At 63.7% G+C, this 55,014-nt stretch carries 54 protein-coding genes and 5 tRNA genes (1 of these 59 only partly in view); 29 read left to right on the forward strand and 30 right to left on the reverse strand.

The window, feature by feature from the left end; genetic code table 11:
• Position 1: 1 nt before the first annotated feature.
• From ACTJKQ_RS11725 to folC, 8 genes are all read right to left on the reverse strand, one after another.
• Positions 2-78, reverse strand: a tRNA-Asp gene (locus tag ACTJKQ_RS11725).
• 53 nt (positions 79-131) lie between these two features.
• A tRNA-Glu gene (locus ACTJKQ_RS11730) sits at positions 132-207 on the reverse strand.
• Between the two features lie 32 nt (positions 208-239).
• A tRNA-Ala gene (locus ACTJKQ_RS11735) sits at positions 240-315 on the reverse strand.
• 65 nt (positions 316-380) lie between these two features.
• Entirely contained in the window at positions 381-1,802 is a 1,422-nt protein-coding gene (gene gltX, locus ACTJKQ_RS11740) for a glutamate--tRNA ligase (RefSeq protein ID WP_146871927.1), read from the reverse strand.
• 144 nt (positions 1,803-1,946) lie between these two features.
• Positions 1,947-3,452, reverse strand: coding sequence for an amidophosphoribosyltransferase (purF, locus tag ACTJKQ_RS11745; RefSeq protein ID WP_056746391.1), 1,506 nt, complete (start codon positions 3,450-3,452; stop codon positions 1,947-1,949).
• Between the two features lie 78 nt (positions 3,453-3,530).
• Positions 3,531-4,019: a CvpA family protein gene (locus tag ACTJKQ_RS11750; protein WP_121942709.1), complete on the reverse strand. Its 489-nt coding sequence runs from the start codon at positions 4,017-4,019 to the stop codon at positions 3,531-3,533.
• 25 nt (positions 4,020-4,044) lie between these two features.
• The gene (locus tag ACTJKQ_RS11755) at positions 4,045-4,887 is read right to left on the reverse strand and encodes an SPOR domain-containing protein (protein WP_440596919.1); all 843 of its coding nucleotides are present in this window, start codon (positions 4,885-4,887) and stop codon (positions 4,045-4,047) included.
• A 22-nt stretch (positions 4,888-4,909) separates the two neighbouring features.
• Positions 4,910-6,235, reverse strand: coding sequence for a bifunctional tetrahydrofolate synthase/dihydrofolate synthase (gene folC / locus ACTJKQ_RS11760; RefSeq protein ID WP_260667387.1), 1,326 nt, complete (start codon positions 6,233-6,235; stop codon positions 4,910-4,912).
• 61 nt (positions 6,236-6,296) lie between these two features.
• Between folC and ACTJKQ_RS11765 the strand changes: the two genes are divergently transcribed.
• The 4 genes from ACTJKQ_RS11765 to argG all read left to right on the forward strand — a co-directional run bounded on the left by ACTJKQ_RS11765 (position 6,297) and on the right by argG (position 9,382).
• A complete protein-coding gene (locus tag ACTJKQ_RS11765) occupies positions 6,297-6,680 on the forward strand; it encodes an arsenate reductase (RefSeq protein WP_440596920.1) in 384 nt (127 codons plus the stop codon).
• 135 nt (positions 6,681-6,815) lie between these two features.
• Positions 6,816-7,478 carry a glycine zipper 2TM domain-containing protein gene (locus ACTJKQ_RS11770; protein ID WP_056063736.1) on the forward strand — a complete coding sequence of 221 codons (663 nt, stop codon included), beginning with the start codon at positions 6,816-6,818 and terminating at the stop codon, positions 7,476-7,478.
• Between the two features lie 163 nt (positions 7,479-7,641).
• Entirely contained in the window at positions 7,642-7,959 is a 318-nt protein-coding gene (locus ACTJKQ_RS11775) for a pyrimidine/purine nucleoside phosphorylase (protein WP_015014470.1), read from the forward strand.
• Positions 7,960-8,044: 85 nt separating this feature from the next.
• A complete protein-coding gene (argG, locus tag ACTJKQ_RS11780) occupies positions 8,045-9,382 on the forward strand; it encodes an argininosuccinate synthase (protein ID WP_056063739.1) in 1,338 nt (445 codons plus the stop codon).
• Between the two features lie 220 nt (positions 9,383-9,602).
• Here the strand turns inward: argG and murB are convergent, their stop codons facing one another.
• On the reverse strand, positions 9,603-10,676 hold the full coding sequence (gene murB, locus ACTJKQ_RS11785) for a UDP-N-acetylmuramate dehydrogenase (RefSeq protein WP_440596921.1): 1,074 nt from the start codon (positions 10,674-10,676) through the stop codon (positions 9,603-9,605).
• Between the two features lie 85 nt (positions 10,677-10,761).
• On the opposite strand from murB, the gene ACTJKQ_RS11790 reads away from it, so the two are divergent.
• From ACTJKQ_RS11790 to ACTJKQ_RS11800, 3 genes are read left to right on the forward strand one after another with little or no spacing between them, the layout of a single operon-like run.
• Positions 10,762-11,247, forward strand: a complete 486-nt coding sequence (locus tag ACTJKQ_RS11790; RefSeq protein WP_056063745.1) for a YajQ family cyclic di-GMP-binding protein — start codon at positions 10,762-10,764, stop codon at positions 11,245-11,247.
• 1 nt (position 11,248) lies between these two features.
• Complete coding sequence (locus ACTJKQ_RS11795; RefSeq protein ID WP_235509381.1) at positions 11,249-12,019, forward strand: retropepsin-like aspartic protease family protein; 771 nt, start codon at positions 11,249-11,251, stop codon at positions 12,017-12,019.
• A 16-nt stretch (positions 12,020-12,035) separates the two neighbouring features.
• On the forward strand, positions 12,036-13,055 hold the full coding sequence (locus ACTJKQ_RS11800) for an HD-GYP domain-containing protein (RefSeq protein WP_056063748.1): 1,020 nt from the start codon (positions 12,036-12,038) through the stop codon (positions 13,053-13,055).
• A gap of 35 nt (positions 13,056-13,090) precedes the next feature.
• On the opposite strand, the gene plsY is transcribed toward ACTJKQ_RS11800, so the two are convergent.
• The 3 genes from plsY to ACTJKQ_RS11815 form a co-directional block, all read right to left on the reverse strand.
• Positions 13,091-13,783, reverse strand: coding sequence for a glycerol-3-phosphate 1-O-acyltransferase PlsY (plsY, locus tag ACTJKQ_RS11805; protein ID WP_056746399.1), 693 nt, complete (start codon positions 13,781-13,783; stop codon positions 13,091-13,093).
• Positions 13,784-13,840: 57 nt separating this feature from the next.
• A complete protein-coding gene (locus ACTJKQ_RS11810) occupies positions 13,841-14,332 on the reverse strand; it encodes an aminoacyl-tRNA deacylase (protein ID WP_056063754.1) in 492 nt (163 codons plus the stop codon).
• A 71-nt stretch (positions 14,333-14,403) separates the two neighbouring features.
• Positions 14,404-15,363 carry a LysR family transcriptional regulator gene (locus ACTJKQ_RS11815; RefSeq protein WP_440596922.1) on the reverse strand — a complete coding sequence of 320 codons (960 nt, stop codon included), beginning with the start codon at positions 15,361-15,363 and terminating at the stop codon, positions 14,404-14,406.
• 177 nt (positions 15,364-15,540) lie between these two features.
• On the opposite strand from ACTJKQ_RS11815, the gene ACTJKQ_RS11820 reads away from it, so the two are divergent.
• Complete coding sequence (locus tag ACTJKQ_RS11820) at positions 15,541-16,539, forward strand: Bug family tripartite tricarboxylate transporter substrate binding protein (RefSeq protein ID WP_440596923.1); 999 nt, start codon at positions 15,541-15,543, stop codon at positions 16,537-16,539.
• A 25-nt stretch (positions 16,540-16,564) separates the two neighbouring features.
• Positions 16,565-17,989 carry a M20 family metallopeptidase gene (locus ACTJKQ_RS11825; RefSeq protein WP_440596924.1) on the forward strand — a complete coding sequence of 475 codons (1,425 nt, stop codon included), beginning with the start codon at positions 16,565-16,567 and terminating at the stop codon, positions 17,987-17,989.
• Positions 17,990-18,082: 93 nt separating this feature from the next.
• Here the strand turns inward: ACTJKQ_RS11825 and ACTJKQ_RS11830 are convergent, their stop codons facing one another.
• Positions 18,083-19,144 carry an aldo/keto reductase gene (locus ACTJKQ_RS11830; protein WP_056063766.1) on the reverse strand — a complete coding sequence of 354 codons (1,062 nt, stop codon included), beginning with the start codon at positions 19,142-19,144 and terminating at the stop codon, positions 18,083-18,085.
• Between the two features lie 157 nt (positions 19,145-19,301).
• Between ACTJKQ_RS11830 and ACTJKQ_RS11835 the strand changes: the two genes are divergently transcribed.
• The 7 genes from ACTJKQ_RS11835 (at position 19,302) to ACTJKQ_RS11865 (ending at position 26,623) form a co-directional block, all read left to right on the forward strand.
• Positions 19,302-20,210, forward strand: a complete 909-nt coding sequence (locus ACTJKQ_RS11835) for an alpha/beta fold hydrolase (protein WP_440596925.1) — start codon at positions 19,302-19,304, stop codon at positions 20,208-20,210.
• A 201-nt stretch (positions 20,211-20,411) separates the two neighbouring features.
• Positions 20,412-21,516, forward strand: a protein-coding gene (gene prfB / locus ACTJKQ_RS11840; RefSeq protein WP_099730502.1) for a peptide chain release factor 2 whose coding sequence is annotated in 2 segments (ribosomal slippage) — positions 20,412-20,492 and positions 20,494-21,516 — 1,104 coding nt in all. Because the reading frame shifts where the segments join, the coding sequence is not laid out codon by codon here.
• A 9-nt stretch (positions 21,517-21,525) separates the two neighbouring features.
• Positions 21,526-22,200 (forward strand): HAD family hydrolase, encoded by a 675-nt coding sequence (locus ACTJKQ_RS11845; protein WP_440597024.1) that lies wholly within the window; start codon positions 21,526-21,528, stop codon positions 22,198-22,200.
• The gene (pepN, locus tag ACTJKQ_RS11850) at positions 22,184-24,940 is read left to right on the forward strand and encodes an aminopeptidase N (protein ID WP_440596926.1); all 2,757 of its coding nucleotides are present in this window, start codon (positions 22,184-22,186) and stop codon (positions 24,938-24,940) included. Before ACTJKQ_RS11845 ends, pepN begins: the two co-directional genes overlap by 17 nt.
• 23 nt (positions 24,941-24,963) lie before the next feature.
• Positions 24,964-25,971: a class 1 fructose-bisphosphatase gene (locus ACTJKQ_RS11855; RefSeq protein WP_436075023.1), complete on the forward strand. Its 1,008-nt coding sequence runs from the start codon at positions 24,964-24,966 to the stop codon at positions 25,969-25,971.
• Between the two features lie 11 nt (positions 25,972-25,982).
• Positions 25,983-26,058 (forward strand) — tRNA-Thr (locus ACTJKQ_RS11860).
• A 382-nt stretch (positions 26,059-26,440) separates the two neighbouring features.
• Positions 26,441-26,623: a hypothetical protein gene (locus ACTJKQ_RS11865; protein ID WP_056063784.1), complete on the forward strand. Its 183-nt coding sequence runs from the start codon at positions 26,441-26,443 to the stop codon at positions 26,621-26,623.
• Between the two features lie 81 nt (positions 26,624-26,704).
• On the opposite strand, the gene ACTJKQ_RS11870 is transcribed toward ACTJKQ_RS11865, so the two are convergent.
• The 12 genes from ACTJKQ_RS11870 to ACTJKQ_RS11925 all read right to left on the reverse strand — a co-directional run bounded on the left by ACTJKQ_RS11870 (position 26,705) and on the right by ACTJKQ_RS11925 (position 37,622).
• Positions 26,705-27,016: a single-stranded DNA-binding protein gene (locus ACTJKQ_RS11870; protein ID WP_056065085.1), complete on the reverse strand. Its 312-nt coding sequence runs from the start codon at positions 27,014-27,016 to the stop codon at positions 26,705-26,707.
• 236 nt (positions 27,017-27,252) lie between these two features.
• Positions 27,253-27,329 (reverse strand) — tRNA-Pro (locus tag ACTJKQ_RS11875).
• 30 nt (positions 27,330-27,359) lie between these two features.
• A complete protein-coding gene (locus ACTJKQ_RS11880) occupies positions 27,360-27,794 on the reverse strand; it encodes a MerR family transcriptional regulator (protein WP_099730505.1) in 435 nt (144 codons plus the stop codon).
• Positions 27,795-27,891: 97 nt separating this feature from the next.
• Positions 27,892-28,218 (reverse strand): integration host factor subunit alpha, encoded by a 327-nt coding sequence (locus ACTJKQ_RS11885; protein WP_056063789.1) that lies wholly within the window; start codon positions 28,216-28,218, stop codon positions 27,892-27,894.
• A gap of 25 nt (positions 28,219-28,243) precedes the next feature.
• Positions 28,244-30,691: a phenylalanine--tRNA ligase subunit beta gene (pheT, locus tag ACTJKQ_RS11890; protein ID WP_440596927.1), complete on the reverse strand. Its 2,448-nt coding sequence runs from the start codon at positions 30,689-30,691 to the stop codon at positions 28,244-28,246.
• Positions 30,692-30,763: 72 nt separating this feature from the next.
• Positions 30,764-31,816: a phenylalanine--tRNA ligase subunit alpha gene (pheS, locus tag ACTJKQ_RS11895; RefSeq protein ID WP_056063795.1), complete on the reverse strand. Its 1,053-nt coding sequence runs from the start codon at positions 31,814-31,816 to the stop codon at positions 30,764-30,766.
• A gap of 101 nt (positions 31,817-31,917) precedes the next feature.
• Positions 31,918-32,277, reverse strand: a complete 360-nt coding sequence (rplT, locus tag ACTJKQ_RS11900; protein WP_005795139.1) for a 50S ribosomal protein L20 — start codon at positions 32,275-32,277, stop codon at positions 31,918-31,920.
• A 26-nt stretch (positions 32,278-32,303) separates the two neighbouring features.
• Positions 32,304-32,507 (reverse strand): 50S ribosomal protein L35, encoded by a 204-nt coding sequence (gene rpmI / locus ACTJKQ_RS11905; RefSeq protein ID WP_008904041.1) that lies wholly within the window; start codon positions 32,505-32,507, stop codon positions 32,304-32,306.
• 183 nt (positions 32,508-32,690) lie between these two features.
• On the reverse strand, positions 32,691-33,299 hold the full coding sequence (infC, locus tag ACTJKQ_RS11910; RefSeq protein WP_440597025.1) for a translation initiation factor IF-3: 609 nt from the start codon (positions 33,297-33,299) through the stop codon (positions 32,691-32,693).
• A gap of 80 nt (positions 33,300-33,379) precedes the next feature.
• Positions 33,380-35,299 carry a threonine--tRNA ligase gene (gene thrS, locus ACTJKQ_RS11915; RefSeq protein WP_395454163.1) on the reverse strand — a complete coding sequence of 640 codons (1,920 nt, stop codon included), beginning with the start codon at positions 35,297-35,299 and terminating at the stop codon, positions 33,380-33,382.
• A gap of 316 nt (positions 35,300-35,615) precedes the next feature.
• A complete protein-coding gene (gene aceA / locus ACTJKQ_RS11920) occupies positions 35,616-36,947 on the reverse strand; it encodes an isocitrate lyase (RefSeq protein WP_055402695.1) in 1,332 nt (443 codons plus the stop codon).
• Positions 36,948-37,199: 252 nt separating this feature from the next.
• Positions 37,200-37,622 carry a gamma-glutamylcyclotransferase family protein gene (locus ACTJKQ_RS11925; RefSeq protein WP_436075019.1) on the reverse strand — a complete coding sequence of 141 codons (423 nt, stop codon included), beginning with the start codon at positions 37,620-37,622 and terminating at the stop codon, positions 37,200-37,202.
• A gap of 39 nt (positions 37,623-37,661) precedes the next feature.
• On the opposite strand from ACTJKQ_RS11925, the gene ACTJKQ_RS11930 reads away from it, so the two are divergent.
• Positions 37,662-38,627: a DMT family transporter gene (locus ACTJKQ_RS11930; RefSeq protein ID WP_440596928.1), complete on the forward strand. Its 966-nt coding sequence runs from the start codon at positions 37,662-37,664 to the stop codon at positions 38,625-38,627.
• 76 nt (positions 38,628-38,703) lie between these two features.
• Here the strand turns inward: ACTJKQ_RS11930 and rraA are convergent, their stop codons facing one another.
• The gene (gene rraA / locus ACTJKQ_RS11935) at positions 38,704-39,225 is read right to left on the reverse strand and encodes a ribonuclease E activity regulator RraA (protein WP_056063808.1); all 522 of its coding nucleotides are present in this window, start codon (positions 39,223-39,225) and stop codon (positions 38,704-38,706) included.
• Positions 39,226-39,660: 435 nt separating this feature from the next.
• On the opposite strand from rraA, the gene ACTJKQ_RS11940 reads away from it, so the two are divergent.
• The 9 genes from ACTJKQ_RS11940 to hemP all read left to right on the forward strand — a co-directional run bounded on the left by ACTJKQ_RS11940 (position 39,661) and on the right by hemP (position 47,371).
• A complete protein-coding gene (locus ACTJKQ_RS11940; RefSeq protein ID WP_015014555.1) occupies positions 39,661-39,981 on the forward strand; it encodes an SWIB/MDM2 domain-containing protein in 321 nt (106 codons plus the stop codon).
• Between the two features lie 270 nt (positions 39,982-40,251).
• Complete coding sequence (locus tag ACTJKQ_RS11945; protein WP_056063815.1) at positions 40,252-42,474, forward strand: TonB-dependent receptor; 2,223 nt, start codon at positions 40,252-40,254, stop codon at positions 42,472-42,474.
• A 66-nt stretch (positions 42,475-42,540) separates the two neighbouring features.
• Positions 42,541-43,233 carry a Fe2+-dependent dioxygenase gene (locus tag ACTJKQ_RS11950; RefSeq protein WP_440596929.1) on the forward strand — a complete coding sequence of 231 codons (693 nt, stop codon included), beginning with the start codon at positions 42,541-42,543 and terminating at the stop codon, positions 43,231-43,233.
• 115 nt (positions 43,234-43,348) lie between these two features.
• The gene (locus ACTJKQ_RS11955) at positions 43,349-44,491 is read left to right on the forward strand and encodes an alpha-hydroxy acid oxidase (RefSeq protein WP_440596930.1); all 1,143 of its coding nucleotides are present in this window, start codon (positions 43,349-43,351) and stop codon (positions 44,489-44,491) included.
• Between the two features lie 136 nt (positions 44,492-44,627).
• On the forward strand, positions 44,628-44,900 hold the full coding sequence (locus ACTJKQ_RS11960) for a (2Fe-2S)-binding protein (RefSeq protein WP_440596931.1): 273 nt from the start codon (positions 44,628-44,630) through the stop codon (positions 44,898-44,900).
• Between the two features lie 103 nt (positions 44,901-45,003).
• The gene (locus ACTJKQ_RS11965) at positions 45,004-45,693 is read left to right on the forward strand and encodes an energy transducer TonB (RefSeq protein ID WP_146871895.1); all 690 of its coding nucleotides are present in this window, start codon (positions 45,004-45,006) and stop codon (positions 45,691-45,693) included.
• Positions 45,694-45,718: 25 nt separating this feature from the next.
• Positions 45,719-46,435 (forward strand): MotA/TolQ/ExbB proton channel family protein, encoded by a 717-nt coding sequence (locus ACTJKQ_RS11970; RefSeq protein WP_056063831.1) that lies wholly within the window; start codon positions 45,719-45,721, stop codon positions 46,433-46,435.
• 3 nt (positions 46,436-46,438) lie between these two features.
• Positions 46,439-46,852, forward strand: a complete 414-nt coding sequence (locus tag ACTJKQ_RS11975) for an ExbD/TolR family protein (RefSeq protein WP_015014562.1) — start codon at positions 46,439-46,441, stop codon at positions 46,850-46,852.
• Positions 46,853-47,146: 294 nt separating this feature from the next.
• On the forward strand, positions 47,147-47,371 hold the full coding sequence (hemP, locus tag ACTJKQ_RS11980; protein WP_056065088.1) for a hemin uptake protein HemP: 225 nt from the start codon (positions 47,147-47,149) through the stop codon (positions 47,369-47,371).
• A gap of 251 nt (positions 47,372-47,622) precedes the next feature.
• Here the strand turns inward: hemP and ACTJKQ_RS11985 are convergent, their stop codons facing one another.
• Positions 47,623-48,030: a GlcG/HbpS family heme-binding protein gene (locus ACTJKQ_RS11985; RefSeq protein WP_015014564.1), complete on the reverse strand. Its 408-nt coding sequence runs from the start codon at positions 48,028-48,030 to the stop codon at positions 47,623-47,625.
• A 222-nt stretch (positions 48,031-48,252) separates the two neighbouring features.
• On the opposite strand from ACTJKQ_RS11985, the gene ACTJKQ_RS11990 reads away from it, so the two are divergent.
• The gene (locus ACTJKQ_RS11990) at positions 48,253-48,948 is read left to right on the forward strand and encodes a Bax inhibitor-1/YccA family protein (protein WP_015014565.1); all 696 of its coding nucleotides are present in this window, start codon (positions 48,253-48,255) and stop codon (positions 48,946-48,948) included.
• Positions 48,949-49,061: 113 nt separating this feature from the next.
• Complete coding sequence (locus ACTJKQ_RS11995; protein ID WP_056063836.1) at positions 49,062-49,436, forward strand: hypothetical protein; 375 nt, start codon at positions 49,062-49,064, stop codon at positions 49,434-49,436.
• Between the two features lie 78 nt (positions 49,437-49,514).
• Here ACTJKQ_RS11995 and rlmD read toward each other — a convergent pair whose 3' ends face one another.
• The 3 genes from rlmD to ACTJKQ_RS12010 form a co-directional block, all read right to left on the reverse strand.
• Positions 49,515-50,978 carry a 23S rRNA (uracil(1939)-C(5))-methyltransferase RlmD gene (gene rlmD, locus ACTJKQ_RS12000; protein ID WP_440596932.1) on the reverse strand — a complete coding sequence of 488 codons (1,464 nt, stop codon included), beginning with the start codon at positions 50,976-50,978 and terminating at the stop codon, positions 49,515-49,517.
• A 57-nt stretch (positions 50,979-51,035) separates the two neighbouring features.
• Positions 51,036-51,332 (reverse strand): hypothetical protein, encoded by a 297-nt coding sequence (locus ACTJKQ_RS12005; RefSeq protein ID WP_440596933.1) that lies wholly within the window; start codon positions 51,330-51,332, stop codon positions 51,036-51,038.
• 92 nt (positions 51,333-51,424) lie between these two features.
• Positions 51,425-51,898: an Lrp/AsnC ligand binding domain-containing protein gene (locus ACTJKQ_RS12010; protein WP_060985213.1), complete on the reverse strand. Its 474-nt coding sequence runs from the start codon at positions 51,896-51,898 to the stop codon at positions 51,425-51,427.
• Positions 51,899-52,037: 139 nt separating this feature from the next.
• Here ACTJKQ_RS12010 and putA point away from each other — a divergent pair, with 139 nt between their 5' ends.
• A protein-coding gene (gene putA / locus ACTJKQ_RS12015) for a trifunctional transcriptional regulator/proline dehydrogenase/L-glutamate gamma-semialdehyde dehydrogenase (protein WP_440596934.1) crosses the window boundary here: on the forward strand, positions 52,038-55,014 show its 5' portion. The gene runs 770 nt beyond the window's last position; 2,977 of the gene's 3,747 nt are visible here — the first part of the coding sequence; it begins with the start codon at positions 52,038-52,040; its stop codon lies beyond the right edge, outside the window.

The following is a 55,014-nucleotide window of genomic DNA, read 5'->3' on the forward strand; positions in this document are numbered from 1 at the left end:
CTGGCGGAGTGGACGGGACTCGAACCCGCGACCCCCGGCGTGACAGGCCGGTATTCTAACCAACTGAACTACCACTCCTGGCAGGCAGCTTTTCGCTTGTATTTATCAACACAAGCCAAGTGCTACAAACTTGGCGACCCTACGGGGATTCGAACCCCGGTACTCACCGTGAAAGGGTGATGTCCTAGGCCTCTAGACGATAGGGTCAAAACCTTGGAACTAACCATTATCAAGCGACGTGGTGGAGGTAAACGGGATCGAACCGATGACCTCTTGCATGCCATGCAAGCGCTCTCCCAGCTGAGCTATACCCCCACTGAATGACTTCAAACACTTTGTATTTGTTGTCATCACCTGAGCCTTGAATTATAGACAGATTTTTAGCGGTTTCGCAAACGCGCTATAACTTTTTCACGTCCGACCAGTTCCAGCACAGCATCGACCGATGGCGTGTGGGCGGTTCCGACCGTCAGAACACGCGCAGGCATCGCCAGCTGGGGCATCTTCAGACCCTGAGCCGTCAGCACCTGCTTGAACGCAGCACTGATGGACGCCTTGTCCCACTCGCAGGCGGACAGTGCATCAGCCAGTGCGTCCAGAGCGGGAGCAATGGCGTCGGTGACATGCTGAGCGCGCTCTGCATCCTCCGGAGTCACGTCGCCATAGAACACCTGCGCCCAGTTGGCAAGCACGACGGTGGTGTCGCACCGGTCTTTGAACAGCGCACAGATCCGGGGCAGACGCCCGTCGGCCAGCGCCTCAGCCGAAACACCACGCGCCTGCAATTGCGGAGCAACCAGCGCGGCCAAAGCGTCGTCAGCCATGGCTTTCAGGTGCTGAGCATTCACCCAGCGCAGCTTGGCTTCATCGAACTGCGCCGCGCTGCGGCCCAGATGGTCGAGGTTGAACCACTGCAGAAACTGCTCGCGACTGAAGATCTCATCGTCGCCGTGACTCCAGCCCAGACGCGCCAGATAGTTCACCATGGCATCGGGCAGATAACCTTCATCGCGGTATTGCGTCACGGGCTTGGCGCCGTTGCGCTTGCTCATCTTCTCGCCCTGCTCGTTGAGCACAGTGGGCAAGTGGGCATACACCGGGGGTTCCTTGCCCAGGGCGCGGAAGATGTTGATCTGGCGCGGCGTGTTGTTCACATGGTCATCGCCTCGGATCACGTGCGTGATCGCCATGTCGATATCGTCGACCACCACGCAGAAGTTGTAGGTGGGCGTGCCATCGGGCCGTGCGATGACTAGGTCATCCAGCTCATCATTGCTGATCTCAATGCGGCCCTTGACCTTGTCGTCCCAGGCCACAACGCCGCCCTGTGGGTTCTTGAAGCGCAGCACCGGCTGCACGCCCTCAGGAATGGCTGGCAAGGTCTTGCCAGCTTCAGGACGCCATGTGCCGTCGTAGCGAGGCTTCTCCTTGGCAGCCATCTGCCGCTCGCGCAGGGCATCCAGCTCAGCCACGCTCATGTAGCAGGGATACACGTGACCGGCGGCCTGCAACTCTGCAAGGACCGCCTTGTAACGATCCATGCGCTGCATCTGATAGAACGGGCCTTCGTCGTGGTTCAGACCCAACCAGGCCATGCCCTCGATGATGACGTCCACCGCCGCCTGGCTGGAGCGCTCCAGGTCGGTGTCTTCGATGCGCAAAATGAAATCCCCCCCCGTGGCACGGGCAAACGCCCAGGGATACAGCGCCGAGCGGATATTGCCCAGGTGGATGAAGCCGGTGGGAGACGGTGCAAAACGGGTGCGTATGCGGCCCGTGCTGGTGGCAGTGGTTTCAGTCATAACAATCAATGCTGGCCCTCCATGGGGCCAGTTCAAACTAGGATCAATCCGTCGGGCGCAGCCCGACCCGGCTAGAGCATCACGCGCACAACCGGGGGCACAGCATCGCGTGCGATGGTCTGCGGTGGCTGCGCAAGCCCTTGGCTATGCTTCCTGCGCATTGGGTAAAGCAAGGCGCGAGGTATCTTCCTCGCCTTCTTCCGCACCCACGCGCCCCTCATTCAGGCTGGCAATCCCTTCCGCAGTGATGTCACCCGTCACGTACACACCGTCAAAGCACGAGGCATCGAAGCCGACGATGGCACTGTTGAGCGCACCCACAGCCCTCTTCATGCCATCTACATCCTGATAGATGAGAGCGTCGCAGCCGATGGCCTGGCGAATCTCTTCGACCGTGCGGCCATGGGCCACCAGTTCGCTGCTGGTGGGCATGTCTATGCCATACACGTTGGGGTAGCGCACGGGCGGCGCCGCGCTGGCGAGGTACACCTTGCGGGCACCCGCGTCACGCGCCATCTGCACGATCTCGCGGCTGGTCGTGCCACGCACGATGGAGTCGTCCACCAGCAACACATTGCGGCCTTTGAATTCGCTGCCAATCACATTGAGCTTCTGGCGCACCGACTTCTTGCGCACGCCCTGCCCCGGCATGATGAAGGTACGACCCACGTAACGGTTCTTGACGAAGCCTTCGCGGTACGGAACGCCGAGCAGATGCGCCAGTTGCGTGGCGCTGGGGCGGCTGGACTCAGGGATGGGGATGATCACATCGATCTCATTGGGCGGCACCGTGGACACCACACGCTTGGCCAAGGCTTCACCCAGGTTCAGACGGGCCTGGTAGACCGAGATGCCGTCAAGCACCGAATCGGGCCGCGCAAGGTACACAAACTCGAAGATGCAAGGGTTGAGCTGCGGGTTCTCTGCGCACTGGCTGGCGTGAACCTGTCCGTCCAGCGTGATGAAAATCGCTTCGCCCGGATTGATGTTGCGCTCGAACACATGGGACGTACCCTCCAGCGCCACCGATTCACTGCCCACCATCACGGTGCCGTCCTGGCTGCGGCCCATGGCCAACGGGCGGATGCCGTGCGGGTCGCGGAAGGCCAGCAGACCGTGGCCTGCGATCAGCGCGATCACAGCATAGGAACCCTTGATGCGCTTGTGCACCGCACGCACGGCAGTGAAAACGTCCTCGGGCTGCAGAGGCACGCCCCGCGTGGCGCGTTCGAGTTCGTGCGCAAACACGTTCAGAAGGACTTCCGAATCACTTTCCGTGTTGGTGTGGCGGTGGTCCGTCTGGAACAGCTCGGTGCGCAGTTCGCGGGCGTTCGTCAGATTACCGTTGTGCACCAGCACGATGCCGAACGGGGCATTGACGTAAAACGGTTGCGCCTCTTCTTCGCTGTAGGCGTTGCCGGCGGTGGGGTAACGCACCTGGCCCAGCCCAACATTGCCCGGCAGAGCGCGCATGTTGCGCGTGCGAAAAACGTCGCGCACCATGCCCTTGGCCTTGTGCATGAAGAATTTGCGGCCCTGCTGGGTCACGATGCCAGCAGCATCCTGGCCGCGATGCTGCAAAAGCAACAAAGCGTCATAGATCAGCTGATTGACGGGCGCAGGACTGACGACGCCGACGATTCCACACATAGTTGTATTCCATCCGTTTGCGGGAACAGCCCCGCGGTCATCCAACGGCAGCAGCTTCTGGCCGCTGCCGCTTCGATCTCACGAAGGCAGATGCCTTCCAAATTCGTCCGGTAGCGCCGGTTTCAACCCCTTGAGCACTTCGGCCAAGACCGGCGCGCCCCGCGACTCCTGCCACCACTGTGCCTCATGCACGGGGGTGATGCCAGCCACCACGGCCACAGCAAGCAACAAAACGAGGCCGCGCAACACACCAAAGACGGCGCCGAGGGTGCGGTCCGCCGGGCGCAGCCCTACAGCTTCCACCAGCTTCTTGGCCAGCCATGCCAGAAAACCACAGGCAAAAACCGAAGCCACAAACACCACGACAAAACCGGCTGCATACCGCAGCGACTCGCCCGACCCACCCATGGGCAACAAGGCCGCTGCATCGGCCGCAAACCATTGCGCCACAAAAAAAGACGCCACCCAGCCCAGTACCGACAGCACTTCAAACACCAGTCCGCGCCACGCACCTATCAGCATGGAGGCCAGCAACACGGCCACAAACACCCAATCCAACGCAGCCATGGACAAGCGGCAGCCTGATCAATGTTTACAGAGTGAGCACCGACGCCGACAGGTCCAGCGACTTGATGCGCGCTGCCGCCTTGTCTGCCTCTGCCCGGTTGGTGAACGGGCCCACACGCACCCGGGTGCGCTTTCCGTCCTTGGTGTCCACCACCTGCGTATAGGTCTTGAGACCCGCCCGTTCCACCTTCGTGCGTGCTTCCCGGGCCTTTTCGGCATCAGCAAAGGCCCCCACCTGCACGATGAAGCGCGCCTCCTCGGCACTGGCGGCGGCTGGCGCCTCGGTGCTGCGACCTTCCAACAGGGCGCGGGCACGTGCCGAATCGTCAGCACGTGCAGGCTTGGGTTCGGGGACGGGAGAAGGTGAGGGAGCAGCGGGCGGCTTGGCCTCGTGTTTCACCTCGGGCTTTGGGGGCGCAACCGCTGGGGCTGGCGCAGGTTTGGTCGCTGCTGTACGAGCGCTAGGCACCAGTTCTTCACCATCCGCCAAGCCATTGGCTGCGGCAGTGCGCGAAGGCGCAGGCCGCTGCGCAGCAGCCGTGGGGGCTGGCTCTGGGGTGGAGGGCGCAGCAGGCTTGGCGGCGGTAGTTTCGGCCACTGGCGCAGGCACCACCAGGGGAGCCACCTTGTTGCGGTCTGGTATCTCGATGGGAATGTCCACAGGGATAGGCCGTGGCTGGGTATCAAACAGCAACGGAAACCCGATGACCCCCACCAGTACCAGCACTGCGGCGCCAATCAAACGGTGCCGGGCGCGGCGGCGCATCACTTCGATGCTCTCAGCCTGTGGTGTGCGCGGGCGCTTGGACGGCTTTTCGGCCTGTTGCTGCTCACCCTGACCGGGCCACCGGAACTTGAAAAATGCCATGGACTAAGGACTCGTGAGGCGCTCAGGCGCCCATATGTTTGGCGTGCAAGCGGGGTGTTCCATTGATCAACACCCCACCCACCGTGTAGAACGAGCCAAAGACCACGATTCTATCAGCGGGGTCTGCGGCGGCCACCGCCGCCTGCAAGGCCTGCAGTGGGTCGGCATGCAAGCTGGATGCAACGTCCCGGCGACCGCCCGCCACCATATGCACGGCATTCCACTTCTGCTGCAACACGGCGGCCGACTCAGCGCGCGGAGTGGGCAGATCGGTGAAATACCAACGGTCCACCAGAGGCCCGACCTTGGCCAGCATGGGCGCCAGGTCCTTGTCCGCCATGGCGCCAAACACCGCGTGGGTGACGGGGAAGAACCCCATCGCATCCAGGTTGGCCGTGAGCGCTGCCACGGAGTGCGGGTTGTGCGCCACATCCAGCACCAGGGTCGGTTGCCCCGGCACAATCTGAAAACGTCCCGGCAACTCCACCATGGCCATGCCGTTGCGCACAGCCTGGGCGGTCACCGGCAGCCGATCACGCAATGCCTCAAAAGCGGCGAGCACGCCCGAGGCGTTCACCAGCTGGTTGGCCCCCCGCAACGATGGGTAGGCCAGCCCGGCATAGCGCCGCCCCCGGCCAGCCCAGCTCCACTGCTGCTTGTCGCCCGAGAAATTGAAATCGCGCCCGAAACTCCACAAATCGGCGCCGATCTCCCGCGCGTGATCCACCACGCTCTGCGGCGCCATGGGATCGCTCACGATGGCTGGGCGCCCCGTGCGCATGATGCCCGCCTTTTCGCGGCCAATGCTCTCGCGGTCCGGGCCCAGAAATTCTGTGTGGTCGATATCGATGCTGGTGATGATGGCGCAGTCGGTGTCGATCGCGTTCGTGGCATCCAGGCGCCCTCCGAGGCCGACTTCGAGAATTGCCACGTCCAGCAACGCATGGCTCATCAAGCGCAGGATGGCCAGGGTGGTGAACTCAAAGTACGTGAGAGACACCTCGTTTCCGTTCTGAGTTCTAGCGCTCTCCACCGCCTCGAAATGGGGTACCAGGTCCGCCGCCGACACGATTTCGCCATGCACACGGCAGCGCTCCTCAAAGTGCACCAAATGCGGTGAGGTGTACACGCCGGTGCGATAACCCGCCTGCAGCGCCACCGCTTCGAGCATGGCGCAGGTCGATCCTTTTCCGTTGGTGCCCGCCACCGTGATCACCGGGCACTCGAACCGCAGCGCCATGCGGCGGGCGACTTCGGCGACCCGATCCAGGCCCATATCAATGTTGCGGGGGTGCAGCTGCTCGCAATGGCGCAGCCAGCCTTCCAGGGTGTGGGGTTTGGTTTGCATACAGCCGGGGATTGTCGCCGAGCCAGCATTCACCCCCGCGATTTCGAGGATGATGCGCGGCATGAATACCGCCATCACCGTCTACGGCATCCCCAACTGCGATACCGTCAAAAAATCCCGCGCCTGGTTTGCAGAACAAGGGCTGGAAGTCCAGTTTCATGACCTCAAAAAGCAAGGCGTTCCCACCGAGCTGCTCCCTGGCTGGCTGAAGGCCGTGGGCTGGCAGAAGCTGGTCAATCGTCAAGGGACCACCTGGCGCAAGCTGGACTCAGCCACACAGGCATCGGTGCAGGACGACGCGAGCGCCAGTGCGCTGATGCAGCAACAACCCAGTGTGATCAAGCGCCCCGTGGTGCAGTGGCAGGACGCCCATGGCCTGCATGTGACCGTCGGATTTGTGCCGGAGCAGTGGCCTGGCGGGCCGAATGGCGCATCCAAGGGCTGACTTGGGACGGGGAACGCGGGAAAATCGCACAAATCTTTACGCAGATTTACGGCGTCCGGGCCCCGAATTGACCTTGCGGGCCTAAACTTTTCTGCAGTCTGGTGCGTTATGTACCGACCCGAAAGGAGTTTCTCCATGAAAAAGATCGTCATTTTTTCTGCCCTGGCAGCCGTCGCCGTCGTGGCCAGCGCTCAGGAACAAGGCCGTGTGCTGTCTGCCACGCCCATCATTCAGCAGGTCGGCGTTCCGCAGCAGGTGTGTGGCAACGAGACCGTCTACAACGGCAACCGCACGACGGGCGCCGGCGCTGTGATTGGCGCGATTGCCGGGGGCGCTGTGGGCAACACCATCGGCAAGGGCAGCGGTCGCGCAGCAGCCACCGCCATCGGGGTGCTGGGTGGCGCCGTAGTAGGCAACCAGATCGAGGGCAACGGCCAGCCGCAGTACCAGAACGTGCAGCGTTGCTCCACCGAGACGTACTACGAAAACCGTACCGTAGGCTACAACGTGGTGTATGAATACGCAGGCCGCCAGTACACCACCCGCACCCAGAACGACCCAGGCCGCTGGATCCCGGTGAATGTGCAGCCCGCTGGCCAGACCTATTCCACACAACCCGACCCGTATGCGGCCCAGGGTGTTTACAGCCAACCGGGTGTGGTGACCTCCACCTACCCCGTGCAGCCGGTGTACCAGGCGCCCCCCACCTATGTGACGCCCCCGGTGACGGTGATTGAATACGGCTACGACAGCGGCCGCCCCTACTACCCGCACCACCGCAACCCTTACTGGCGTTAAAGGCTGGCGGCATAGCCGCACAAGCCAGTGAACAAAGAGCCCTTCGGGGCTCTTTTTCTTGGTGCAAGCGGCGGCGCGCATGGGTTTCGTTGGTTCGCACAGCCCAATGCGTCAGCACCCTGCCCTAAAATCGCGGGTTTCCTCCATTCCTACCCGCGCATCCATGACCACCGAAAAAATCGACGGCGTGTCCGTCACCACCCAGGCCAATGTGTACTTTGACGGCAAGTGCGTGAGCCACGGCATCACCTTCCCGGACGGCACGAAGAAGTCGGTGGGCGTGGTGCTGCCCGCAACGCTCACGTTCAACACCGGCGCCCCTGAAATCATGGAATGCGTGGCGGGCTCGTGCGAATACAAGCTGGCCGGTACCGATGCATGGGTGAAATCGTCCGCAGGCGAGAAGTTCAGCGTGCCCGGCAACTCCAAGTTCGACATCCGCGTGACCGAGGCCTACCACTACATCTGCCATTTCGGCTGAGATGTTCGGGCTGAAATTTGATTGATTTTGGCCTCTAGCGCTAGTACACAATGCGCTGGCAGCTATCATTTTTGAAGAATATTCCATGGCAACCATCCTCCAGAACCTCCCCCTCGGCCAAAAGGTCGGCATCGCCTTCTCCGGCGGCCTGGACACCAGCGCCGCACTGCACTGGATGAAGCTCAAGGGCGCCGTGCCCTACGCCTACACCGCCAACCTGGGTCAGCCCGACGAGCCCGACTACGACGCCATCCCCCGCAAGGCCATGGAGTACGGCGCCGAGAAGGCCCGCCTGGTGGACTGCCGCACGCAACTGGCCCACGAAGGTATTGCCGCCCTGCAGGCTGGCGCCTTCCACATCAGCACCGGCGGCCTGACCTACTTCAACACCACCCCCCTGGGCCGCGCCGTGACCGGCACCATGCTGGTGGCCGCGATGAAGGAGGACGACGTCAACATCTGGGGCGACGGATCGACCTTCAAGGGCAACGACATCGAGCGCTTCTACCGCTACGGCCTGCTGACCAACCCCTCGCTCAAGATCTACAAGCCGTGGCTGGACCAACTGTTCATCGACGAGCTGGGCGGCCGCGCCGAAATGTCGGCGTTCATGACCCAGGCCGGCTTTGGCTACAAGATGAGCGCCGAGAAGGCCTACAGCACGGACAGCAACATGCTGGGCGCCACCCACGAGGCCAAGGACCTGGAGTTCCTGTCCAGCGGCATCCGCATCGTCAACCCCATCATGGGCGTGGCGTTCTGGAAGCCCGAGGTCGAAGTGAAGGCCGAGGAAGTGTCCGTGACCTTCAACGAAGGCCAGCCCGTGGCGCTGAACGGCAAGGAGTTCAACGACCCCGTCGAGCTGATCCTTGAAGCCAACCGCATCGGTGGCCGCCACGGCCTGGGCATGAGCGACCAGATCGAAAACCGCATCATCGAAGCCAAGAGCCGCGGCATCTACGAAGCCCCCGGCCTCGCGCTGCTGCACATCGCCTACGAGCGTCTGGTGACTGGCATCCACAACGAAGACACCATCGAGCAATACCGCATGAATGGCCTGAAGCTGGGCCGCCTGCTGTACCAGGGCCGCTGGTTCGACCCACAGGCCATCATGCTGCGCGAAACCGCCCAGCGCTGGGTGGCCCGCGCCGTGACCGGCACCGTGACACTGGAACTGCGCCGTGGCAACGACTACTCGCTGCTGAACACCGAGTCGCCCAACCTGACCTACGCCCCCGAGCGCCTGTCGATGGAAAAGGTCGAAGACGCGCCGTTCAGCCCGCTGGACCGCATTGGCCAGCTGACCATGCGCAACCTGGACATCTCGGATACGCGCGGCAAGCTGGGTGTGTACTCGCGGGCGGGCCTGCTGTCGCTGGGAGGCAATGCCGCCCTGGCCCAACTGGACAACGACCGCAAGTAAGGCAGCACTCGCCCCATGGGCCCCAAGCCTTCCGGGTGACCACTGGGAGCAGCTGGGCGGCTCATTTGGAGCAAAAATGGCTGGTAGCGCTAGTGCAATTTGCCTCTCCAGCTATCATTAGATGAGCAAAAGCCACCCTTGGGGTGGCTTTTTTATTGGGGTCTCGTACCAGGCGCGACACCGGCCCTTTCGAGGCGCAGGGGTCGCCTCTAACTTCGCGCTACACGACCACCGGCTCGGGCTCCAGCCGGATGCCAAAGCGCTCGTACACACTCGTCTGGATGGCCTTGGCCAGGGTCATGACCTCGCCCCCTGTCACGCTGTCAGCGCCCTGCCCCCGGTTGATCAGCACGAGGGCCTGCTTCTCGTACACCCCGGCCTTGCCGATGGATTTGCCTTTCCAGCCGCAGGCATCGATCAGCCAGCCCGCCGCCAGCTTGATGCTGCCGTCGGGCATGGGGTAGTGCACGATCTTGGGCTCGCGGGCGATGATGTCGGCGCACTGGTCGGGCGACACGGTGGGGTTCTTGAAGAAGCTGCCCGCGTTGCCCACCACGGCAGGGTCGGGTAGTTTCGCGCGGCGAATGTCGCAGACCCAGTCAAAAATTTGCTGGGCACTGGGGTGTTCCACCCCCGCCTCGGCGCGGCGGCGCTCCAGGTCCAGGTAGCCCAGTACCGGCTTCCAGGGCTTGGGCAGTCGAAAGCGCACATGGGTGATCACCGCCCGGCCTGCCAGACCCATGCCGCGCGGCAGCCCGCTGCCATCCTGCGCTTCGGAAGGTGCATGCTTGAAAACGGAATCACGGTAGCCAAAACCGCATTGCGCAGCATCCAGGCTGAACGACTGGCCCGTAGCCAGGTCGATGGCGTCGAGCGACTCAAAACGGTCCTGCAGCTCCACGCCATACGCGCCAATGTTCTGGACGGGCGATGCCCCCACCGTGCCCGGGATCAGGGCCAGGTTCTCCAATCCGGGATAGCCGTGCGCTAGCGTCCAGGCCACGGCGTCGTGCCAGACCTCGCCAGCACCCGCCTCCACGATCCAGGCCTTGGGCGTTTCATCCACCAGGCGCAGGCCCTTGATTTCCATCTTGAGCACGACGGACTTCACGTCACCGGTCAGGATGATGTTGCTGCCGCCGCCCAGCACAAATTTCGGTACCGGCGCGAGCTGGGGGTCTGCCAGCACAGCCCGCAGGTCGTCCACCGAATGCACTCGCACCAGGGTTTGGGCGCGTGCGGCAATGCCGAAGGTGTTGCAGGGCTGTAAAGGGGCGTTTTTCTCGACTACCATTGGCCCGATTGTCGCACCCGGCCTTTTGGCTCCCTGCGATCCGCCCCCATATCTGCACCTGTTTTCCCCGAGATAGAGACCCACCATGCCATCTTTTGACACCGTCTGCGAAGCCAATCTGGTTGAAGTGAAAAACGCCGTCGAGAACACCGCCAAGGAAATCGCCACCCGTTTCGACTTCAAGGGCACCTCTGCCAGCATCGAGATCAAGGACAAGGACATCACGCTGATCGGCGATGCTGATTTCCAGCTCACCCAGATTGAAGATGTTCTGCGCAACAAGCTCACCAAACGCAGCGTGGATGTGCGTTTTCTGGACATGGGCGATGTGCAGAAAATGGGCGGTGACAAGGTCAAGCAGGTCATCAAGGTGCGCAACGGCATCGAGAGCGAGCTGGCCAAGAAGATCCAGAAGCTGCTCAAGGAAAGCAAGCTCAAGGTGCAAGGCGCTATTCAGGAAGACAAGGTGCGCGTGACTGGTGCCAAGCGCGACGACCTGCAGGCCGCCATGGCCTTGATCCGCAAGGATGTGACGGACGTGCCGCTGTCGTTCGACAACTTCCGCGACTGATATGAAGCGACACCCCGCTGAGGTCCTGCGGGCCCTCCCCCCGCTCTCGCAGCGCGGAGCGCTGCAGGCAGGGGGACGCCGCCAGCGCGGCGGGGCGGTCCTTGCGTGGCGGCTCTCACCAGGGCTGCGCCGGTATCAGCGCCTCCTCGCCCTGTGCATCGGGTTGCTGCTGGGCCCCACCTGGGCGCATGCGCAGGCTGTGGCGCTGGCGGGTGTACTGGGCAGCAAGGCGCTGATCGTGGTGAATGCCAACCCGCCCAAGGCGGTGGGCGCGGGGGATGAGTTCCAGGGGGTGAAAGTCATCGCCGTCGCCAAGGACGAAGCCACCGTGGAGATCCAGGGTGCACGGCGCACGCTGCGACTGGGCGAGGCGCCCGTGAGTGTGGGCGGACGCAGTGGCAGCGGCAAACGCATTTTGCTGGTGGCAGATGGCAGAGGCCATTTTGTGAACAGCGGCACCATCAACGGGCAGGTGATGCAGTACATGGTAGACACCGGGGCCTCCACCGTCGCCATCGGGCGGCCGGATGCAGAGCGTATGGGCCTCAACTACCAAAGCGGCCAGCCGGTGCGCGTGAACACGGCCAATGGCATCGCCCAGGGCTGGCGCATGAAGCTCGACTCCATCCGCATCGGTGACGTCGAGGTCTTTGGGGTAGAGGCCATCATCACCTCGCAGCCCATGCCCTATGTGCTGCTGGGCAACAGCTTCCTGAACGAGTTCCAGATGACCCGCACCAACGACCAGATGGTGCTCGAAAAGCGCCACTGACGCCTGTACACCCGCAATGTCCGCACACCCCTCCTCCACCCACGCGCACTCCGAAGGGGAGTACGAAGACCTGCTCAGCCTCTGGTCCGACCTGGAGTCGGCCCTGTCGGTGCTGCTGAGCCGGCCGCTGCAAGTGCAGGACTTTCCGGGCAAGGTGCGGCAGTTTGATGCCTGGCTGCAGGACCTGGTGGCGCACGACATCGACGCGGCGCTGTACCTGATGTTCCAGCATGCCTCGACATCCACCGTGGGCTACAGCGCATCGCACGCACTGGTGTGTGGCACGCTGTGCCACATCATGGCGCTGGAGCTCAAGCTGCCGCAGCGCGAGCGGGACAGCCTGGTGCGAGCGGCACTCACCATGAACATCGGCATGACGACCCTGCAGGACGAACTGGCCGTGCAGCGCGAGCGCCCCACGGCGGAGCAGCAGGAGGCCATCAAGAGCCACCCCGAAGACAGCATGCTGCTGCTGGAACGCCTGTTCATCAACGATCCGCTCTGGCTGGACGTGGTGGGGCAACACCATGCCAGCATTGCCGAACGCGTGCCTTTGGCCAACCAGGAGCCGATAGACCGGCTCACCCGCATCCTCGGCACCATTGACCGGTATGCCGCCATGATCAGCCCGCGCAAATCCCGCGCCGGGCGCAGTGCCACCGATTCGGTGCGTGCCATCGTGGGACAAGAAGTGGACCAGCGCGACGAGGTCAGCTACACCCTGGTGCGCTCTATCGGCCTGTGCCCCCCAGGTACGTTTGTCAAACTGGACAACGGCGAAACCGCCATCGTGCTGCGCCGCAGCGACAAGGCCAACCACCCGTTGGTGGCCAGCCTGCTGGACAGCACCGGCAACCACCGCAGCCAGCCCAGCCTGTACCAGACCGCGAGCGGCAAGCCCCGCATCCAGTCGGCCCTGGCCCGGTCCGCAGTGAGCCTGGAACTCAACCACCGCACCATGGTGCGGCTGGGGCTGTACGCCGCCCAGCACAGCGCAGGGTTGCGCGGGCTGGTGACTGCGCCCGGCGCGCTCTGACACGGGGCACGCGCCCAACCGGGCGCGTGGCTACATCAGTGTTTGGCCTTGGCTTTTGCGGTGGGCTTTGCCTTGGCGCTCTCTTCACCCTCGGCAGGTTTCGCCTTCTTGCTGCCCAGGCGTGATTCCGTGCCGGCAATCAGGCGCTGGATGTTCTCGCGGTGCCGCCAGGCCAGCAGCAGCGCCATCACCACGATCGAGGCGGCAATCGTGCCTTCGGCATACCAGACCACGCCATCCACCAGCAGGTAGTACACCGGAGCAAACGCGGCGGCCACCAGCGAGGCGAGCGACGAGTAGCGGAAGAAGAATGCAATGATGAGCCAGGTGGCCGCCGTGGCCAGCCCCAGCCAACCGCTGATGCCCACCAGCACGCCCAGTGCCGTCGCCACGCCCTTGCCGCCCTCAAACCGGAAGAACACTGGCCACAGGTGCCCCAGGAAAGCGGCCAGCCCCACCAGCGCCACGGTGCCGTCTTCGAGCCCATAGGGGTGGCCAAACCACATCACCAGCGCCACGGGCAGCCAGCCCTTCATCGCATCGAGCAGCAGGGTCACGATGGCCGCCGCCTTGCTGCCCGAGCGCAGCACATTGGTGGCTCCGGGGTTCTTGCTGCCATAGGTGCGCGGATCGCTCAGGCCCATGACACGCGTCACGATGACGGCAAACGACAGCGAGCCCAGCAGGTAGGCGGCCACGGTGGCCAGAACGGGATAGACGGCGGTCAAAGCAACTCCTTGGAAATCAAATGATCAGCCTTCTGACGGGCTGTATCGCGCGGCGGCCTATTCTGCCAGCGCGCACTGCACCGGTTTGGCGCCCAGCAACTGCACACACACCTGCGGGTCCAGCTGCACCAGAAAGCCCCGGCGCCCGCCGTTGATGGCAATGCGGGGCAACGCGAGGATGGTTTCTTCGATGTAAACCGGCATGGTGCGCCGCGTGCCAAACGGAGACGTCCCCCCCACCAGGTAGCCACTGTGCCGGTTGGCGACCTCGGGGGCACAGGGCTCGACCGACTTGGCGCCGATCTGGCGTGCGAGGTTCTTGGTGGAGACCTTGCGGTTGCCGTGCATCAGCACCAGGAGCGGCTTGGCGTCCTGGTCCTGCATGACGAGGGTCTTGACCACGGTGAACGGGTCCAGACCCAGCACCTCGGCGCTGTGCATCGCGCCGCCGTGCTCCAGGTACTCATACGGGTGTTCGGTGAACGCCACCTTGTTCGCCTTGAGCAGCTGGGTGGCTTGGGTCTCGGAAACGTGTTCTTTCTTGGCCATGGTGTGGTGCGGATAGGGCACCGATGGTATCCGTATCCAAATGTGAGCGTGCTGGAATCTGCGGCAATGTGTCAGAACACCGAGGCAGGCGCAGGGGTGGCCTTGCGGCGCCGCCCGACCTTGCGCTTGCCGTATTCCTCGATGGCGATCACCAGCGCTTGCATGAACTGCTGCACCAGGGCGGACTGGCTACGGCCCTCGGCTGCCAGCACCTGCAGGCGCCGTTGCTGCAGCTGGGTTTCGTCAAATGGCCGGGCAGCCAGCAGGCCCGCCTCCACCCATCGCGCCGCCGTGAGGTAGCTGGCCAGCACCACGTCCTGCCCGCTCAGCAGCGGCAATAAGGCCGACGAAAAATTGCTCTCCACAGCGGGCACATAGCGCAGGCCCTGCACCGCACAGCTCAGGTCAAACAGCTGCCGCCCCGTGGTGTTGGCGGCCCCCAGCAGCAGTGGGTAGCGCACCACGTCAGCCACGCTCACACTGCGCTGGCGCGCCAGCGGGTGCTGTGCAGGCATGACGGCATAAATGGGTGCGATGGCCGAGTGCAGCACCTGCAGGCCCTTCTCGGGCGCCGTGCTGTACTTCAGCGCCAGATCGGCCTCGCCGCGCAGCACCAGGGCCGACACCTCCTGCGGCACGGCCACCTGCAACTGCAGCTGTACCTGCGGGTGCGCCTGCCGAAACCCCGCCATGACCAGCGGCATGAAGGCTGCCGCAAACCCTTCGGTGCAGGCCAGCCGCACCCGCAGGGCACCTTGGGCCGACAGATCCTGCAATTGCTCGACCAGCTCCAGCGCCTGCGCATCGTGTGCACTGGCGTGGGCCAGCAGGCGGGTACCCGCCTCGGTCAGGTTCATGCCGCGCGCCTGGCGCTCGAACAGCACCACACCCAGGCTGTCTTCCAGCTTGCCCAGCTGCCGGCTCACGGCCGAAGCGGCCACGTGCAGGCGCTGCGCGGCCTGGTTGACGGAGCCGGTGCGCGCGATCTCCAGAAAGTAGCGCAATGGCAGACTGAGCAGTGAAATGGCCATGGTTGTTTAAATCACAAAAAGGCAACGGTCAGTTGCCAAATCTCTATTCCAAGCAATGGTAAACCAGCATCTATCTTGCATGGCTTGAGGCTCCAATTCACCCATGCCCTTGCGCGGGCGCCACGTGGTCATTGCTCCCACGCCGCCCGCTGTCGGGGCCCTACCACCGGAGTCCGCATGAAACGCCTTGTTCGAGCCTCTTTCCTGTCTGCCACCCTGGCAGTTCTTGCCGGCCCTGCCAGCCTGGCCTGCGCCCAGGCAGCAGCCCCTGCCGACGCCTGGCCCCAGCGCCCCGTGCGCATGGTGGTGCCCTTCCCGCCCGGTGGCGGCACCGACGTGGTGGCACGCGCGCTCGCACAGAAGCTGGCCAGCCGCCTGGGCACGCCGGTGGTGATCGACAACAAGCCGGGTGCCTCCACCATCATCGGCACCGAAGCCGTGGTGCGTTCCGACCCCGACGGCTACACGCTGCTGGTTTCGGGCTCCACCAGCTACACGGTCAACCCTGCCTTGCGCAGCAAGCTGCCCTACGACCCTGCCAAGGACCTCGTGCCCGTGGCCACCGTGGCCCGGGCCCCCCTGGTGCTGGTCGTCAGCGTCAGCGCGCCGTACAAAGACCTGAACGCGCTGATCGCCGCAGCCAAGGCAAAGCCCAAGAGCATCCACTACGCCACCTTCGGCTCGGGCTCTGGCCCGCACCTGGCGGGCGCGCTGCTGGAGCAGGCCGCGGGCATCCAGCTGCAGGACGTGCCCTACCGGGGCAGCAGCCAGTCGCTGATCGCCCTCATGGGCGGCGAAATCCAGTTGGGTATCGACACCGTGGCCGCTGCGGCGCCGCAAGTGAAGGCCGGCAAGCTGCGCGCCCTGGCCATTGCGGGCAAGTCGCGCTCCAGCATGCTGCCGGGGGTGCCCACCGTGGAGGAACTCAAACTGCCAGACGCCGTGTTCGACGCCTGGTATGCCATCGCCGCCCCCGCCAAGACGCCACAGTCTGTCATCCGAAAGCTGGTGACCGAGGTGGAAGCCGTCACCCGCGACAGTGGTCTGCAGGAACAGATGCGCACCCAGGGCATGGAACCCGTGCACCTGGGCCCCGTGGCCACGCGCGCCATGATCGATGACGAGATCGGCCGCTACCGCGCGTTGGCCCACCGCGCCAAGATCTTGGTGGACTGACGAACACCCAACAAGGACCTGCACGATGAACCGCCAACAACTCATTCAAGACGTCCAGCGCTACTTTGACGATGGCCGCTTTGCCACCGACCTGCGCCGCCGCGTGGCCTGGCGCACCGAAAGCGACACTGGCAAGGTGCCGCCCGAACTGCACACCTACCTCACCGACGAAATGGTGCCCTGGCTCGCGCCCCTGGGTTTTGAATGCGAGGTGCTCGACAACCCGTCGCCACAAGGCGGCCCCTTCTTGGTGGCCCGCCGCGTGGAAGACCCTGCGCTCCCCACCGTGCTCACCTACGGCCACGGCGATGTGGTCAACGGACAGGACGCGCAATGGCGCGAGGGCCTCTCGCCCTGGGAGCTCACCATCGAAGGCGAGCGCTGGTATGGCCGAGGCACGGCCGACAACAAAGGCCAGCACACCGTGAGCCTGGCCGCACTCGCCCACACCATCGAGGCCCGGGGCGGCCGCCTGGGCTACAACGTGACGCTGCTCATGGAGATGGGCGAAGAGGCGGGTTCGCCCGGCCTGGCCGCCTTCTGTGAGCGGCACAGCGACGCGCTGAGAGCCGACCTTTTTCTGGCCAGCGACGGCCCCCGCGTGAACGCGGGCCACCCCACCCTCTTCCTGGGTTCACGCGGAGCCATCAACTTCTCACTCGCGGTGCGCAGCCGCGACAAGGCCTACCACTCCGGCAACTGGGGCGGCGTGCTGGCCAACCCGGCCACCGTGCTCACGCACGCCCTGGCCACGCTGGTGGACGCGAAGGGCCGCATCCTCGTCAAAGGCCTGCTGCCGCCTGCGGTGCCCGACAAGCTGCGCACTGCCCTCAAAGATGTGGTGATTGGCACCGGCGCCGATGACCCCGCGCTCACCCCCGGCTGGGGCGAGCCCGGCCTGACCCCCGCAGAGCAGCTGGTGGGCTGGAACACGCTGGAGGTGCTGGCGCTGGGCGCGGGCAACGCGCAGCGGCCCATCAACGCCATCCCCGCGCAGGCCGTGGCGCACTGCCAACTGCGTTTCGTGGTGGGCACCGATTGGCAGAACGTGGAGGCCGCGCTGCGCGAACACCTGGATGCGCATGGCTTCAGCCAGGTCGAGATCACCATGGGCATGCACTGCGGCGCCACGCGGCTCGATCTGCACAACCCCTGGGTGGACTGGACGATGGCCTCGCTGCAGGCCAGCGCAGGCCAGCCCGCAACGCTGCTGCCCAACCTGGCAGGCTCGCTGCCCAACGACATCTTTGCCGACCAGCTCGGTCTGCCCACGCTGTGGGTGCCGCACTCGTACCCCGCCTGCGCCCAGCATGCACCCAACGAACATTTGCTGGCGCCCGTGGCACGAGAAGGTCTGGCGGTGATGGCCGGGCTGTTCTGGGACCTGGGTGAGCCCCAAGGGACGCCGTGGGTTGAAGGGCGCACCACCCGGCAGGAGGCAACTGCCTGACAGCAGCGCGCACAAACTCGCAGAAAAACCAAGGGGCCTGCACGGCCCCTTGGTTTGATCTTGCCGATTCGCAGGGCCACGCCCTGCCCCCGGTCACAACGCAGGGTCGCGCAGCTCCCAGCGGATAGCGTCAATGGCCTTCAGCACCTCGGGCGACAGCGTGGTGCCCCAGGCATTCAGGTCTTCCTCCAACTGCGCCACCGACGTCACGCCGATGATGGTGCTGGCCACTTGCCACTTGGTGTAGCAGAACGCCAGCGCCATCTGCGTGGGCGTCATGCCGTTGGCGCGGGCAAGCGCGTTGTAGCGGCGCGATGCCTCCAGCGCCTCGGGGCGGCCCCAGCGTTGTTTGCGCACGGATTCATACGATGCAATGCGCGCACCCTGCGGGGCATTGGGCCCAGTAATGCCGCTTTCGTCGTACTTGCCCGTCAGCAGGCCAAAACCCAGGGGCGAATAGGCCAGCAGAGACACATCCAGGCGGTGGCAGGTTTCATCCAGTCCGTTTTCCCAGGTGCGGTTGATCAGGCAGTACGGGTTCTGCACCGTGGCCACACGCGGCAGGCCATGCTGCTCGGCCAGGCGCACGAACTCGTGCACGCCGTAAGGGGTTTCGTTCGACAGGCCGATGTAGCGCACTTTGCCCGCCTTCACCAGCCCGGCCAGCGCTTCCAGCTGCTCGCGAATGGGGGTTTGCGAGGTTTCCTTGGAAGGGTCGTAATACAGGTTGCCGAACGCTGGCACATGGCGCTCGGGCCAGTGGATCTGGTAGAGGTCGATCACATCGGTCTGCAGGCGGCGCAGGCTGGCCTCGCACGACGCCACGATGTCGGCCGGGGTCATGCCCTTGCCCTCGCGCACCCAGGGCATGCCGCGCGAGGGGCCGGCCACCTTGGTCGCCACCACCAGCTTCTGGCGCGCGCCAGGGTTCTTGGCAAACCAGTTGCCGATGATGGTTTCGGTGGCGCCAAAGGTCTCGGCCTTGGCGGGCACGGCGTACATCTCGGCCGTGTCGATGAAGTTCACGCCGCGCGCAAGCGATTGGCTCAGGATGGCATGCGAGTCGGCCTCATTGACCTGCTCGCCGAAGGTCATGGTGCCCAGGCAAATGGGGGTGACAAGCAGGTCACTCTGACCCAAGCGGACGGTGTTCATGCGGTGAAGGCTCCAGAAGGTGGGAAAGTAAGCAGGGCCTGCTGCGGCCCCGGCTGGCGATGGTACAAGCGATCGCCAAAACCTGCCGGACGCCGGACTCCTTGGTGACACCGCAGGGCGCCCCGCCAGCGTGGCGGCAACGTAACATTGGCACAGCATGTACCAAGTCCTCACCCCTTCGCGCAGCAGCACACTGGCGCTGCGGCACCTTAACTATCACGTCCGCCACTGGGGCCCCGAGCAAAGCGACCTCCCCACGCTGGTGCTTTTGCATGGCTGGATGGACGTCAGTGCCTCCTACCAGTTCACGGTGGACGCGCTGCGGCAATCACGCCGCATCATCGCGCCGGACTGGCGCGGTTTTGGCCTCACCACCGGTGCACCGGTGGACCACTATGTGTTTGCCGACTACCTGGCCGACCTGGACCTGCTGCTGGACCACTATGCCCCCGGCGAAGCCATCGACCTGGTGGGCCACAGCATGGGCGGCAACGTGGCCATGATGTACGGCGGTGTGCGGCCCGAGCGCGTGCGCAAGCTCGTCAACCTGGAAGGTTTTGGCCTGCCCGCCACACGCCCCGCGCAGGCGCCCACCCGCTACGCGCAATGGATCGACGAGATCAAGCAGCTGCACCAGGGCACCAAGGAGCTCAAGACCTATGACAGCGCCGACGGCGTCGCCCGCCGCCTGATGAAGACCAACCCCCGCCTGTCCGAAGACAAGGCCCAATGGCTGGCCCAGCACTGGGCGCGACCCAACGCGCAGGGGCAGTGGGAAATCCTGGGCGACCCCGCCCACAAGATCACCAGCGCGCAGCTGTACCGCGCGGACGAAGCACTGGCCATCTACGAGCGCATTACCGCACCCGTGCTGGCCATCGAGGCCAGTGGCGACAGCCTGGGCCAGTGGTGGAACGGCCGGTACACCCTGGACGAATACCACCAGCGCCTGACCCATGTGCGCACCTGCAGCACCGCGGTCGTGCAAGACGCGGGCCACATGCTGCACCATGACCAGCCCGAGCAGGTGGCCCAGCTGATCGAAGCGTTTTTGGATGCTACCTGAGGCAATTTGAAGTCCTTGCGCCCGCAAGCGCTAGTGGATATTGCCTGAGTAGCTATCATTTTTGATATGAATGCCACTCGGAGCCCACACGCCGGCCTGCGCAGATCCGGCGGCGGTCTGGCACAAAGGGCATTAGCAGGGCACCTGCCCGTCCCATGAGAAAATCGCGGGTTATTCCACAGAACACGCAGGACAAGAATCATGGACGCAGAACGCATCAACCTCATCGGCACCACCCTCAGCGACCTGGCTCTGCGCACGCAAGAGTTACGGAGGTATCTTTGACTTCGATGCCAAATTTGAACGCCTACGCACGGTAAACGCATCGCTGGAAGACCCCTCCGTCTGGAACGACCCCAAGAAGGCTCAGGAGCTGGGCAAGGAACAAAAGTCGCTCTCCAGCGTGGTCGTCACGCTGGACAAGCTCACCCGCGATCTGGCCGACAACGCCGAGCTGTATGAGATGAGCAAAGAGGAAGGCGATGAAGCCGGCCTTTTGACCATCGAGTCGGAAGCCGCCACGATGCGCGCAGCGGTGGAAGAGCTGGAGTTCCGCCGCATGTTCCGCAACGAGGCGGATCCGCTCAACTGCTTTGTGGACATCCAGGCAGGCGCTGGCGGCACCGAGGCCTGCGACTGGGCCAGCATGCTGCTGCGCCAGTACCTCAAGTACGCCGAGCGCAAGGGCTTCAAGGCCACGGTCGAAGAAGAAACCCCGGGCGACGTGGCCGGCATCAAGAGCGCCACGATCAAGATCGAGGGTGAGTACGCCTTCGGCCTGCTGCGCACCGAAACCGGTGTGCACCGCCTGGTGCGCAAGAGCCCGTTCGACAGTTCGGGCGGCCGCCACACCTCGTTCGCGTCGCTGTTCGTGTACCCCGAAATCGACGACTCCATCGAGATCAACATCAACCCCGCCGACGTGCGCACCGACACCTTCCGAGCCTCCGGCGCGGGCGGTCAGCACATCAACAAGACCGACTCGGCCGTGCGACTCACGCACATCCCCACCGGCATCGTGGTGCAGTGCCAGGACGGCCGCAGCCAGCACAGCAACCGCGACGTGGCATGGCAGCGCCTGCGCAGCCGCCTGTACGACTTCGAGATGCGCAAGCGCATGGAAGAGCAACAGAAACTGGAAGACACCAAAACCGACGTGGGCTGGGGCCACCAGATCCGCAGCTACGTGCTGGACAACAGCCGCATCAAGGACCTGCGCACCAACGTCGAAATCTCGGCCACGCAGAAGGTGCTGGACGGCGACCTGGACGCTTTCATCGAAGCTTCGTTGAAGCAAGGCGTCTGAGCGATGCGGATGCGCACCGACGCCATCATCTTCGACATGGACGGCACCATGATCGACTCCATGCCCTGGCACGCCCAGGCGTGGGTCGAGTTCGCACGCCGCCGGGGCATGGACATCGACGTGCCCGACCTCATGGCCCGCACCACGGGCCGCAATGGCACCGAGTGCATCGTGGAACTGTTAGGACGCCCCGTGTCGCAGGACGAGGCCGACGCGCTCACGCACGAAAAAGAAACCATCTACCGCGAGCTGTTCGCCCCGCGTTTCTCCGAAGTGGCGGGCTTTCGCCAGTTTGCGGCCCAGGTGCGCGCGCGCGGCATCAAGGTGGCGGTGGGCACCGCGGGTGACATCGGCAACGTGGAATTCGCCCTGGGCCACCTGGGCCTGGAACCCGCGCCCCAGGCCATCGTGCGTGGCGATGAGGGCCTGCCCGGCAAGCCCCAGCCCGCGATCTTCCTGGAGGCGGCACGCCGCATCGCGGCAGCGCCCGAGCATTGCATCGTCTTTGAAGACGCGCCTTTCGGCATCGAGGCAGCGCGCCGCGCGGGCATGCGTGCCGTGGCCATCTGCAGCACCCACACGCCCGAACAACTGGCCGGACCCCATGTGCTGGCCGCCGTGCGCGACTACACCGAACTCATGAACACCGACTTTCTGGAGAGCATCCATGTTGCAACTGCATAAAGCCGACGGAAGCGGAGACGGCGCGGCCCCGGCCATCGCCATCCGCCGCGAGGACTACACCGCCCCCGCCTACTGGATCGACAGCGTCGAGCTGACCTTCGACCTGGACCCGAACAAGACACGCGTGCTCAACCGCATGACGCTGCGCCGCAACCCCGACGTGGCGGCACAGCCGCTCAAGCTCGATGGCGATGACCTGAACCTGGCACGTGTGCTGGTCAACGGCCAAGGCACCTCGTTCAAGATGGAAGGCACCCGCCTGGTGCTGGAGAACCTGCCTGAAGGCTCCGAGCCCTTTGCGCTCGAAATCTTCACCACCTGCTGCCCCGCCAAGAACACGCAGCTCATGGGCCTGTACGTGAGCCAGGGCACCTTCTTCACGCAGTGTGAGGCCGAGGGCTTTCGCCGCATCACCTACTTCCTGGACCGCCCCGATGTGATGGCCAGCTACGCCGTCACGCTGCGCGCCGACAAGGCCCAGTACCCGGTGCTGCTCTCCAACGGCAACCTGGTGGACAGCGGCGACCTGGAAGACGGCCGCCACTTTGCCAAGTGGGTGGACCCGCACAAGAAGCCCTGCTACCTCTTCGCATTGGTCGCAGGCAAGCTGGTGGCCCGCGAGCAGAAGATCAAGAGCCGCTCGGGCACCGACCACCTGCTGCAGGTCTACGTGCGCCCCGGCGATCTGGGCAAGACCGAACACGCCATGAACTCGCTGATGTACAGCGTGGCCTGGGACGAAGCCCGCTTCGGCCTGCCGCTGGACCTGGAGCGCTTCATGATCGTCGCCACCAGCGACTTCAACATGGGCGCCATGGAGAACAAGGGCCTGAACATCTTCAACACGAAGTACGTTCTGGCCAGTGAATCCACGGCCACCGACACCGACTTTGCCAACATCGAAAGCGTGGTCGGCCACGAGTACTTCCACAACTGGACGGGCAACCGCGTGACCTGCCGCGACTGGTTCCAGCTCAGCCTGAAGGAAGGCCTCACGGTCTTCCGCGACCAGGAATTCAGCATGGACCTCGCGGGCAGCCCCTCCGCCCGCGCCGTCAAGCGCATCGAGGACGTGCGCGTGCTGCGCACCGCCCAGTTCCCCGAAGACGCGGGCCCCATGGCCCACCCGGTGCGGCCCGACAGTTACGTCGAGATCAACAACTTCTACACCGTCACCATCTACGAAAAGGGTGCGGAAGTGGTGCGCATGCAGCACAACCTGGTGGGCCGCGAAGGCTTTGCCAAGGGCATGAAGCTGTACTTCGAGCGCCACGACGGCCAGGCCGTGACCTGCGACGATTTTGTGCGATCAATAGCCGATGCCAACCCGGGCAGCCCGCTCACGCAGCACCTTGGGCAGTTCAAGCGCTGGTACAGCCAGGCCGGCACGCCCCGCGTGCGCGCCACGGGCCGCTACGACGCTGCCACGCGCTGCTATGCACTCACGCTGTCGCAAAGCTGCGCCCCTACGCCCGGCCAAAGCGAGAAGTTGCCCTTCGTCATCCCGGTCGAGTTGGGCCTGATCGATGCCACCACCGGTGCCGCCCTGCCCTTGCACCTCGCAGGTGAAGGCGCTGCAGAAGGCGCAGCCCACACCACCTCGCGCGTGGTCGTGCTCACCGAGGCATCGCAGACCCTCACCTTCACCAACCTGGACAGCGAGCCTGTGCCATCGCTGCTGCGCGGGTTCAGTGCTCCCGTGGTGCTGGACATCGACTACACCGACGCGCAGTTGCTCACGCTGCTGGCGCACGACGCCGACGCTTTCAACCGCTGGGAAGCTGGACAGCGCCTGGCATTGCGAATTGCTATTAATACAATAGCTAATGAAGCATATACAACCGGCGCTACCGGCCGATTTGAGCAAACCATCCTGTCGACAGCGTTTGTAGAGGCGATGCGCAGCGTGCTGCGCAACCCGGCCCTGGACGCTGCGTTCAAGGAGCTGGTGCTCACGCTGCCCTCCGAGACGTACATCGCCGAGCAACTGGATGTGGTGGACCCGCAGCGCATCCACGCAGTGCGTGAAGCCATGCGCGAAGAGCTGGCTCTGACGCTGCAGGCCGACTGGGAAACCGTCTGGGAACAGAACCAGGACACCGGCGGCTACCGCCCCGACCCCGTCTCCTCCGGCCGCCGCGCACTCAGTGGCCTTGCGCTGCACATGCTGTGCATTGCCGCGCAAAAGACAGGCGATGTGGTCTGGCCTGGCAAGGCGTACCAGCGCTTCAAGGTCGCGGGCAACATGACCGACCGGTTCAATGCCCTCACGGCACTGGTGGCGAGCGGCAGCGAACTGGCCGCACCCGCCCTCGCCCGCTTCCATGCGCTGTTCAAGGACGAGCCCCTGGTCATCGACAAGTGGTTTGCATTGCAAGCCGGCGCCCCGGACCGTGGCGGCAACGTGTTGCCCGCCGTGCGCCAGCTCATGTCGCACCCGGACTTCAGCCTCAAGAACCCGAACCGCGCACGCAGCGTGATCTTCAGCTACTGCAGCGCCAACCCCGGTGCGTTCCACCGGTCGGACGCTGCGGGCTACGTGTTCTGGAGCGACCGCGTGATCGAGCTGGACGCCATCAACCCGCAGGTTGCGGCCCGCCTCGCGCGCGCGCTCGACCGCTGGAAGAAGCTGGCGGACCCCTGGCGCAGCGCCGCGCGCGAGGCCATTGCTCGCGTGGCCGCCAAGCCTGATCTGTCCAACGACGTGCGCGAGGTAGTGACCCGCGCACTCGCCGAATAAACCACGACCGAGAAGAGACTGACATGGCAAAAAGCATCAGCCTGACCCGCTACCTTGTTGAACAACAACGGGTGGACGGACTCATTCCCTCGCAATTGCGCCTGCTGCTGGAAGTGGTGGCCCGCGCCTGCAAAAGCATCAGCCACGCGGTGAACAAAGGTGCACTGGGCGGCGTGCTGGGCACGGCCAGCAGCGAAAACGTGCAGGGCGAGATCCAGAAAAAACTCGACATCATCGCCAACGAGGTGCTGATCGAGGCCAACGAATGGGGCGGCCACCTAGCGGCCATGGCGTCTGAAGAAATGGATGGCATCTACCTGGTGCCCAACCGCTACCCGCAAGGTGAATACCTGCTGCTGTTCGATCCCCTCGACGGCTCCAGCAACATCGACGTGAACGTGAGCATCGGCACCATCTTCAGCGTGCTGAAAAAGCCCGATGGTGATCGCGGCGTGGAGGAAGGCGACTTCCTGCAGCCCGGCACCCAGCAAGTGGCCGCTGGCTACTGCATCTACGGCCCGCAGACCACCCTGGTGCTCACCGTGGGCGATGGCGTAGCCATGTTCACCCTCGACCGCGAACAGGGCTCCTTCGTGCTAACCGAGGAGAACGTGCGCATCCCCGAGGACACCAAGGAATTCGCGATCAACATGAGCAACATGCGCCACTGGGACGAGCCCGTGAAGCGCTACATCGAGGAATGCCTGCAGGGCAAGGAAGGCCCGCGTGGTAAGGACTTCAACATGCGCTGGATCGCCAGCATGGTGGCCGACGTGCACCGCATCCTGACCCGTGGTGGCGTCTTCATGTACCCGTGGGACAAACGCGAGCCCAACAAGCCCGGCAAGCTGCGCCTGATGTACGAGGCCAACCCCATGGGCTGGCTGGTAGAACAAGCCGGTGGCGCTGCCACCAATGGCAAGCAACGCATCCTCGACATCCAGCCCACGCAGCTCCATGAGCGCGTCAGCGTGATCCTCGGCTCAAAAAATGAGGTGGAACGCGTGACCAGCTACCATTCCACGCTATAATCCAAGGCTAAGCCGGTGTAGCTCAGTCGGTAGAGCAGCTCATTCGTAATGAGAAGGTCGGGTGTTCGATTCATCTCTCCGGCACCAAATGAAAAGCCCTGATTCGCAAGAGTCAGGGCTTTTTTATTGGCCGCTCCGCAGCAACAACCCAGCCCACCGCCGGACAACAAGAACTGGCGGTGCGACCAGTGGGTGGCGCAGATCAACCCACTGCCGGAACATGCGATACAGCGTTGCCAACTGGAAGCGCCGCCACTTGGTGCGGCCACCGCCGTTGTCAACAATGGTGTCGCGCGTGCGTTGCATCCGCCAGATGGCAGCTTAGGTGTTTGCAAACATTGGCAACTGATGCAGACTGTGCGCTTCAGCTTGCCACCACAGGTTGCCTGGTCAACTGGCGACAGGCCGCACACCAAAGTCTCACACCTCCACTACCAGCACCATCATGAGTGTCGAACGCAGAGGCAGCATGGACCGCCGCACCGGCAAGGATCGCCGCCAGGAAGAAAAAGGCCCCCCCACCAATTTCGAGCGGCGCCGAGCCATCGAGGCGCGCCAGCCCGAATTGACAGAACTACACATGAGCGAGGATGAGCTCAAGGCATTGGGATTTGCGCCCACTCCCAAAGGCAACCCTCGCAAGACAGGCTAGGTACAGCGCCCGGTCCGGGTGCGCTTGTGGGCTCTCCCCGCTCCGCGTGTCATCCCATGACACAGCTTGCGCCGCTTATGCCTACTGCTCGATGCCAGAGACCGGCAGGCTGATCAACCGGTGTGCCACCATATCCAGCGCGGGCCTCGCGTTGCCTTGTTTGTCCGTCCAGACACGAGGATTCAAGCTGCCAGAAAGCGCCACTGAATCACCGTCGCGCAACTGGTGAAGTGACGCGCAGAGACCCTCGTCAAAGGCGATGACGTTGATGAAAAGCACTTCGCCCTCCGCCGTGCTGGCTCTCACCTTCGCCAAGGTGTAGGCCTTGCCCGCTTTGTCCGTGCGGCGCTCCGCCTCACCGTAAAGCCGTCCGGCTACCAAGCCATCAATCATGAAGGTCTCCATGCCCATCGTGGGCGCGTTGTTGCGCCCCTCCCAGGCCGCGGCCATCACTGCACTGCCGATGTCACCGGCAAGGGTGCCTGACGTCGCCGCACGCACGGCACGCAAGTACAGCATGTGCATGGAGCGATGCGCCACCACCGAACCGCAACGCTGCCGCCGCTAAAACCAGGGAGGAGAAAAGCAAAAAAGCCCAGAACCTTTCGGCTCTGGGCTTTTGCTATCAATGGTCGGCGTGGCGGGATTCGAACTCGCGACCCCTTGCACCCCATGCAAGTGCGCTACCAGGCTGCGCTACACGCCGACAAGACTTAGATTATATGCAGAAAAAAGCTCAGTTCAGAGAAAGTAGCGCACGAATTTCAAATAATTCTTGGCGCACTGCGTTGGAGTCCAGGGAGAAGCCCGCAGCAACGATGGAAAGGTCGCGCGCGCTGTCCACCAGCATGCTGGGTGGCTCTGCGTCCTGCGACAGAGAAGCCTCGTCCGACCCAACAACTTCTCGCGCAGCATGTGCAAGCTCTTGCAGGCGATTGCGCGCTCCACTGATGGTGAAGCCCTGGTCGTACAGCAGATCACGGATGCGGCGAATCATCAGCACCTCATGGTGCTGGTAATAACGCCGGTTGCCACGCCGCTTCATGGGCCGCAGCTGCGTGAACTCCTGCTCCCAGTAACGCAAAACATGCGGTTTGACGCCGCACAGCTCCGCAACCTCACCAATCGTGAAGTATCGCTTGGCGGGAATGGAAGGGAGGGTGGTGCCCATGAGATGCGTGTTCAAACGGGAAAGCTTTCAAGCGTACTGCAGACCAGCCTGTACCGCCAGCCACCAAGAACATCTTGGCAACAAAAACAGCACAAACTCACGCAACAGCGGCCGTCTGAATCTGCTCCTTGAGCTTGCTGCTGGCATGGAAAGTCACCACGCGACGCGCCTTGATGGGTATGGCCTCGCCCGTGCGGGGATTGCGCCCGGGACGGGGAGCCTTGGTCCGGATCTGAAAGTTACCAAACCCCGAAAGCTTCACGTCCTTGCCTTCGACAAGGCTTTGGGCAATCAAGTCGAAGAAGGCATCGATCATGTCCTTGGACTCGCGCTTGTTCAAGCCGATCTGATCGAACAACAGATCCGCCAACTGCGCCTTGGTCAGTGCCGGTGTTTCCAGGCTTTCAACTGCGAATTCGATCATGGCTCGTCACTCCCCTTGGACATCATCACACCCGCAGACGGGCGCCCGTGCGCTGCGTCAACTGAGTGATCACGGATTGCATCGCTGCGTCGATTTCTGCCTCAGTAAGCGTGGCTTCATCGCGCCCCAGAGTGAGGCGCACGGCCAGGCTCTTCTCGCCGGGGGCCAAGCCACCCGCAGGCGCCTCTTCGCCCGCCCGCAGCGCCTTGGGCCGATACACGTCAAACAGCACGGCAGAGCGGAGCATGCCACCCGGAACGGCCTGCTCTACCGCACCCATGATGTCGGCGTGCGTCACGCGCTCTGCCACCACCACGGCCAAATCGCGCTCGACAGCCTGGTGTTTGGTCACCGGCTTGAACTGAGGCACCACACGCTGCAGCACGGCGTCAAGCTCCAGTTCGAACATCACAGGCGCCTGAGGCAGGTCCCACGACTGGCGCCACTGGGGGTGCAATTCGCCCACGAAGCCAATAGCACGCCCATCGACCAGCACGCGGGCGCAACGGCCAGGGTGCATGGCAGGGTGGGTGCCGGGCTCGAACGTTGCGCGCAGGGGGGCCAGAAGCGCTTCCACGTCCCCCTTCACATCAAAGAAGTCGATGGCCTGATCCTTGCGCCCCCACTGCAGCATGTCGTTCGGACCATACGCCAGTCCCGACACGCGCATGGGCTGGTGAAAGCCTTCGACCGTGGTGTCGGTGTTGCGCACGCCGCCGTCGCGCAGGAACACACGGCCCAGTTCGAAGACGCGCACCCGCTCGGCCTTGCGGTCCAGGTTGAACTTCAAAACTTGTAGCAGAGAACCCAATAAAGTCGAGCGCATCACGCTCATCTGACTTGCGATCGGATTGAGCAGCTTGATGGGTTGCGGGTTGGCGGCCAACTCGTGCTCCCAACGCTCTTCCACAAAGCTGAAATTGATCGTTTCCTGATACCCCAGGGCTGCCAGCGAACGGCGCACCGCAAACGGGCTGCGCGTGGCCTCGAGCGCCAGCTTGGGCGTAATGGGTGCCAGCGGTGGAGTGGTCGGAAGGTTGTTGTAGCCCACCATGCGGGCCACTTCTTCGATCAGGTCTTCCTCGATGGTGATATCGAAACGGAACGACGGCGGCGTGACCGTGAGCGCACCTCCGCCCTGCACCACCGGCAGGCCCAGGCGGGTCAGCGCGTCGGCGCATTGCACCTGCGTCAGCGGCATGCCGATGACCTTGGCAGCACGCGCCACGCGCAGCGTGACAGGCTGTGGCACTGGCAAGTTCACCACTTGGTCGTCCATAGGGCCGCATGCCGTATCGGCCGTACCGCAGATATCGATGACGAGTTGGGTAATGCGCTCGATGTGCTCCACCGTCAGGCTCGGATCCACGCCGCGCTCAAAACGATGGCCGGCATCCGTCGAGAAGTTGAAGCGGCGCGAACGGCCTGCCACCGCCTTGGGCCACCAGAAAGCCGCCTCGATATAGATGTTCCGGGTGTCATCAGACACCGCCGTGGCGTCTCCGCCCATGATGCCCGCCAGCGATTCCACCTGGCTGTCATCGGCGATCACGCCCACCTTGTCATCCACCGTGATGGTGTTGCCATTGAGCAGCTTCAGCTGCTCACCCGGCTTTCCCCAGCGCACGTCCAGGCCACCATGGATCTTGTCCAGGTCAAAAATGTGCGAAGGACGTCCCAACTCAAACATCACATAGTTGGAAATGTCTACCAGCGGCGACACACCACGCTGGCCGCAGCGTGCCAGGCGATCGAGCATCCACTGAGGCGTGGCAGCCCGCGTATTCACGTTGCGCACGATACGGCCGGAGAAACGGCCACACAGGTCAGGCGCGCTCACTTTGACGGGCAGTTTGTCCGTCAGCTTTGCGGCCACGGCAGGGAACGATGTATTTTTCAGCGGCGTACCCGTCAATGCGGACACTTCTCGCGCGATGCCATAGACGCTCAGGCAATGCGCAAGGTTGGGCGTGAGCTTGAGCGTGAACAGCGTGTCGTCCAGGTTCAGGTGTTCGCGGATGTCCTGGCCCACGGGTGCAGAGGCATCGAGCTCGAGCAGGCCTCCATGGTCCTCTGACAGTTTGAGCTCACGGGCGGAGCACAACATGCCTTGGCTTTCCACGCCGCGCAGTTTGCCCACCTTGATGAGGAAAGGTTTGCCATCGTCACCCGGCGGGAGCTCGGCACCCACCAGTGCGCAAGGCACCTTGATACCCACGCGGGCATTCGGCGCACCACAAACGATGTTCAGCAGGGCGCCCTGCCCCACGTCCACCTGGCACACACGCAGGCGGTCGGCGTCTGGGTGCTGTACCGCCTCCTTGATCTCACCCACCACGATCTTGGTGAAAGGCGGGGCCACGGGGCGCAGCTCCTCCACCTCGAGGCCGGCCATCGTCAGCGTTTCGGCCAGCTCGGCCGTCGTCAAAGGGGGGTTGCAGAACTCACGCAACCAGGATTCAGGAAATTGCATAGTCGGACACTCTTGTACGGAAGGTGCGCAGCACGGCCACAGGGCACGCGCACGGCGCGAAGTCGGCGGGCTTTACTGGAACTGCGACAGGAAGCGGATGTCGCCGTCAAAGAACAAGCGCAGGTCATTGACGCCATAGCGCAGCATGGTCAGGCGGTCGGGTCCCATGCCGAATGCAAAGCCGATGTACTTCTCAGGGTCAAGACCCATATTGCGCACCACGTTGGGGTGCACCTGGCCCGAGCCCGCCACTTCGAGCCAACGGCCTGCCAGCGGGCCCGTCTGGAACTGGATATCGATCTCGGCGCTGGGCTCTGTGAACGGGAAGAAACTGGGACGGAAGCGCAACACGAGATCGTCGCTCTCGAAGAACGTGCGGCAGAAATCCGTGAAGATGACTTTCAGGTCCTTGAAACTCACGTTCTCACCAATCCAGAGACCTTCGCACTGGTGAAACATGGGCGAGTGCGTAGCGTCGCTGTCCACGCGGTAGGTACGGCCGGGGGCAATGACGCGGATCTCGGGCATCGCCTGACCGGCATCGAGCGCAGCCCGGTGCTTTTTGACATGCTGGACTGCATGGCGGATCTGCATGGGGCTGGTGTGTGTGCGCAGCAGGTTGGGAGCGGTGGCAGTGCCGCCCTCCACATAGAACGTGTCATGCATGGACCGCGCAGGATGGTCTTCCGGCGTATTCAGTGCAGTGAAGTTGAACCAGTCGGTCTCGATCTCAGGGCCTTCGGCGACGTCAAAACCCATGGAACCGAAGATGCCCTGGATGCGTTCAAGCGTGAGCGACACCGGGTGCAAGCCACCCTGCCCACGCTGGCGGCCTGGCAGGCTCACGTCCAGTGCTTCGGCCTTGAGCTGCAATTGAAGTTCGGCATCGGCCAAAGCTTGGCGGCGAGCGGTCAGTGCAGCCTCGATGGCCTGCTTGGCAACGTTGATGGCTGCGCCGCGGGATTTCTTTTCCTCGACGGACAGCTGCGCCATGCCCTTCATGAGCTCGGTCACGCGACCTGACTTGCCCAGAAACTGCGCCTTGGCGTTTTCAAGGTCAGCAGGGGTTGCGCTTTGGGCAAACAGTTGCGTCGCGCTCTCGACCAGGGAATCCAACTCGTTCATATCGACTCTTGAAAATGAACAAGGGCTAGTGCCTTTTCAAGCCCTAGCCCTTGCTGTTATTGCGCAAGCAGCTATCAGAACGATAGCCGCTCATCGTGAACTCAAGCAGCCAGCTTGGCCTTGACTTGCTCCACGATGCTGCCAAAGGCAGCCTTGTCGTGCACTGCGAGGTCGGCCAGCATCTTGCGGTCGATCTCGATGGATGCCTTCTTCAGGCCGTTGGCGAACTGGCTATAGGTCAGGCCCAGTTCACGGGCAGCGGCGTTGATACGGGCGATCCACAACTGGCGGAACACGCGCTTCTTGGTGCGGCGGTCACGGTAGGCATATTGCCCAGCCTTCATTACCGCCTGTTTGGCGATACGGAAGACGTTACCGCGGCGACCACGGAAACCCTTGGCAAGGGCGAGAACTTTCTTGTGACGGGCACGGGCCGTTACACCACGTTTGACGCGAGGCATGTATGTACTCCTTGTTCGTCAGTAAATTAAACGCCCATGCCGGGCAGCATCTGTGAAATCGAGCCCATATTGGTCTCGTGCACAGCAACCGCACCACGCAGATGGCGCTTGTTCTTGGTGGTCTTCTTGGTCAAGATGTGACGTTTGAAGGCTTGACCGCGCTTGACGGTACCACCTGGACGAACGCGGAAACGTTTTTTCGCGCTGCTCTTGGTCTTCATTTTGGGCATGTGAATGCTCCTTTTTCGTTGTGCTCGTGAGGCGTTTGCAAACCGATCTGCAAACTTGTTGGCCCCGAGCCACTTTTGTCGAAAGGCTTTCACCTTCCGGTCGGCAGTGCTCGAAAGCCCCACCTTTTCAAACACCCCGCCCCTTCGGGCGTGGCGCTCAAAATCTGACACTGATTGGCAAACCTACGCCGCCGCACCCGTTGCAGGGGCCGCTCCTTCAGACGCTGGCTTGGCCGCGGGCTTCTTCTTGCCCGGAGCAATCATCATGATCATCTGGCGGCCTTCCAACTTAGGAAACTGCTCAATGATGATGCTGTCAGCCAACTCGTCACGAATCCGGTTCAGCAAAGCCAAGCCGAGTTCCTGGTGCGTGATTTCACGCCCGCGGAACCGCAGCGTGATCTTGCACTTGTCGCCATCCGCCAAAAAGCGGCGAATGTTGCGCATCTTGATGTTGTAGTCGCCATCGTCCGTTCCGGGGCGGAACTTGACTTCCTTGATCTCAATGACCGTCTGCTTGGCTTTGGCTTCTGCCGCACGCTTTTGCTCTTGGTACTTGAACTTGCCGTAGTCCATGAGGCGGCACACCGGTGGATTCGCCGTAGCGGCGATTTCCACCAGATCCACGTCCAGCTCACCGGCCATGCGCAAGGCCTCCATGAGGCTGACAACACCCAAAGGCTCGTTGTCTGGCCCGGAAAGGCGGACTTCCGGGGCCATGATTTCACGGTTCAGGCGGTGCTTGCGCTCTTCCCGGTGGCGACGATCACGAAATTCAGTAGCGATGGCTATCTTCCTTGAATCAAAATGCTACAAATAAAGTAGCTACTTCCGCACAGTCCGCGAGCGGCAAAGCAGTTTTGTGTTCAAAATCAGGCTTTGGTGGCGATGTCGTTAGCGATCAATTCAATGAACGCATCCACCGACATCACGCCGAGATCACGATTACCCCGGGCTCGCACTGCGACGGCGCCGGCTGCCTTTTCCTTGTCGCCTGCGACGAGGATGTAAGGCAGCTTTTGCATCGAATGCTCCCGTATTTTATACGTAATCTTCTCATTGCGCAGATCCAGGGCCACCCTAAGGCCTTGATTGGGCAGCGCTTTTTGCAGTTTTGCTGCGATTTCACGACAGTAATCGGACTGAGCGTCAGTGATGTTCAGCACCGAAACCTGCACGGGAGCGAGCCATGTAGGCAAGGCCCCCGCGTGCTGCTCGATCAGAATGCCAATGAAGCGCTCCAAGCTACCAACGATGGCGCGATGCAGCATGATGGGCCGATGGCGGGCGCCATCTTCGCCCACAAACTCTGCGTCTAGGCGCTCGGGCATATTCGGATCCACCTGAATCGTGCCGCACTGCCAGGGGCGCCCCAGCGCGTCCTTGAGCGTGTACTCGATCTTGGGACCGTAAAAGGCGCCCTCTCCGGGCAGGTATTCAAATTCGCAACCGGATGCCCTTAGACCCTCAGCCAAGGCGTTCTCGGCGCGGTCCCAGCTTTCCTCACTACCGATTCGCTTCTCAGGCCGTGTGGACAGCTTGTAGATGATGTCCGTGAACCCGAAGTCCTTGTAAACCTTCTGCAGCAACGTGGTGAACGCCACGACTTCGGACTGGATCTGGTCTTCGGTACAGAAGATGTGGCCGTCGTCCTGTGTGAAAGCACGCACGCGCATGATGCCGTGCAGCCCCCCGGTCGGCTCATTGCGGTGGCATTGGCCGAACTCGCCGAACCGCAAAGGCAGGTCGCGGTAGCTCTTGATACCTTGCTTGAAAATGATGATGTGCCCAGGGCAGTTCATCGGCTTGAGCGCGTAGTCGCGCTTTTCCGACTCCGTGACAAACATGTTCTCGCGGTATTTGTCCCAGTGCCCGGTTTTCTCCCACAGGCCCTGGTCCAGGATCTGCGGCCCCTTGACCTCCTGGTAGCCGTTGTCGCGGTACACGCGGCGCATGTACTGCTCCACCTCCTGCCACACCGTCCAGCCCTTGGGGTGCCAGAACACTGTGCCAGGCGAGTGTTCGTCGATGTGGAACAGATCCAACTCGCGGCCGAGTTTACGGTGGTCGCGCTTTTCTGCCTCCTCCAGCATCGTCAAATACTGCTGCAGCTCATCCTTGGTAGCCCAGGCCGTGCCATAGACCCGCTGCAGCATCTCGTTACGATGATCGCCACGCCAGTAGGCGCCCGCAACCTTCATGAGCTTGAAGAACTTGAGCTTGCCGGTGCTGGGCACGTGGGGGCCGCGGCACAGATCTTCGAAATTGCCTTCACGGTACAGGCTCACATCTTCGTTGCTGGGAATGCTGGCAATGATTTCGGCCTTGTAGTGCTCACCCAGGCCCTTGAAATACGCCACGGCCTCGTCACGCGGCAGCACGCGGCGCACCACGGGCTCGTCCTTGGATGCCAGTTCGGCCATGCGCTTTTCAATCGCTACCAGGTCTTCAGGCGTGAAGGGGCGCTTGTAGGCAAAGTCGTAATAAAAGCCGTTTTCGATCACCGGGCCGATGGTGACCTGCGCGTCAGGGAACAGTTCCTTGACCGCGTAGGCCAGCAAGTGAGCGGTGGAGTGACGAATCACCTCCAGGCCATCCGCATCCTTGGCCGTCACGATGGACAGCGCGCTGTCAGCCGTGATCTGGTAGCTGGTGTCCACCACCTTGTCACCGATCTTGCCCGCCAGGGCGGCTTTGGCCAGACCGGCGCCAATGGAGGCGGCCACCTCGGCCACGGTGACGGGGCCCGGAAACTCGCGCTGTGAACCGTCGGGAAGCGTGATGTGAATCATGGGAGCAACTCTTTCTCTGTGATCAGTGCAATGGGTGCGGGCACGCGCCAGGCCCGTAAAACAAAAAAGCGCGGAACAGGTCCGCGCTTTTTGGAGGTGTGTGCAATCTCGTGCAGGCGCGAACAGCCAGCCTCAACGGCCGGTCAACATCTCCGATGTAGTTCGCGGTGTCATAACCAGATTGCCTTTCTCGCTCTTGTGCAGTGAATTTCGCCAGATTTTAACCCTAGCACCCAGAAAAAAAGCCCGAAGCATCTGCTTCGGGCTTTTTCGAGTGCATTTGGCGCCACAACGAAGCGGCGCTGAGCCCCGCAGATCAGTGGAACTGCTCTTCTTCGGTCGAACCCGTCAGGGCCTTCACGGAGGACGAGCCGCCCTGGATCACCGTGGTCACGTCGTCGAAGTAGCCTGCGCCCACTTCCTGCTGGTGCGACACGAAGGTGTAGCCCTTTTCGCGTGCTGCGAATTCTGGCTCTTGCACCATTTCGGTGTAGTGCTTCATGCCTTCGCCTTGTGCGTATGCATGGGCGAACTGGAAGGTGTTGAACCAGTTGATGTGGATACCGGCCAGCGTGATGAACTGGTACTTGTAGCCCAGAGCCGACAGGTCTTCCTGGAACGACGCGATCTGCTTGTCGTTGAGGTTCTTCTTCCAGTTGAACGAAGGCGAGCAGTTGTACGACAGCAGCTTGCCAGGGCAGGCAGCGTGCACAGCTTGCGCAAATTCACGGGCGAAGCCGATGTCTGGCACGCCGGTTTCGCACCACACCAAGTCGGCATAGGGAGCGTAGGCCACGCCGCGGCTGATGGCTTGTTCCAGGCCGTTCTTCACGCGGTAGAAGCCTTCTTGCGTGCGCTCGCCGGTCAGGAAAGGCTTGTCGTTGGCGTCGTGGTCGGACGTGATCAGGTTGGCGGCTTCTGCGTCGGTGCGGGCCAGCACGATGGTGGACACGCCCATCACGTCAGCAGCAAAACGTGCGGAGATCAGCTTTTCGCAGGCTTCCTGCGTAGGCACCAGCACCTTGCCACCCATGTGGCCGCACTTCTTCACGGCAGCGAGTTGGTCTTCGAAGTGCACGCCGGCAGCGCCCGATTGGATCATGTTCTTCATGAGTTCGAAGGCGTTCAGCACGCCGCCGAAACCGGCTTCCGCGTCCGCCACGATGGGCAGGAAGTAGTCGATGAATTCCTTGTCGCCGGGGTTGATGCCACGGCCCCACTGGATTTCGTCGGCGCGCTTGAAGGTGTTGTTGATGCGGCGAACCATGGTGGGCACCGAGTCATACGCATACAGCGACTGGTCGGGGTACATGGTTTCGGATGTGTTGCCGTCAGCAGCGACTTGCCAGCCCGACAGGTACACGGCTTCGAGGCCAGCCTTGGCCTGCTGCATGGCTTGACCGGCAGAGATGGCGCCGAAAGCGTTGACGTAGCCTTTCTTGGCACCGCCGTTGATCTTGTCCCAGAGCTTTTCAGCGCCGCGCTTGGCCAGCGTGTGCTCGATGGGCAGCGAACCACGCAGACGCACCACGTCGGCAGCGGAGTAACCGCGCTTCACACCCTTCCAGCGGGGGTTGGTCGCCCAGTCTTTTTCCAGGGCGGCAATTTGCTGTTCGCGGCTCAGTTGTTCGTTGAGGGATTGGGGCATGAGATCACTCCAGGGGTTGGTTGAAAACGCCGGGCTGCTGTGTGCCGCCCTTGAAGACAACTTTAAGTCTTCTATAAGACTTGCGCAAGCTCTTATGTCTTATAGAAGAGATAAATTTTCTTCTTTCAAAACAACCACTTAACCACGTGATTTCTCAATACAGAAATTGATTTCTCATATCGAGAAAAATTGCGGCAATGCAACATCTATCGCATTCCACATCAAGAAATTTAGCTTTCGTATTGTGATAATTCAAGCGGACGTAGTGCCAACTGCCCTGAGCCAGTCGCCATGTTCGATCCGGCGTGCGCCCTCTGTGTATCGGGGATGGATCTCGTACACCAGACAAGACAGCCGTTGGCCCTCAACTGTCACCACGATCTCGCGCTTGAGGTATTCGTCGGTGGGGTGATCTCCGGTCAACCCTTCAATGGCATCCAGAACCTCCTCCAGCGCAGGCTCGATGGCGTACACCTCGCCATGCACCGGCTGATCGCCACGCAGCGTCATGCCCGGATAAGCCCCCAGGTGAAACAACACTCCCGGCACCTGCGCAAAACCCACCCAGTGTGGCGCAGGCAACAAGCGCGTGATGTCATTCGACCCACCGCGGCGCAAGGTGCCGTATACAAACACATGGCGTGGGGTGCCAGCAGGCAAAGAAGGCTCGGGCATGATGCGCAGTCTTTTTTGATTGAACAGCGCCCCAGTCTAGTGAATACGCCCGCTCCCAGCCGCCCTTTCGCCTATTTGTGCCTGGCTCTCAGCATGTCGCTGGTGGGCAGTTATGTGGCACTCTCCAAACCCCTGGCAGCCGTGCTGCCCGTGCTCTTGCTGGCCTGGATGCGCTTTGGCGTCGGGGGCGTCGCTATGCTGCACTGGCTCAAAAAGCCCGCCAACGAGCCGCCACTGACGCCGCAGACCAAACGGCTGCTGTTCCTGGAGTCCTTTCTGGGCAACTTTCTATTCACCATCTGCATGATCTATGGCGTGAGCCTGACCGACGCTGTCTCAGCAGGGGTGACCATGGCAGCCATTCCTGCAGCCGTGGCATTGATGGGATGGGCATTTCTGGGTGAACGGGTGGCGCCTCGCACCTGGATGGCGGTGCTCTGTGCGGTGATTGGCATTGCCCTGTTCTCACTATCAAAACCAGAGCACGCAGCGCATATGGAACCTGCGCTTGGAGCCAAAAACACTGCAAACCATGCCTTGTGGGGCCAAATGCTGCTGCTGGGGGCAGTGATTTGCGAGGCCGCCTACACGGTGATCGGCAAGAAGCTTACCGGCAGCCTGGGGCCCAAGCGCATCACCTCGCTCATCAACCTGTGGGGCTTTGTGCTGACGACACCGTTTGGCCTGTACCTGGCGCTGGACTTCCCGTTTGCCTCGGTGGGATGGGGCACCTGGCTATTGCTGCTGTTTTATGCGCTGGCCGCCTGCATGTGGACGGTGTGGCTGTGGATGACCGGGCTCAAGGCCGTGCCCGCTGCGCAAGGCGGCGTGTTCTCGGTCATGCTGCCGGTGAGTGCTGCGCTGGTGGGCGTGCTGTTTTTGGGCGAGGTATTGACGCGCCTGCAACTGGTCGCCTTTGTCATTGCCCTGGCCAGCGTGTTGCTGGCCACCCTGCCCTCGCGCGCGGCGCTGCGCGTAGGGCGGCGGGGCGGCAGCGCCGACTGACGGGCCCTTCGGCAACCGTCTTCACCATCCTGCCACGGGGACTGGACAGACCGGGCAGAACCAGAGAAGGCCGGACTCAGCCGTGCAAGGGCTGCGCACTGACCACGATGCCATCGGCATCGGCATACAGCCAGTCGCCGGGGCGCACGGGCACGCCCTGGATCGACACAGCCACATCGCGTTGCCCCTCGCCACGCCGCTCGGTGGGCAGCGGCATCAGCGCCAGCGCGCGGATGCCGACGGCTTCCGCGTTCAGCTCGGCCACGTCACGCACACAGCCGTCCACCACGATGCCGGCCCAGCCATTGCGGGCGGCGGCTGCCGCCAGGTTGCCGCCCACCAGGGCCCGGCGCAGAGAACCGCCGCCATCCACCACCAGCACCCGGCCCTCGCCTGCTGACTCGACAGCCGCCTTGACTTGGGTGTTGTCCTCGTGGCACTTGACGGTGGTGACGGGGCCCGCGAACGCGGCAACGCCCCCAAAGCTCTGGAACACCGGGGGCAGCACGCGGAACGCACCGCTGGTGTCGCCCTTGTGGACGTCACAAAAGTCGCAGGTGGCAAACGGCGTGAGGGGAAGAGGCGAAGCTGCAGCCATTCCAAGATCCTTTCAGTCAATCAAACGGTTCCAACAATCAAACCCGCCCCAACGGCAGCGGCGAGCACGAACCCCACACTGAACGCCCCCTCGCTGCGGCACACGCCTGCGGGCGAGCCGCGTTCGTTGAGCGGCAAATCTGTTGTGCAAGATTGTGCTGCAGCAGCAGCCACCCCAGATGCGGTGCCCAACGCCGCACTCAGAAGATGCCCCCGGGGAACCGCACTTGAAACCCGCCCTCTGCCGCGTCTTTGTCAAGCCTAGCGCGCCTTGGCGGCCTATTGCTGCGGGGTGCGCGGCGCCACCGCTACAAATCGAGGCAAAAAAAGCCGTTTCTCCCTTGGAAACGCGTTTTTTTCCCATTAGCATCAGCCTGCCAGTGGGAAAGCGTCGTTTTCGCTGGTAAAAATTTATTCCCAACAAGGACAACCCAACATGGCAACTGCAAAAAAAGCTCCGGCAACCACAGCCCCAGCAGCCAAGAAGGCCGCTGCACCCGCCAAGAAGCGGACCCCTAACGCCGCTTTCATGAAGGCGCTCACGCCCAGCCCCGCGCTGGCCGCTGTGGTGGGCTCGGCTCCTCTGCCGCGCACGGAGATCATCAGCAAGCTGTGGGTCTACATCAAGGCCAACAACCTGCAGGACGCCACCAACAAGCGCAACATCAACGCCGACGCCAAGCTCAAGGAGCTGTTCGGCAAGCCACAGGTCTCCATGTTTGAACTGGCTGGCCTGATCGGCAAGCACGTCAAGTAAGCCCTGGCGCTTTGCGACCCGCGTCGCACCCGTAAAAGAACCGGCTCTGCCGGTTTTTTTACGCCCACACCCTGTCGAAGTGTGGCGCGCCCGCATCAATGCAAATGAGAATGACCCGCATTTGATGTAACATAAAGCTGCACGACGACGCACAGCCATGTTGATCTAGCCACTGCCTCTCGCCTGCTCTTGGTGCCCCTGCGCGCCACCTGCACACCCCTATTGACGGAGGCCCTCTTGGCTAAATCTCGCGCCCAGCGCCGCAGCGGCATGCTGCGTTCTTCTCCCGCATTCGTTGCTTCTCCCGCCACCCTGTCGCCCCAGGCTTCGCAATCCGACAGGGCCTTGCTGCCACTGGGCGCGCTGATGCTGGCCGCCTCGATGGGCGCCATGGCGCAGACCGGCACATCCGAGACCACCCTGTCCACCGTGACGGTGAAGGAAGCCGCTGAAGTCCAGGGCAAGGACACCCTGCTCATCAAGAAGACCACCGTGGGCAAGGGCAAGCAGGACATCAAGGACATTCCCCAGTCCGTGACGGTGTTCACCGAAAAGCTGATGAACGACCGCAACCAGGACGACTTCCGCGAAGTGCTGCGCACCACGGCGGGCGTGACCTTCCAGTCCGGCGAGACTGGTGAAGAGGACGTGCGCCTGCGCGGCTTTTCGCTGGGCCTGGCGGGCGACATCTACGTGGACGGCATGAAGGACGCCCCGCTGATCGAGCGCGACACCTTCAACAACGACCGCATCGAAGTGCTCAAGGGCTCGGCCTCCATGCTGTTCGGCAAGGGCTCGACCGGCGGCGTGGTCAACCAGGTCAACAAGTACCCGCTGCTGATCGACCAGCACGAAGCCGGCTACACACTGGGCACCGGCAAGTACCACCGCGCCACGGGCGACTTCAACTGGGTGACGGGCGAGAACTCGGCCTTCCGCCTGAACGCCATGGTGCAGGAGTACGACAACTACGGTGCCAAGCAGGACAAGCGCGGCATTGCACCCACCTTTGCCTGGGGCATCGGCACGCGCGACGAGTTCTCCGTCGGGCTGTACTACCTCGAATCCAAGGGCCGCCCGCTCTACAACCACCCCTGGCGTCTCTCGGCCGACGGCAAGATCAACATGCCACTGGAAGCCGGCAAGTACTACGGCCTGGCCAGCGACCACAACGACACCACATCGCAGTACGTCACGCTGGGCCACATCCACCGCTTTGACGACAGCGGCGAGCTGACCACGCGCCTGCGCTACGGCAAGTACGAGCGCGACCTGCTGGCCAGCACCATCGGCTTCCAGAACAGCGCCATCACGCTGGACCAGATCAACAGCAACACCGTGCTGACCCGTGGCTCCAAGGGCCGCGTGGGCGAGAGCAATGTGCTGCAGGTGCAAAGCGACTACAGCAACACCTACAACTGGGGTGGCAAGAAGCACGCGGTGCTGACCGGCGTGGACTACTACGACGACGACGCCAAGCGCAACCAGAACTACGCCAACACCACCACCCGCCCCACCACCACGGTGGGCACGCCCAACGACGGCGCGTGGGTGGCCGACGGCCGTGCGCCGGTGCAGTGGAACACGTTCACATCGCGCAACCTGGGCCTGTACTTCCAGGACACGGTCTCGCTGAGCGACACGCTCAAGCTGGTCGGCGGCCTGCGCTACGACAACTTCCGCGCCGCGTACCACAACGCCGCAGGCAGCCTGAGCAACTCGCGCTCCGACAGCCTGTTCAGCCCCCGCGTGGGAATGATCTTCCAGCCTGACGAGCTGACCTCGTACTACCTGTCGTACGGCACTTCGTACAACACCTCGGGCGACACCTACCAGTTTGGCAACCCCGGCACCACCACGGCGCGCACCGCCAACACCGACCCAGAAAAGAGCCGCAACATCGAAGTCGGCGGCAAGTTCGAGCTGTTCGAGCGCCGCGCCCTGCTGGGTGTGGCCGCCTTCTACAGCCAGAAGTACAACGAGCGCAACACCGACCCCGACACCGCTGCCGCGCAAGAACTGCTCTCGGGCAAGCGCCACGCCACCGGCATGGAGTTCAACCTGGCGGGCCGCCTGACGCCGAAGTGGGAACTGTTCTTCAACCACACCTGGATCCCATCGGCCAAGATCGACAAGAGCAACGTGGTGCTGGCCGCCAACGGCGGCGGCGCGCAGGTGCAGGGTGATCGACCCGGCCTCACGCCCAAGCACAGCGGCAGCGTGTGGAGCACCTACGCCGTCACCTCCAAGCTGCGTGTGGGTGCTGGCCTGACATACCGCGCCAAGCAGAACCCCGAGGGCTCGCGCGCCGTGTACGCCAGCGGCTTTGCGGTGGTGGACGCCATGGCCGAGTACGCGTTTGACGACAAGACCTCGCTGAAGCTGAACGTGAGCAACCTGTTCGACCGCACGTATGCCGAAGGCCTGTACCGCGGCTTCTACACGCCCGGCGCCCCGCGCGCTGTGCAGCTGACGCTGAAGACACGCTTCTGACGCACCTCTGAAGTCCCTCGAATGAACCGGCCCCGGCACTGCCCGGGGCCGGTTCACAATGGCTCCATGTTCCTGCACATCCAAGACGTTCTCACCGCCGACGAGGTCGCGTTCTTCCGGCAAAAGCTCTGGGCGGCCGACGCCCCCTGGGTGGACGGCGCCCGCAGCGCGGGCGGCCAGGCGGTGCACCAGAAAAACAACCTGCAACTCGCACAAGCCAGCGAGCTGTCCGCCCAACTCCAGGGCCTGGTCAAGGCCGCGTTGAATCGCAACGCCCTCTTCTTTTCGGCCGCACTGCCGCGCCGCATCTACAACCCGCTGTTCAACAAGTATGGCGATGGCGCCAACTACTATGGCAACCATGTGGACAGCGCCGTCATGCACTCCCGCGCCGACAGCTGCTGGGTGCGCAGCGACCTGTCGTGCACGCTGTTCCTCACGCCGCCCGAGGACTACGACGGTGGCGAACTGGTGATTGCCGAAGCCCTGGGCGAGAAGCGCATCAAGCTGCCTGCGGGCGACATGATCCTGTACCCCAGCAGCACCGTGCACCAGGTCGCGCCGGTCACGCGCGGGCACCGCGTGAGCAGCTTCTTCTGGGTGGAGAGCATGGTGCGCGGGCTGGAGCAACGCCAGTTGCTGTTCGACATGGACATGGCCCTGCTCAAGCTGCGCCAGACCCACGGCGACACCGACCCGTCGGCCATCGCGCTGTCGGGCACGTACCACAACCTGCTGCGCATGTGGGCCGATGTGTGAACCGCAGGCCCCTACCCCACGGCTGCGACCGAGGGTATGAGACACCCCGCAAGAACTATTATTTTGATAGCACCCAGCGCATGATCCACTAGCGCTTGGTGCTATTTTTGTTTGTATGACCCAATTTCCTGCACGGCACACCATCCCCCCGGGCCTGGTCACCCTGGCCGACAACGAGCAACACGCACGCACGCAGCTGGACGACAACGCCTGGGCGTACTTCAGCGGCGGCGCGGCCGACGAGATCAGTCTGCACGCCAACCGCAGCGCCTGGGACGCCCTGCCCCTGTGGCCCCGCGTGCTGCGGCCGCTGGCGGGTGGGCACACCCGCGTGCCCCTGCTGGGCCGCACGCTGGCGCACCCCATCCTGCTCGCACCCGTGGCCTTCCAGCGCCTGGCGCACCCCGACGGCGAACTGGCCATGGCCTATGCCGCAGCGGCGCTGGGCGCGGGCGTGGTGCTCAGCACCCAGGCCAGCGTGTCGCTGGAGAGCGTGGCCCAGGCCGTCCTGCCCGACCCGGGGCGCGGCCCGCTGTGGTTTCAGCTGTACCTGCAACCTGACCGTGGCTTCACCCAGTCTCTGGTGCAGCGTGCCGAAGCGGCCGGCTATGAGGCCCTGGTGCTCACGGTGGATGCCCCCACCAGCGGCGTGCGCGACCGCGAACGGCGTGCGGGCTTTCGGCTTCCGCCCGGCGTGGGCCCCGTCAACCTGGCAGGCCTGCAGGCACCCGCGCCTTCCGCGTTGGGCCCCGGCCAGAGTGCCTTGTTCGACGGCCTGCTCCACCATGCGCCCACGTGGGACGACATCGCGTGGCTGCAGTCCATCACCCGGCTGCCGGTGCTGCTCAAGGGCGTGCTGCACCCCGCCGACGCGCGCCAGGCCGTGTCGCTGGGCGCTGCGGGCCTCATCGTGTCCAACCATGGCGGGCGCACGCTGGACACGGCCCCTGCCACCGCCACCGCGCTGCCCCGTGTGGTGCAGGCCGTGCAGGGCAAGGTGCCGGTGCTGGTGGACGGCGGCATCCGGCGCGGCACCGATGTGCTCAAAGCCATGGCGCTGGGCGCCTCCGCCGTGCTGGTGGGGCGCCCCGCCGTGTGGGGCCTGGCCAATGCAGGCGCTGCGGGCGTGGCCCATGTGCTGCGCCTGCTGCGCGACGAGCTGGAGGTCGCCATGGCCTTGACCGGCTGCGCCACCCTTGCCGAAGCGACTTCCGCGCTGTTGGACGGCCACGACGAGCCCGCCGCGGGCGCGATCTGAGGCCCGGGGTATCGGCAGCTCCACACGGGCAGGTGCGCCTTCCCCCTGTCGGCAGGAATGATTTATTGCAAATGCGATAGATTCGTATTTATAATCTCAATCATCCTTTCAACAGCCAGCCACACTGCCTGCCGCCATGATCGTCTGTGTTTGCCGCCGGGTTTCGGACCGTGAGATTGCCCGCCATGCCCGTGCCGGCATGAGCTTCGATGAGATCCAGTTCGAACTGGGCGTGGCCACCCAATGCGGATGCTGCGAAAGCTGCGCCCGCGACGTGGTGGCGCAGTGCAGTGTCTCGAACCCGGTAGCCGCCTTGCGCAACGATGCGGCGCCGCAGACGATCCAGCTTGCCAGCTCCATCCTGGAAAGCAAGTCATGGAACTCCTCTCTACCCTCGCGGGCAGCCTGATCCTGGTCGCAGGTTCGGCCTGGTGGATCTTTCGCAAATAATCCGGGTTTACCCGGCAACGCCCGCCCTATGCTAGGGGCGGCGCTGCCCTTCCTTTCTTTTTATGTCTCACCCTGATCGTTTCGCCCCCCCTGGCGGTGTGAGCCGCAATGCAGTGATCGTCGGCTCCGTGGTGGCGCTGCATGTGGCGGGCATCTGGGCCCTGCAGTCCGGCCTGGTGCGCAAGGCGGCCGAGGTGATCGTGCCGGCCGAACTGCTCAGCGAATTCATCGCGCCGCCCGCCCCGCCCAAGGTCACCCCGCCGCCACCGGCACCACCGCCCCCTCCCAAGCCAGCGCCCAAGGCCGCGCCGCGCCCGGCACCGATGCCCGTCGCCATTGCCGACCCCACGCCAGCGCCCAATGCCCCCACCGGCATCACCACGCCCCAGCCGCCCGCCCCGCCCATCGAGGCCCCCGTGGCGCCCCCGGCCCCCGCGCCTGCGCCACCGGCGCCAACCGCACCACCCAAGATCGAGCTGCCGTCCAGCGACGCGGCCTATCTCAACAACCCCAAGCCCAGCTACCCCGCCATCAGCAAACGCATGGGCGAGCAAGGCAAGGTGGTGCTGCGGGTGCTCATCGGCACCGATGGCGTGCCGCAAAAGGTCGAGGTCAACAAGTCCAGCGGCTTTGACCGGCTGGACCGCCAGGCCCAGGACGCCGTGATGCGCTGGCGCTTTGTGCCCGGCAAACGCAACGGCGTGCCCGAGGCCATGTGGAACCTCGTCCCCGTCAACTTTGTTCTCGAATAAACCAATCACCGCTCAGGGAGTTTTCATGGAATCGCAATTCGGCATCGCCAACGTCTGGATCCAGGGTGACTTTGTCACCCGCGCCGTCGCCATCCTGCTGCTGGCCATGTCGCTGGCCTCGTGGATCGTCATCCTCATCAAGGCACTGGACATCATCAAGTTCAAGAAACACGCCCGCGCCGCCCAGGACTTCTGGCACAGCGAGGACTTTGCCGCGGGCTTGACCAAGCTGGGCGCCGACCCGACCAACCCCTTCCGCCACCTGGCGCTGGAAGGCCGCGAAGCCACCGCCCACCACCGCAACACCAAGGCCCACTTGCACGACAGCCTGGACGTGAGTGACTGGGTGACCCGCTGCCTGCGCAACTGCATCGACGAGTTCACCGCCCGCCTGTCCTCGGGCCTGGCCATCCTGGCGTCGGTGGGCTCCACCGCCCCGTTCATCGGCCTGTTCGGCACCGTGTGGGGCATCTACCATGCGCTGCTGGCCATCGGCACCTCGGGCCAATCCACCATCGACAAGGTGGCCGGCCCCATCGGTGAAGCGCTGATCATGACCGCGCTGGGCCTGGCCGTGGCCATCCCGGCGGTGCTGGGCTACAACGCGCTGGTGCGCGGCAACAAGTCCATCCTGAACGGCCTGAACAGCTTTGCCCATGACCTGCACGCCTACTTTGTGACCGGCGCCCGCGTGAACGCAGGCGAGCCTGGCAAGGTGCTGCCCATGAAGAAAGGCGGCTAAGCCATGGCCTTTGGAACCCAAGACGACACCGATGACGTGATGAACGAGATCAACATGACGCCCCTGGTGGACGTCATGCTGGTGCTGCTCATCATCTTCATCATCACCGTGCCGGTGATGAAACACGCGGTGAACGTGGACCTGCCCCGCGCCACCAACCAGCCCGAGAACGTCAAGCCCGAGACCGTGCGCCTGTCGGTGTCGGCCGATGGCAAGTTCTTCTGGAACGAGTCCCAGGTGTCGGAAGAGGAACTCTTCCCCCGCCTGCAGGCCGAGGCCGCCAAGGAGCCCCAGCCGGACCTCCACATCCGTGGCGACAAGAACGTGCGCTACGAATTTGTGGCCCAGGCCATGGCGGCCGCGCAACGCGCTGGCGTGCGCAAGATCGGGTTTGTAACCGACCCGCAGGGCCAGTAAAGACACGGCGAAAGTCACCGGCCCGGTCCCTGCCCATCTTGGCCAGCCCACCCGTCGTGGGCGCGCTAGCAGGCACCAGGGAACGCTGGGCCCGTGCAGCGGGCTCGCAGCCCCCTGCACTGCGCCCAGGGCGCACGAACCCTTGCCCCGCGCCCCAGGGCGCTGCTCAAAGCCTCGCCCTTGCATCGGATGCAGGGCGGAACCAAGAACAAAAAGAAACACACCGTTCGCTTGACTTGTAATTGCGAATCGTTATCATTAACAAAACGCACTGCAATGACCCAGGAAAACTCCATGCAAGCCTCCCTGACCTCCGCCCCGCTCCGCCGCGCCGTGCCGGCTGACTCCGCAGACGCATCGGCATCTGGCGAGGCCCCGTCGTCCGGCGCGCATTGCGCCACTGCTGCGCTGGACAGCAGCGTGCTGCTGCAAGGGCACAAGACCGTCGCCATCAGCCACAACGGCTCGGTGTACCGCCTGCAGGCCACCAAGCTGGGCAAGCTCATCCTGACCAAATAGTTTCATCGTGGGGCGACTCCCGGGCTTGCAACAAGCTCGCAAGGGTCGTTTTTGCCAGCCAACGGGTTTGCTCCCGCGTAGCCAGGCTTTTTTTGCCGCCCCCGACCCTGCCAACAAAAAACCGGCCCACAGGCCGGTTTTTTCATGCTCCCAGAGGGTTTTGAAGCGCTTTCAGCCCCATGCGCTAGTGGAACATGCGCTCGAAGCTATCAAAATAATAGCAACCGCACTCCCTGCCGGGAGCCCCCAAATCAGAGGCCCAGGGCTGCAATGCCCGCGCGGGCGATCTGTGCATCTTCGGTGGACTTCACGCCGCTCACGCCCACGGCACCCAGGCACTGGCCGTCCTTCATGATCGGCACGCCGCCTTCGAGCAGGCCGTCAATGGTGGGCGCGCTCAGGAACGAGGTACGGCCGCCGTTGATCACGTCCTCGTAGACCTTGCTTTCGCGGCGGCCCAGAGCGGCCGTGCGGGCCTTGGAAGGGGCGATGTGCGATGACACTGCTGCGGCGCCGTCCAGGCGCTGCAGCCACAGCAGGTGGCCGCCATCGTCCACGATGGCGATGGTCACGGCCCAGTTGTTCTTGAGGGCCTCGGCTTCGGCGGCAGCGGCCACGGCCTTGACGTCGGCCAGTTCGAGTTCGTGCTTGGTTTTCATGAAAGGATCCGAAAGTGGGAGAGGAAACCGGGCCGCACAGGCCGCCCCGGCACGCAAAGAGAACCGAGCATACCGGCATCCCCGGCGCCGTTGCCCTCAGCCAGGGTGAAAGTATCCTTACCAAAAGTAGGTGACCGGGTGCGGTCATTGCAAAGCAAAAAAGCATCACCACCTAGAATTTGTGATGTCTGCGTCGTGCAGGCCAACAAGGAGAGACACAAGATGAATGACCAAGTCACCACCCTGGGCCACTCTGCGGGCTATGGCATCTCGCAGGAAGAGCGCCACAAGGTGCTTCGCAATACGTACTGGCTGCTGGCCCTGAGCATGATCCCCACGGTGCTGGGCGCCTGGATCGGCGTGGCCACCGGCATCACCCGCTCGCTGACCGGCGGCCTGGGCCTGATCGTGTTCCTGGGCGGCGCGTTCGGGTTCATGTTCGCCATCGAAAAGACCAAGCGCTCGGCCGCAGGCGTGCCGGTGCTGCTGGCCTTCACGTTCTTCATGGGCCTGATGCTGTCGCGCATGATCGGCATGGTGCTGGGCTTTAAGAACGGCACCGACCTCATCATGACGGCCTTTGCCGGCACGGCCGGTGTGTTCTTCGTGATGGCCAGCCTGGCCAGCGTCATCAAGCGCGACCTCTCGGGCATGGGCAAGTGGCTGATGGTGGGCGCGCTGGTGCTCATGGTCGGCGGCATCATCAACGTGTTCGTCGGCTCCGGCGTGGGCATGATGGTGATCTCGATGCTGGCCATCGGCATCTTCAGCGCCTACATGCTGTATGACCTGAAGCAGATCCTGGACGGCGGCGAAACCAACTACATCAGCGCCACGCTGGCCCTGTACCTGGACATCTTCAACGTGTTCCAGAGCCTGCTGGCCCTGCTGGGCATCATGGGCGGCGAGCGCGACTGAGCCCTGCCAGTCCCTTGACCTCCATCAAAAGGCTCCCTCGGGAGCCTTTTTTGTGGGTCGCGCCCCAGGATCAAGCCTCAATAGCGCGGCCAGTGTGCCGATAATACAAGTACATGTATCCACAAAGCCCTTCCACCGCATTGCGCCTGATGGTTCTGGCGGGCCTGTTGCTGCTTGCAGGCTGCGACAAGATCCCGGGCCTGGGCCCCGACCCGCGCGTGGCGCAACGCGATGCCGAGGCCAAGGCCATCGGCGGTGCCTGCCGACACGCACTGCGGGGGCTGGAAGACTGCTACACCCTCAACCCCAAGGCCTCCAAGGCCTCGGTGTTTGCGGGCTGGAAGGACATGGACGCCTACATGCGTGAGAACAAGATCGAGGGCACGCCCTCGGTGCTGGGCAAGGTGGAAAAGCCCGAACGCAGCGAACGCGCGCCCGACATCGAAACCGAACCCCGCGACCCCGCAGCCAGCCGCAACCGCAGCTGATATTGCGCGGGGGAATTAAGGCCACGGGACGGAGGGCTGCGCCCTCCCCTTCCTGAAGCCTCTTTCTGGCAACCGGACTCAAACCCGCTCGAACACCGCCATGCTCTCCACATGGGCCGTGTGCGGGAACATGTTGATCATGCCCGCCGCCGTGCACCGGTAGCCGGCCAGATGCACCAGCAGCCCGGCATCGCGCGCCAGGGTGGCTGGGTTGCAGCTCACGTACACAATGCGCTTCGGGGGCGTCCAGCCTTCGGCCCCTGCAGGCAAGGGGCCAGAGCCCTCGGCGCCAATGCGGGCCTGTTCAATGTCCGCCAGCGCCTTGGCCAGCGCAAACGCCCCTTCGCGTGGTGGATCCACCAGCCACTTGTCGGCAGTGCCGTCGGCCACCAGCATCTCGGGCGTCATCTCGAACAGGTTGCGCGCTACAAAATCCGTAGCTGCCAGCGCTTTGTGGTCCGGCGCTTGGACCTGATTCAATGCATAGTTCTCACGCGAGCGGGCCACCAGGGCCTCGCTGCCCTCGATGCCCAGCACCTCGCGCGCCTGCGTGGCCAGGGGCAGCGTGAAGTTGCCCAGGCCACAGAACCAGTCGATCACGCGTTCGTGGGGCTGCACGTCCAGCAGGCGCAGCGCGCGGCTCACCAGCACGCGGTTGATGTGCGGGTTCACCTGGGTGAAGTCCGTGGGCTTGAAAGGCATGGTGATGCCGAAGTCTGGCAGTGCGTACGACAGCTGCTCGCCGCCTTCGTCCAGCAGCTTCACCGTGTCCGGGCCCTTGGGCTGCAGCCACCATTGCACATGGTGCTCCGCCGCAAAGGCGCGCAGCCGGGCTATGTCATCGGTGCTCAGCGGCTCCAGGTGGCGCAGCACCAGCGCGGTCACGGTGTCACCGCAGGCCAGCTCGATCTGTGGGCAGGTGTCGCGGGCATCCAGGCTGGCAATCAGTGCCCGCAGGGGCATCAGCATGGCATCGACATGCGGGGGCAAGATCTTGCAGGTCTGCATGTCGGCGATGTAGCGGCTCTTGCGCTCATGAAAGCCCACCAGGACCTGGCCCTTCTTGATCACGTGGCGCACCGCCAGGCGGGCGCGGTAACGGTAGCCCCAGGCGGGCCCCTCGATGGGACGCAGCATGGTCTCGGCCTTGACCTTGCCCAGGTGCCAGAGGTTGTCTTCCAGCACCCGCTGCTTGACGGCCACCTGGGCGCCCACGTGCAGGTGCTGCATCTTGCAGCCGCCACAGGCGCCTGCGTGCAGGCCAAAGTGGGGGCAATCCGGCCGCACGCGCTGGGACGACTCGCGGTGGATCGCTACCAGGCTGGCCTGCTCCCAGTTGTTCTTCTTGCGGTGGGTGTTGGCGGTTACCAGCTCGAATGGAAGGGCACCATCGATAAAGACCACTTTGCCGTCGGGCTTGCGGGCAACGCCCTGGGCGTCCAGGTCCATGGACTGCACGTGCAGCCAGCCTTCGGGCAGGTCGCTTTGGGAATTCTGCTCGGTGGGTTCAAACGAGGGGGATAGTTCTTTCGGTTCGCTCATCCCCCGATTGTCTCAGGCGCGGCACGCCCACTGGCCGCACCCTGCGAACTGTCCGTTTCAGCCCCGGTCAGCACGCGCAGGCCGCATGCCCCCGGGCGCGGACACGGCCGTGAGTGGCAGCTTGTTGATGGTGAGTTCACAGCCAAAGTTGTCGGGCAAAAACACGAGGGTCGAGCCCGGGGCCACCAGGGGCAGGGTTTCGTGGATCTGCCGTGACATGTCCACCGGCGGCACCGGGGCGCGGTACACGATGTCCTTGTCAGGGCCATAGACGACGTAGCAGGATGCAGCGGCCGTCTGGCTGAACAGGGCAGCCACCAGGGCTGCGGCGGCATAGGGGAAAGCGGTCGTCATGGTGTAGCTCCTCATGCAAGCAGATCTGCAGAGAATTATGCGGGCTTCTGCCAGCACCGCCAATCCGGTAGGTGTACGCGCATGGTGTGGAGTCAGCGCAGGTACAGGTGGTTGGTGTGCTTGACCTCTTCCATCACCGCATAGGTCCGCGTCTCGCGCACGCCGGGCAGCTGCCACAGCACGTTGCCCGCAAACACGCGATAGGCATTCATGTCGGCCGATCGCGTCTTGAGCAGGTAATCAAACCCGCCCGCCACCATGTGGCACTCCATGATCTCGGGGTGCACCTGCACGGCGGCCTTGAACTGGTCGAACACATTGGGCGTGGTGCGGTCCAGCAGCACCTCCACGAACACCAGCATGCCCGCGCCCAGCTTCAGGGGGTTCAGGCGCGCCTCGTAGCCCAGGATGAAGCCATCGCGCGTGAGGCGCTGCACCCGCGCCAGCACGGCCGTGGGCGACAGGGCCACCGCCTCGGCCAGCTTGAGGTTGGCAATGCGGCCGTCCTCCTGCAGGATTGACAGTATCTTGCGGTCAATCCGGTCGAGATCGGGTTCTGCTTGCATCTTGATTAGCGATTAATTCGGTGTAGAAGCCAATTTTCGACCATTTATTCACCACCAACCCAAGGATCATCGCCAATAACGCGCCCCACCAACACTTTCCCCCGTGTTGGGTCCCGCCAAACCCCTGAAAGACTCCGCCATGACGCAGCCCTCCGCCCCGTTTGCAGACTTCGCGCCCCGCACGCCGCTGAACAACCCGCTGCGCGCCGCCATCACCGCCGCCACCCGCCGCCCCGAGCCCGAAGCCCTGGCCCCGCTGTTGGCCCAGGCCCGACTTCCTGCCGATCAAGCGGCGTCCGCCGAGCAACTGGCCCTGCGCATTGCCAAGGCGCTGCGCGAACGCAAGGCCAGCGCCGGGCGCGCGGGCATCGTGCAGGGGCTGCTGCAGGAGTTTTCGCTGTCGTCGCAGGAAGGCGTGGCGCTGATGTGCCTCGCCGAGGCGCTGCTGCGCATCCCCGACAAGGCCACACGCGATGCGCTGATCCGCGACAAAATCAGCCACGGCCAGTGGGATGCCCACCTGGGCAAGAGCCCGTCGCTCTTCGTCAACGCCGCCACCTGGGGCCTGCTCATCACCGGCAAGCTGGTGGCCACGCACAGCGAAGGCAGCCTGGGCAACTCGCTCAGCCGCCTGATCGGCAAGGGCGGCGAGCCGCTGATCCGCAAGGGCGTGGACATGGCCATGCGCATGATGGGCGAGCAATTTGTGACCGGCGAGACCATCGACGAAGCCCTGCGCAACGCCCGCACGATGGAGGCCGAGGGCTTTCGCTATTCGTACGACATGCTGGGTGAGGCCGCGCTGACCAGCGAAGATGCCAAGCGCTATTACGCGTCGTATGAGCAAGCCATCCACGCCATTGGCAAGGCCTCTGCTGGGCGCGGCATTTACGAAGGCCCCGGCATCTCCATCAAGCTCTCGGCCCTGCACCCGCGCTACAGCCGCGCACAGTTTGGCCGTGTGATGGATGAGCTGTACCCGCTGGTGTTGCGCCTGACCGCGCTGGCCAAGCAGTACGACATTGGCCTGAACATCGACGCCGAAGAAACCGACCGCCTGGAGCTGTCGCTGGACCTGCTGGAGCGCCTGTGCCACGAGCCCACGCTGGCGGGCTGGAACGGCATTGGCTTTGTCATCCAGGCCTACCAAAAGCGCTGCCCGTTCGTCATCGACTACGTGGTGGACTTGGCCCGCCGCACCCAGCGCCGCCTGATGGTGCGCCTGGTCAAGGGCGCGTACTGGGACAGCGAAATCAAACGCGCCCAGGTCGATGGCCTGGAGGACTACCCCGTCTACACCCGTAAGGTGCACACCGACATTTCGTACATCGCCTGCGCCAAGAAGCTGCTGGGCGTGCCGGAAGCCGTGTACCCCCAGTTCGCCACCCACAACGCCGAGACGGTGGCCACCATCTACCAGCTGGCGGGCAGCAACTACTACGCCGGGCAATACGAGTTCCAGTGCCTGCACGGCATGGGCGAGCCGCTCTATGAGCAGGTGGTGGGCGCCATCACTGCGGGCAAGCTGGGCCGCCCCTGCCGCATCTACGCCCCCGTGGGCACGCACGAAACCCTGCTGGCCTACCTGGTGCGCCGTTTGCTCGAAAACGGCGCCAACACCTCGTTTGTGAACCGCATTGCCGATGAAACGATTGCGCTGGATGAGCTGGTACGCAGCCCCGTGCAAGTGGTGGACCAGCAAGCTGCGGCAGAAGGCACTGCGGGCCTGCCCCACCCCCGCATTGCCACGCCCCAGGGCCTGTATGGCGCGCACCGCACCAACTCGCGCGGGCTGGACCTATCGAACGAAAACACGCTGACCGAGCTGGCCACCACCCTGCAAGCCACTGCCACCCATGCCTGGACCTCCGCCCCCCTGCTGGGCGCCGATGCCCCCGCAGGCCCAATGCAGCCCGTGCGCAACCCCGCCGACCACAGCGATGTGGTGGGTACCGTGCAAGAGGCCACTACCGCCGATGTGGACCAGGCACTGGCCCACGCCCAGGCCGCCGCAGCCCCCTGGGCCGCCACCCCGCCCGCCGAGCGCGCTGCCGCCCTGCTGCGCACCGCCGACCTGCTCGAAGCCCGCATGCAGCCCCTGCTGGGCCTGCTGATGCGCGAAGCGGGCAAAAGCGCCAGCAACGCCGTGGCCGAAGTGCGCGAGGCGGTTGACTTCCTGCGCTACTACGCCGCCCAGGTGCAAAGCACCTTTGACAACGCGACCCACATCCCGCTGGGCCCGGTGGCCTGCATCAGCCCCTGGAACTTCCCGCTCGCCATCTTCATGGGCCAGGTGGCGGCCGCGCTGGCCGCTGGCAACCCCGTGCTGGCCAAGCCCGCCGAACAAACCCCGCTGATCGCCGCCGAAGCCGTGCGCCTGCTGTGGCAAGCCGGTGTGCCCCGCGCCGCCGTGCAGCTGCTGCCCGGCCAGGGCGAAACCGTGGGTGCGCGCCTCATTGGCGACGCCCGCGTGATGGGCGTGATGTTCACCGGCTCCACCGAGGTCGCCCGCATCCTGCAGCGCACAGTGGCCGGGCGCCTGGATGCCGCAGGCCGCCCTATTCCGCTGATCGCAGAAACCGGTGGCCAGAACGCGATGATCGTGGACTCCTCCGCGCTGGTGGAACAGGTGGTGGGCGATGCCGTGTCGTCGGCCTTTGACAGCGCAGGCCAGCGCTGCTCCGCCCTGCGCGTGATGTGCGTTCAGGAAGAAGCCGCCGACCGCGTGGTGGAGATGCTGCAGGGCGCCATGGGCGAACTGCGCGTGGGCAACCCCGGAGCGCTGCGTGTGGACGTGGGCCCCGTCATCGATGCCGAAGCACAAGCGGGCATCGTCCGACACATCGAGAACTTCAAGGCCAAGGGCCATCGGGTGTTCCAGCACCCGAACCATGTGTCGGCCGCCGGCGTACAAGGCACCTTCGTTCCCCCCACATTGATCGAACTGAACCACATCGGCGAGCTGCAACGCGAAGTCTTCGGCCCCGTGCTGCACCTGGTGCGCTACGCCCGCAACGACCTGGACCAGTTGCTCGACCAGATCAACGCCACCGGCTACGGCCTGACGCAAGGCATGCACACCCGCATCGACGAAACCATCGCCCGCGTGGTCAACC

Source organism: Acidovorax sp. 22279 (assembly GCF_052045435.1).
In the GTDB taxonomy this organism is placed as follows: domain Bacteria; phylum Pseudomonadota; class Gammaproteobacteria; order Burkholderiales; family Burkholderiaceae_C; genus Acidovorax; species Acidovorax delafieldii.

Bases quoted from the DNA above. Each gene is read 5' to 3' on its own strand.
- ACTJKQ_RS11970 (WP_056063831.1), top strand. From the start codon at position 45,719: ATGGAATCGCAATTCGGCATCGCCAACGTCTGGATCCAGGGTGACTTT.
- ACTJKQ_RS11795 (WP_235509381.1), top strand. From the start codon at position 11,249: ATGAAGCGACACCCCGCTGAGGTCCTGCGGGCCCTCCCCCCGCTCTCG.
- purF (WP_056746391.1), bottom strand. From the start codon at position 3,452: ATGTGTGGAATCGTCGGCGTCGTCAGTCCTGCGCCCGTCAATCAGCTG.
- rpmI (WP_008904041.1), bottom strand. From the start codon at position 32,507: ATGCCCAAAATGAAGACCAAGAGCAGCGCGAAAAAACGTTTCCGCGTT.
- ACTJKQ_RS11800 (WP_056063748.1), top strand. From the start codon at position 12,036: ATGTCCGCACACCCCTCCTCCACCCACGCGCACTCCGAAGGGGAGTAC.
- gltX (WP_146871927.1), bottom strand. From the start codon at position 1,802: ATGACTGAAACCACTGCCACCAGCACGGGCCGCATACGCACCCGTTTT.
- ACTJKQ_RS12005 (WP_440596933.1), bottom strand. From the start codon at position 51,332: ATGACGACCGCTTTCCCCTATGCCGCCGCAGCCCTGGTGGCTGCCCTG.
- pheS (WP_056063795.1), bottom strand. From the start codon at position 31,816: ATGAACGAGTTGGATTCCCTGGTCGAGAGCGCGACGCAACTGTTTGCC.
- ACTJKQ_RS11775 (WP_015014470.1), top strand. From the start codon at position 7,642: ATGACCACCGAAAAAATCGACGGCGTGTCCGTCACCACCCAGGCCAAT.
- pheT (WP_440596927.1), bottom strand. From the start codon at position 30,691: ATGCAATTTCCTGAATCCTGGTTGCGTGAGTTCTGCAACCCCCCTTTG.
- ACTJKQ_RS11940 (WP_015014555.1), top strand. From the start codon at position 39,661: ATGGCAACTGCAAAAAAAGCTCCGGCAACCACAGCCCCAGCAGCCAAG.
- rlmD (WP_440596932.1), bottom strand. From the start codon at position 50,978: ATGAGCGAACCGAAAGAACTATCCCCCTCGTTTGAACCCACCGAGCAG.
- ACTJKQ_RS11925 (WP_436075019.1), bottom strand. From the start codon at position 37,622: ATGCCCGAGCCTTCTTTGCCTGCTGGCACCCCACGCCATGTGTTTGTA.
- ACTJKQ_RS11960 (WP_440596931.1), top strand. From the start codon at position 44,628: ATGATCGTCTGTGTTTGCCGCCGGGTTTCGGACCGTGAGATTGCCCGC.
- rraA (WP_056063808.1), bottom strand. From the start codon at position 39,225: ATGGCTGCAGCTTCGCCTCTTCCCCTCACGCCGTTTGCCACCTGCGAC.
- pepN (WP_440596926.1), top strand. From the start codon at position 22,184: ATGTTGCAACTGCATAAAGCCGACGGAAGCGGAGACGGCGCGGCCCCG.
- ACTJKQ_RS11790 (WP_056063745.1), top strand. From the start codon at position 10,762: ATGCCATCTTTTGACACCGTCTGCGAAGCCAATCTGGTTGAAGTGAAA.
- ACTJKQ_RS11810 (WP_056063754.1), bottom strand. From the start codon at position 14,332: ATGGCCAAGAAAGAACACGTTTCCGAGACCCAAGCCACCCAGCTGCTC.
- ACTJKQ_RS11950 (WP_440596929.1), top strand. From the start codon at position 42,541: ATGTTCCTGCACATCCAAGACGTTCTCACCGCCGACGAGGTCGCGTTC.
- ACTJKQ_RS11995 (WP_056063836.1), top strand. From the start codon at position 49,062: ATGTATCCACAAAGCCCTTCCACCGCATTGCGCCTGATGGTTCTGGCG.
- ACTJKQ_RS11750 (WP_121942709.1), bottom strand. From the start codon at position 4,019: ATGGCTGCGTTGGATTGGGTGTTTGTGGCCGTGTTGCTGGCCTCCATG.
- ACTJKQ_RS11830 (WP_056063766.1), bottom strand. From the start codon at position 19,144: ATGAACACCGTCCGCTTGGGTCAGAGTGACCTGCTTGTCACCCCCATT.
- ACTJKQ_RS11835 (WP_440596925.1), top strand. From the start codon at position 19,302: ATGTACCAAGTCCTCACCCCTTCGCGCAGCAGCACACTGGCGCTGCGG.
- ACTJKQ_RS11815 (WP_440596922.1), bottom strand. From the start codon at position 15,363: ATGGCCATTTCACTGCTCAGTCTGCCATTGCGCTACTTTCTGGAGATC.
- ACTJKQ_RS11770 (WP_056063736.1), top strand. From the start codon at position 6,816: ATGAAAAAGATCGTCATTTTTTCTGCCCTGGCAGCCGTCGCCGTCGTG.
- ACTJKQ_RS11880 (WP_099730505.1), bottom strand. From the start codon at position 27,794: ATGGGCACCACCCTCCCTTCCATTCCCGCCAAGCGATACTTCACGATT.
- ACTJKQ_RS11885 (WP_056063789.1), bottom strand. From the start codon at position 28,218: ATGATCGAATTCGCAGTTGAAAGCCTGGAAACACCGGCACTGACCAAG.
- ACTJKQ_RS11870 (WP_056065085.1), bottom strand. From the start codon at position 27,016: ATGATTGATGGCTTGGTAGCCGGACGGCTTTACGGTGAGGCGGAGCGC.
- ACTJKQ_RS11955 (WP_440596930.1), top strand. From the start codon at position 43,349: ATGACCCAATTTCCTGCACGGCACACCATCCCCCCGGGCCTGGTCACC.
- ACTJKQ_RS11765 (WP_440596920.1), top strand. From the start codon at position 6,297: ATGAATACCGCCATCACCGTCTACGGCATCCCCAACTGCGATACCGTC.
- ACTJKQ_RS12010 (WP_060985213.1), bottom strand. From the start codon at position 51,898: ATGCAAGCAGAACCCGATCTCGACCGGATTGACCGCAAGATACTGTCA.
- rplT (WP_005795139.1), bottom strand. From the start codon at position 32,277: ATGCCTCGCGTCAAACGTGGTGTAACGGCCCGTGCCCGTCACAAGAAA.
- ACTJKQ_RS11845 (WP_440597024.1), top strand. From the start codon at position 21,526: ATGCGCACCGACGCCATCATCTTCGACATGGACGGCACCATGATCGAC.
- ACTJKQ_RS11965 (WP_146871895.1), top strand. From the start codon at position 45,004: ATGTCTCACCCTGATCGTTTCGCCCCCCCTGGCGGTGTGAGCCGCAAT.
- ACTJKQ_RS11820 (WP_440596923.1), top strand. From the start codon at position 15,541: ATGAAACGCCTTGTTCGAGCCTCTTTCCTGTCTGCCACCCTGGCAGTT.
- murB (WP_440596921.1), bottom strand. From the start codon at position 10,676: ATGGTAGTCGAGAAAAACGCCCCTTTACAGCCCTGCAACACCTTCGGC.
- ACTJKQ_RS11990 (WP_015014565.1), top strand. From the start codon at position 48,253: ATGAATGACCAAGTCACCACCCTGGGCCACTCTGCGGGCTATGGCATC.
- ACTJKQ_RS11945 (WP_056063815.1), top strand. From the start codon at position 40,252: ATGCTGCGTTCTTCTCCCGCATTCGTTGCTTCTCCCGCCACCCTGTCG.
- aceA (WP_055402695.1), bottom strand. From the start codon at position 36,947: ATGCCCCAATCCCTCAACGAACAACTGAGCCGCGAACAGCAAATTGCC.
- ACTJKQ_RS11755 (WP_440596919.1), bottom strand. From the start codon at position 4,887: ATGGCATTTTTCAAGTTCCGGTGGCCCGGTCAGGGTGAGCAGCAACAG.
- ACTJKQ_RS11975 (WP_015014562.1), top strand. From the start codon at position 46,439: ATGGCCTTTGGAACCCAAGACGACACCGATGACGTGATGAACGAGATC.
- ACTJKQ_RS11865 (WP_056063784.1), top strand. From the start codon at position 26,441: ATGGACCGCCGCACCGGCAAGGATCGCCGCCAGGAAGAAAAAGGCCCC.
- hemP (WP_056065088.1), top strand. From the start codon at position 47,147: ATGCAAGCCTCCCTGACCTCCGCCCCGCTCCGCCGCGCCGTGCCGGCT.
- ACTJKQ_RS11985 (WP_015014564.1), bottom strand. From the start codon at position 48,030: ATGAAAACCAAGCACGAACTCGAACTGGCCGACGTCAAGGCCGTGGCC.
- ACTJKQ_RS11825 (WP_440596924.1), top strand. From the start codon at position 16,565: ATGAACCGCCAACAACTCATTCAAGACGTCCAGCGCTACTTTGACGAT.
- folC (WP_260667387.1), bottom strand. From the start codon at position 6,235: ATGCAAACCAAACCCCACACCCTGGAAGGCTGGCTGCGCCATTGCGAG.
- thrS (WP_395454163.1), bottom strand. From the start codon at position 35,299: ATGATTCACATCACGCTTCCCGACGGTTCACAGCGCGAGTTTCCGGGC.
- argG (WP_056063739.1), top strand. From the start codon at position 8,045: ATGGCAACCATCCTCCAGAACCTCCCCCTCGGCCAAAAGGTCGGCATC.
- ACTJKQ_RS11855 (WP_436075023.1), top strand. From the start codon at position 24,964: ATGGCAAAAAGCATCAGCCTGACCCGCTACCTTGTTGAACAACAACGG.